This window comes from Janthinobacterium sp. GW821-FHT03C08, from assembly GCF_059420905.1.
In genome coordinates this window covers 231,656-288,768 of the sequence record NZ_JBWKUP010000004.1, presented here as the reverse complement: position 1 = coordinate 288,768, position 57,113 = coordinate 231,656, and the positions used below count along the sequence as shown (strand labels likewise).

Below are 57,113 nucleotides of genomic sequence, written 5' to 3'. Positions count from 1 at the left end.
TCCAGACCCAGCTCGTCGGCCTGGCCCACCACCTCGTCGGCCAGGCGGCGCAGCCAGCCCGGCCACACGCCCTCGCCCTGCGAGGCGCTGGCGCGCACGATGCGCGCGTCGGCGTCGGCCACCTGGCGGATCTGGCGTATCCATTGCTCGATCCAGCCCACCATGGCCACGGCCATCTGCCACAGGGTGACGTCCTCGCCGCCCTCGCCCGGCTCGCCCGGCAAGGTGGGAAAGACGATGGACCAGTTGCGCCACTGTCCCTTCACGTCCTCGGACAGGGCCACGTAATCGTGCTGCTTGAAGGCGTCGCGCCAGGTGGCCAGCGGGCTGCCTGGCGGGCGATCGAGGCTGGCATAGGCTTCCTTGATCATCCTGAAGGCATTCGCATAGAAGCCGAACCAGATGTGCAGGCCGTGCTCCTCGATGCGCTGGCCCACCTGCGCATTACGCCCGCTGGCGCCCTTGCCGCCCAGGCGCCAGCCCAGCTGATAGACGGTGATGTCGTGCTGGTTTTGCCAGCCCGGCTGGTTCGTCAGGTAATACGCCGTCGTCATGGCCGCCACGCCGCCGCCGAGGATGGCGATCTTTTCCGGCGCGATCTGCGAATTGTCGACCAGTTCCTCGCCCGGCATGGCCGTGAAATCGAAGTTGACGTTGAACGGCAGGATGGCCGCCTGCGGCCCCAGTTGCAGGCCCAGGGTCTGGTCCAGCGGGAAGCTGTCGAAGGCGTGCAAGGTGCATTCGTACTCGTAGCCCAGCAGGCGCGCGCTGTGCAGGCGGTTGATCTCGGCCGGCGCCGCCACCAGGGCCTGGTACACGGCTTTCACGCCCGCGCTGTCGGGGAACTGCTTGAGGAAGATCTGGTCGATGCGGGGATTGCGCAGCAGCGACAGGATATCGGCCCAGCCGGCCTGGTCCAGGTCAAAGAAATCGGGGATGGAAAGGAAGATTTGGAACGCCTGCTCGATGAGTTCGAGGAAACTGTTGACGGGTTTATGCGGCCCCGTCTGCACGGTGGCGTTGACTTCCAGCAACGGGTGCAGGGCCAGTTTCGTTTCCGGCGAAAAATGCTGGAATCCCTTGGCGGCGACGGAGCAGCGCAGCGGCTCGCTGCCGGCGGCCGGTATCTCGTACTCGCACAGGTATTTCGGATAGCCGAACAGCTCGCGGCCATTGATCAGGGCCATGGCGTCGTCGACGAAGATGTGGCAGGGGTACCAGTAGATATGCGCCAGCTTGCCCTTGTCGTCCATCTGGCCCACCATGATCCAGGTGACGATATCGACTTCCGTGATCCAGCCCTTGGCCTGGTCGACGGGGTTGGCCGAGTCGGCATGGTTGACGCGCGTAAAGGTCAGCATCACGTACGGCGACAGGACCTTCAGGGTCATCCTGCTGCCCGCCACCTGGTTCAGGGTGGTGTTGACGGTGGCCTGCAGCTTCGCCAGGTCGCCCTTGACGAAATAGCCGAACATTTCAGACTGTTTCAATTGCAGCGGCGAATGCATCATCACCGAACCGCCCTGGTAGATATACGAAGGTCTTGCCGAAGGTATCGCCGTCATTGCCCTGCCTCCAAAGTCAGTTTCAGAAAAACAAGATTGCTATAGTGTCTGAGAAAAAACAATGAATGATATGAAATAAATTAATCGATATGCCAAGATGCATAGGCTCAGCAGGAAAAGGGCGGGTAGGCAACACGAAACAGGAGGCGGCGGCAGGCGCACGCCATCCGGTGTAGGATGGGGCATCACGCATCCGCAAGCGAGGCGAGCAAAGCAATGATTACCACCGACTACGTTTCCACTTACTCAGGCAACCGTTTTTACCCCCTGCGCCCGCACATCGACAAGGTCGCCATCGAGGACATCGCCCATGGCCTGGCCTACCAGTGCCGCTTCAATGGCCAGACGCAGGTGTTTTATTCGATTGCCCAGCACAGCCTGATCGTTGCCAGCCTGGTGCCGCCGCCCCTGCGCCTGGCGGCCCTGCTGCACGACGCGGCCGAAGCCTACCTGGGCGACATGGTGAAGCCGCTGAAAGTGCTGCTGCCCGAATTTGCCGCGCTGGAAGACAAGGTCAGCGCCATCATCGCCGCCAGGTATGGCATCGACTTTTCCGATTACGCGCCCATCAAGCGGGCCGACCTGATCGCGCTGGCCACGGAAAAGCGCGACCTGATGCCCCATTCGGCCGAGCGCTGGGCCTACCTTGACGGCATCGCCCCCTTGCCCGGTATAATCGACGTCATGGGACCGGCCGAAGCCAAGCAGCGCTTCCTGCTCGCATTTGCCGAACTGGCAAGGGAGGGCATGGCCGCCTGAACGGCCGTCCCCGACCGGGCCAGCGGGCGCCAAGTCCCGGTTTTTGCACGGCTTTTTTAGATATCCACAGCAACTGTGGATAAAGTTGTTGATAAGCCCCTCTTGACAAGCCGCAACGCCAGCACTGATGCGGGTTTCAACAATTTGCTGATTTCACAGGCAATTTTTTACCCCAATGAAATCAATGACTTGCAATCATGCATTTGCGCTTGAGCAACGTTACGCTACCGCCATGAAAATATATTTCGCCACCCCTGCGCGGCCGGGGTCAGCCGGGTCTTGCGAGAACGGCATTGTTTTGACAAACCTTGCGGACTGGCATAGTGTGGAGTGAAGGGGAACGATCAACGTTGGAATCTGCATGAATATGGATAGCGACAGCGCCGCCAAGGCGGCGGACGAACCGGACTGGCTGATGGACGAGCCGCTGGAGCATGCCGGCACCGCATCCGAGGCCGCCAGCGCGCCCTTGCCATGGCGCGTGCTGATCGTCGACGATGATGTCGACGTGCACGTGGTGACCAAGTTCGCCCTCAGCCAGGCCAGCTTCCAGGGGCGCAGGCTCAGTTTCCTGCATGCGTACTCGGGTGCCGAGGCGCTGGCCGTGCTGCGCAGCACGCCCGACATCGCCGTCGTGCTGCTCGACGTCATCATGGAAACCCAGGATGCGGGCCTGCAAGTGGCGCGCCAGATCCGCGAAGAGCTGCACAACAGCGCCGTGCGCATCATCCTGCGCACGGGCCAGCCGGGCCAGGCGCTGGAGCACCGCATCATCATCGATTACGACATCAACGATTTCTGGTGCAAGACCGACCTGACCACGCGCAAACTGTTTACCACCGTCATCGCCTCGCTGCGCACCTACGCCACCTTGCGCGAAGCCCAGCAGCAGGTCGCCGACCTGGCCGAGGCCCTGGCCCGGCAAGGCGGCTCGACCCCGCCGCCGCCCGCCGGGACGCCCTGATCCCCCACACCGCCGCGGACGCTACTTCTGGTCACAAAACAGGAACACTGGATGGGCATACAGCCTTCGGCGACGCCCCGTTTTGGCCCTTCTTGCCGGCCCGCGGCACGCGCGGATCGCCCGTATTTTCCTAAGTGGCGGATTGTTAAGCGCTTTTTCAGATATCCACACGGACTGTGGATATCTTTGTGGATAAGCGCCTATTGACAGGCCCCAAAGCCACAGCCCGTGCGGCTTTCAATAAACTGCTCAATCAAACAGCAAAAATAAAAACCAATAAAATCAGACACTTAGAAACTCACACATAATCACGTGAAAATTATTTCAGCAATTTCGCTAACCCATCATTTGTGCATAACTGAGCCATAATGAGCAATTCGACAATGCCCGATCCCGGCCGCGGGCAACACAGTTGCCGCCATACAAGAAGCCTGTCCCGGCAGGAAACGCCGACCCGGACAGGCGACCGCTCAATGCAACACCTGGCGGCGCTGCTCGGGATGCAGCAGCACGCGCTCGATCAAATCCGGGTCGATATTGTATGACTTCAGGTATTCCAGCGCGCACAGGGTACTGAAGGCGGCCTGCACGGCGATACCCAAATTGACGATATCGCACATCTTCTGGTCGACCCTGGCATGCATCTGCACGGTCTTGGGGGGCATATGCAAGGTTTCTGGGGAATTAGGCATGGTGGACAACTCCTGCGGAAGGGAACGGGGGCGGCGGCCAGCAGAAGATAGCCGGGCGCCAGCGCGGGCACGGACAGTGGCAGTATTGCCGGTAAAGTATTGCCGATAAATTCTCGATGTCAATGGCAGGGAAACATGAGGCGCCGTTTTTTCTTGCAGGCACAGGCGTCGCCGAAAGCGATGGACAAGGGCAAGCGGCCACGGCGATAATCAGCCATGCCCTCGCCCTCCGCCGCTCCGCCCGACCTCCCCCGCCCGCAGCCCGCCTCGCTCGCCGACCTGTTCTTTTCGTTCACCTGGCTGGCCCTGCAGGGATTCGGCGGCGTGCTGGCCGTGATCCAGCGCGAGATGGTGGAACGCAAGCGCTGGCTGACGCAGGAGGAATTCCTGGAAGACTGGGCCGTGGCGCAAATCATGCCGGGGCCGAATGTCGTCAACCTGTCCTTGATGGTGGGCGGGCGCTATTTCGGCTTGCGGGGCGCGCTGACGGCGCTGGCCGGCATGCTGGCCGTGCCCCTCGTCATCGTGCTGCTGCTGGGCGTGCTGTACACGCGCTTCGGCGACAATGCGCAGATGGCCGGCGCCCTGCGCGGCATGGCCGCCGTGTCGGCCGGCATGATCGCCGCCACGGGCGTGAAGCTGGCCGCCGCGCTGGGCAAGCATCCGCTGCCCCTGTGGCTGACCCTGCCCCTCGTCGTGCTGGGCGTGCTGATGGTGGCCATCCTGCGCTGGCCCCTGCTGTACATCCTGCTCGGCCTGGGCGGCATCGGCTGCCTGCTGACCTATCGAAAGCTGTCCGCATGAACCCGCCCCTGCAACTGGTGCTGAGCACGGGGGACTGGCTGAACCTGTTCGGCCACTACCTGATGCTGTCGCTGATGTCCATCGGCGGCGCCATTTCCACCACGGCGGAAATGCACCGCTTCCTCGTCGAGCAGCACGGCTGGCTGACGCAGGCGCAATTCAACGAATCGATCGCCATCGCCCAGGCCGCACCGGGACCCAACGTGCTGTTCGTCGCCCTGATGGGCTGGAACGTGGGCATGAACGCGGGCAGCTACGCGGCCGCCTATTTCGGCGTGCTGGTGACGATGGTGGGCATCATGCTGCCCAGCACCACGCTCACCTACGTGGCCGCCCAGTGGGGCTACCGCAACCGCGACCTGCGCCCCGTGCGCGCCTTCAAGCAGGGCATGGCGCCCATCGTCGTCGCCCTCCTGATTTCCACGGGCATGATCCTGGGCGGCGCCAACCACGATCTCCGCACGGACTGGCCCCTGTGGAGCCTGTCCATCGTGGCCGGCATCCTCATCTGGCGCACAAAGATCCATTTACTGTGGCTGCTGGCGGCCGGCGCCGTGCTGGGCTGGCTGCAACTGCTGTGAGGAAAGACGCGATGAAGATTCTCTTTGTGCATGGCATGGGTGCAACCCCATGGGACGCCTTTCCCACCCTGAGGCGGCTGAGGAAAGCCGGCCACGCGACGGCCACCTTTGCCTATTTCGCTTCCGTTGAAACGCTGGCGTCCATCCAGGCACGCCTGGTGGCGCGTCTTGCCGAACTGGCGCGCGGCGGCGACTATGCGCTGATCGGGCATTCCCTGGGCGGCGTGCTGCTGCGCCAGGCCCTCTTCAGCCTACCCGCCGGCTCGCGCCAGCCCAGACATCTGTTCCTCGTCGGCTCGCCCATCGTGGCCACGCGCTACAATATTTACCTGAACCGTTTCCGTCTGTACAAGCTGCTATTTGGCGAATGCGGCCAGCTCGTCGCCTCGCCGCAGCGCATGGCCGCCATCGGCATGCCGGACATTCCCCTCACGTGCGTGGCCGGCACCGTTGGCTTTCCCGGGCGCCGCCAGCCGTTTGGCGGCGCGGCGAATGACGGCATCGTGCAGGAGGCGGAGCTGCGCCCCGACCTGTTTACGGACGTGGTGCGCCTACCCGCGCGCCATCCCCTGCTGCCCGCGCACAGGCAACTGGCCCACCTCGTGCATCAGCGCCTGTCCTGACTCACACGGCCAAATGGCGCTTCACCTCCTCGCCCTCCATCTGCTCCGCCTTGCCGCTGGCCACCACGCTGCCGCGCGACAGCACGATGAACTCGTCGGCCAGTTCGCGGGCAAAGTCGAAATACTGTTCGCACAGCACGATGGCCATGTCGCCCCGTTGTTTTAACAGGGCAATGACCCGGCCGATATCCTTGATGACGGAGGGCTGGATGCCCTCCGTCGGCTCGTCGAAGATGATCAGCCGCGGCTCGGCCAGCAGGGCGCGCGCGATGGCCAGCTGCTGCTGTTGCCCACCGGACAGATCGCCGCCGCGCCGCTGCAGCATCTCCTTGAGCACGGGAAACAACTCATATATGTGGGAATCGATGCGCGACGCCGACCTGCCGCGCTTCACCGCCATGCCCATCAGCAAGTTTTCCTCGACCGTCAGGCGCGCAAAGATATCCCTCCCCTGCGGCACGTAGGCGATGCCCAGCCTGGCGCGCGCATGCGGCGCCAGTTGCGTGATGTCGCGCCCCTGAAACATCACCGTGCCCTGCGCCACGGGCAGCACGCCCATCAGGCATTTCAGCAAGGTTGTCTTGCCTACGCCATTCCTGCCCAGCAAGGCCAGGCATTCGCCCTGGCGCGCCGACAGGTTGATGCCGCGCAAGGTATGCGAGGAGCCATAGTATTGATTTAATTCTTGCACTTCGAGCATGGCCTGTGATCTCCCCATTACCGTCCCAGATAGACTTCGATGACGCGCTCGTCCGCTTGCACCTCGTCCATGCGCCCCTGCGCCAGCACGGCGCCCTCGTGCAGCACGGTGACGATGCCTTGCCGGGCAATGTCCGCAACAAACCCCATGTCGTGCTCGACCACCATGATGGAATGCTTGCCGCGCAGCTCATTGAGGAGTTCCGCCGTGCGCGCCGTTTCCGCGTCCGACATGCCGGCCACGGGTTCGTCCAGCAGGATCAGCTGCGGCTCCTGCATCAGCAGCATGCCGATTTCCAGCCACTGCTTTTGCCCGTGCGACAGCAAGCCCGCCAGCCGCGCCTCGTGGCCGTTGAGGCGAATCAGGCGCAAGATGGCCTCGATCCGGCCCGCCTGTTCCGACGTGAGGCGGGCGAACAGGGTGGGCGCCACGCGCTTGTCCATCTTCATGGCCAGCTCCAGGTTGTCGAATACCGTGTGCTGTTCGAACACGGTGGGGCGCTGGAACTTGCGGCCGATGCCTGCGTGGGCGATCTGTGCTTCCGTCATCGTCGCCAGGTTCATGGTCTGGCCGAACCAGGCCGTGCCGGAGGTGGGGCGCGTCTTGCCCGTGATCACGTCCATCATCGTCGTCTTGCCCGCGCCATTCGGGCCTATGATGCAGCGCAACTCACCCACGGAAATGTCGAGGCTCAGCTTATTGATGGCCTTGAAGCCGTCGAAGGACACGCTGACCTCCTCCAGGTACAGGATGGCGCCATGCGTCGTATCGACGCCCTCGCCTTTGACGCGCGAATACGTGGCGCCCGCCTCGGCGCTGGCCATGCCGGGCAACATGCGGATGCTCATGCGGCCTCCTCTGCCACGACTGCGGCTTTCTTGCGTTTGAGCTTGCGCAACACGCCCAGCATGCCCTGCTGCATGAAGAGGGTCACGCCGATGAACAGCAGGCCCAGCGCGAACAGCCACAGCTCCGGCAAGGCGGCCGTGAACCAGCTTTTCAAGCCGTTGACGGTGAAGGCGCCCAGGATGGGACCGATCAAGGTACCGCGTCCGCCGACGGCCACCCACACGACCATCTCGATGGAATTGGCCGGCGACATCTCGGACGGGTTGATGATGCCCACCTGCGGCACGTACAGGGCACCGGCGATGCCGCACAGCACGGCGGACAGGGTCCAGACGAACAGCTTGAACCACAGCGGGTTGTAGCCGAGGAACATCAAGCGTGCCTCGCTGTCGCGCACGCCCTGCAGCACCCTGCCCAGCTTGGAAGTGACGATGGCGCGCGCGCCGACCAGGGCCGCCAGCAGGATGGCCAGGGTCAGCAAAAACAGCACGGCCTTGGTGGCGGGCGCCGTGACGCTATAACCAAGAATGGTCTTGAAATCCGTGAAACCGTTGTTGCCGCCAAAGCCGGTGTCATTGCGGAAGAACAAGAGCATGAAGGCATACGTCATCGCCTGCGTGATGATGGAAAAATACACGCCCTTGATGCGCGAACGGAAGGCGAAATAGCCGAACACGAAGGCGAGCACGCCCGGCACCAGCACGACGAGGGCCATGCAATACCAGAAGTGTTCCGTAAACGCCCAGTACCACGGATAGGTTTTCCAGTCGAGAAAGACCATGAAATCGGGCAAGCTGCTGTGGTACTGGCCCTCGCCGCCGATGGCGCGCATCAGGTACATGCCGTGCGCATACGCGCCCAGGGCAAAGAACACGCCGTGGCCCAGGGACAAGATGCCCGTGTAGCCCCAGACGAGGTCCAGTGCCAGCGCGGCCAGCGCGTAACACATGAACTTGCCCACCAGCGCCACCGTGTAGGCGGAGACGTGCAGCGCATGCCCTTCGGCAAACGCCAGGTTAAAGATCGGCAACAGCGCCGCCAGCAGCGTGCAGCCGGCAATGGCCAGCCACACGGGCCGCGTGAAGAGGCCAGGCTTGATGGGATGGGAGGTAATCATTCGACGCTGCGTCCCTTCATGGCAAACAGGCCCTGCGGCCGGCGCTGGATGAAAATGATGATGAACACGAGGATGGCGATCTTCGCCAGCACGGCGCCCGCCACCGGTTCGAGGAATTTGTTGACTTCGCCCAGGCCCAGCGCGGCGATCACGGTGCCGGCCAGCTGGCCCACGCCACCGAGCACCACCACCATGAAGGAATCGACGATATAGCTTTGCCCCAGGTCCGGCCCCACGTTGCCCAGCTGCGACAGGGCCACGCCGCCCAGCCCCGCGATGCCGGAACCGAGGCCGAAGGTCAGCATGTCGACCTTGCCCGTGGCCACGCCCACGCAGTCGGCCATGCGGCGGTTTTGCGTGACGGCCCGCACGAACAGGCCCAGCCTTGTCTTGTTCAAGATCAGCCATACGGCCGCCACGACGACGATGGCGAAGACGATGATGGCCAGGCGGTTGTACGGCAGCACGAGGCCGCCCAGCACGGTCACGCCGCCCGACATCCAGGCCGGGTTGGCCACTTCCACGTTTTGCGCGCCGAAGATGGTGCGCACCGCCTGCATGAGGATCAGGCTGATGCCCCAGGTGGCCAGCAGGGTTTCCAGCGGCCGCCCGTACAGCCAGCGGATCACCGTGCGCTCCAGCATCACGCCCACCAGTCCCGCGACGAGGAAGGCGGCCGGCAAGGCGGCCAGCAAGTACCAGTCCTGCACGCCGGGCAGGTAGCTGCGGAAGAACAGCTGGCATAAATACGTCGTGTAGGCGCCTATCATCAGCAGTTCGCCATGCGCCATGTTGATGATGCCCATCAAGCCGAACGTGATGGCCAGGCCCAGGGCGGCCAGCAGCAGCACGCTGCCCAGCGAAATGCCGTAGAACACATTGCCGGCGAACTCCATGCGCGCCACCCGTCCCTTGATCTGGCGCATGGTCTCGATGGCGGCCAGCTGCACGGCTTCGTCGGGCTCGCCCGCCTTGCCGTCAGGCCCCGTCTCGAGCATGGCTTGCAGCACGGGCAGCAGACGCGCGTCGCTGCTGCCGGCCAGCGCCTGCACGGCTCGCCTGCGCGTGGTGGCATCGGGCGCATGCAGGCTGGCGCTGGCGATCAGCAGCTGCAAGATCTGCTGGATCTCGCCATCGCTTTCCCGCGCCAGCGCCGTGCGGATCAGGGGGGGCTGCGCGGGATCGACTGCCTTTTGCAAGGCTTGCGCGGCAGCCAGCCGCTGGGCGCGTTCCGGCGCCAGCAGCTGCAAGCCCGACAAGGCTCCCGCCACGACCGCGCGCAAGCGGTTGTTGACCATCACGCCATCGATGCCGTCGGGCAATGCACCCAGCTGGCCCGTGGCGGGATCGTAGGCGTGCTCGCCATCGACGATGTACACCGTGCCGTCGGGTGCGGCATACAAGGCATCGTCCTGCAAGGCTTGCAGCACCCTGGCGGCCTCGGGTGTGGCCAGGGCGGCGATCTGCGCCACGGCGGCGACCCTGGCGTCGGGATCGTCGCCGGCCAGCGGCTTGAGCAGGTCGGGAGAGATGGCCGCCTGCGCCAGCGAGGATAGCAACAGGCAGGCGAGGACCAGCAGTTTGGGGATGAACCGCATTGTAAGTTCCATGGAAAAACTGCACGGGGCGAACGCCTACCCCAAAGGCGAGGACTGGGGTCGGATGGGGACGCCTAGTCCCTGAGGGTCCGACCCCGGCAGTTGCTGCTGGGTTAAATATCAGCGCCTACAGCTTCTGCTTGCCCTCATTGCCCTTGATATACGGGCTCCACGGCTGGGCGCGTATCGGTTCCTTGGTTTTCCACACGACATTGAATTGCCCGTCGGCCTTGATCTCGCCGATCATCACGGGCTTGTGCAGGTGGTGGTTCGTTGCATCCATGGTCAGGGTAAAGCCCGACGGCGCCTTGACGCTCTGGCCCGCCATGGCGGCGATCACCTTGTCCGTCTCCGTCGATTTCGCCTTTTCCACGGCTTGCGCCCACATATGGATGCCCACATAGGTCGCTTCCATGGGGTCGTTCGTCACGACGGAACCCGCGTTCGGCAGCTTTTGCGCCACGGCATACGCCTTCCACTGCTTGATGAAGGCCGCGTTGACGGGGTTCTTGACGGATTCAAAGTAATTCCACGCCGCCAGATGCCCCAGCAGGGGCTTGGTATCGATGCCGCGCAGCTCTTCCTCGCCCACGGAAAACGCGACGACGGGCACGTCCGTCGCTTTCAGGCCTGCATTGCCCAGTTCCTTGTAGAACGGCACGTTGGAATCGCCATTGATGGTGGAAATGACGGCCGTCTTGCCGCCGGCGGAAAACTTCTTGATGTTGGCGACGATGGTTTGATAATCGGCATGGCCGAACGGCGTGTAGACCTCGCTGATGTCGCTATCCTTGACTCCCTTGCTTTTCAGGAAGGCACGCAAAATCTTGTTGGTAGTGCGCGGATATACATAATCCGTGCCCAGCAGCACGAAGCGCTTGGCGCCGCCGCCATCCTTGCTCATCAGGTACTCCACGGCGGGGATCGCCTGCTGGTTGGGCGCCGCGCCCGTATAGAACACATTCTTTTCCAATTCCTCGCCCTCGTATTGCACGGGGTAGAACAGCAGGCTGTTGAGTTCCTTGAACACCGGCAAGACGGATTTACGGGACACGGACGTCCAGCAGCCGAACACGACCGCCACCTTGTCCTGCGCCACCAATTGTCTCGCTTTTTCCGCGAACAAAGGCCAGTTCGAGGCCGGGTCGACGACGACGGGCTCCAGCTTCTTGCCCAGCACGCCGCCCTTGGCATTGATTTCCGCGATCGTCATCAGGGCCACGTCCTTCAGCGACGTTTCGGAAATGGCCATGGTGCCCGACAGGGAGTGCAAGATGCCCACCTTGATCGTGTCTGCGGCCCAGACCGCCTGCATGGTGATGGACGTGGCCAGGGCCAGTGCGCCGGCTGCTGCCGCTTTCAAGATGATGCGTCGTGACATGTGGACTCCTGAGTGAGGAACTGCATGAGTATCAATGGATGGGCCTGCGATGTTGTTAAAGCAGAATGCATGCCAGCATCCACAGGCGAGCGCCATGGTGCGCGTGCCATGCCGTGGTGCAAGCGAGTGCCGGCCGCACGCCCCATGCCGCACGAAAAAAAACCTGGCTGCACAAGGACTGTGCAGCCAGGTTTCAAATTGCCGTAAAACAGTGCGCCGGAGGCTTTAATCCTTGCGCGGCAAGCCTCGCAGGCGGCGCCAGCCCTTGCGTCCCAGCGGGAACAGCAGCACGAAAGCCACCAGCCACGGCAGGATGTAGGCCATGGCCGTGATGGCGTTGGCCACGCCTTCGGACAGGTTGTCCGTGAAATCGCCCAGCGCGCGCTTGACGGGACGCCAGAACGATTGCTTGCCTTCGGCGCTGATGGCCACGTTCAGCAAGTCCGTGTCGATGCGCTGCATCAACAGGGCATTGGCCGCCGTCGCCTGCTCCAGTTCCACTTGCACGGTGGCCAGCTCCTTGGTCACCTTGATCAGCGCATCGACGTTTGTGCCCGAGCGCTTTTCCAGGTCCTGCAATTGCGCCTGGTACTGTTTCAGCATCTCCAGGCGCTTCTTGCTGTCAAGCACGGGGCGGCCCAGGTCTTCCACCTTCGTGCCCTGGCTGGTGATCTCGCCTTCGCTTCCCACCAGCGCCATCATCTTCTTGATGCCGGCCGGCTTGGCGCGCATGCTGATGCGCGCGTGTACATAGCGGCCGCCGTCGATGCTGGAATCGAGCAACAGACAGCCGTTTTCCGTATCGGCCTTGCAGGCGGCCACGACTTTTTCGTACAGGGGCCGTACCTGCGCCTCCCCTGCCATCACGTCGACGTTATGTTCATAGGCCAGGTAATCTTGCCCTTTACCCTCAGTCATCACGCGCGTATCGCTGGATTGGACAGAGCGGTTAGCCTTGCCGCAACCGGCCAGCAGCAACAGTCCGAACAGGCATATATAGACTTTTTTCATGATTTCTTTCTATTAATTATTTTCGCAAAGGCAACATTTCAACATCGGGCAGATGCGCGGCCACGTCTTGTACCGTGGCGTAGTGCGTCAGTGCAAGGACCACCTGCGGCAATGGTTGCGCCCAGATTTCCGGCAAGTCGCGCTCCTCGGGCGCCAGCACGGGAAAGGCCAGCTGCTCGCGTGGCGGCACAAACGCCGCGTCGACGCCAGGCTTGTTGCCGCGCGCATCAATGCGATACCAGCCAAATTCTTGCAAGTACACGGCGTTCAAGCCATGCAGGCAGAACGGCGGCCCGATTTCGCCCACGGCCAGGCGCTGGTAGCACAGGCCGGCAGGAATGCCGTTGGCGCGCAGCAGCGCGGCCAGCAAATGGCTCTTCGCATAACAATATCCCGTGCCGTGCCGCAGGACGTCGGAGGCGCGGCAGGTGACGGGATTGCGCTGGTAGTCCCAGCTGTGGGCGATCTCGTCGCGCACGAAGGCAAAGCAGCGGGCCGCGATGGCGCGCACGGCCGGATGGTCGCTGTCGATATGCATGCTGCTGGCGAGATACGGGGCAAAATCGGTCGTCATGGCGTTCAGGGAGAAAAGGTCTTGTGAAAAAGCAATGCCGGATTTTAGTCGAAGCGGCGGGAAATCCACCGTTTCCTTGCGCAGGAACAAAGAAAATCCTTGCCCCGGCGAGGCGCAGCGGGCGCCGGCGGCTTTGGCGCCGGCGCCGTAGCTGGTATCATGCGGGCAAACGCTTGCCGGCCCCAATGCAACAGGCCGGCGCATGCACCACCTTGCGAAGCGGCCCCGCCACCCGGCGCGCCGCCGACGCCTCCCTACAGATCAGAGAAACGAGTTCCCTATGAGCGCTTCATCGTCCCACCCATCGTTCTGGCGCAGAGTCCCGCTGGCCTTCGGCGCCTTCTTCAGCACCCTGTCGGACGCCGCCTATGCGGCCCGCGTGGAAAAGCTGTCCCTGCCCGAGGCCGCGCCGGTAGCGCCCGTGGCCCCTGCTCCGGCACCCGTGCCAACGCCGGCAGCCGCCCCCGTCATTTTGAAAGAAGCCACGCCGGACGCGGCCCTACAATTGCTGGCCCTGCTTCAACGCGAAGCGCGCTTGATCGACTTCACCCAGGAAAACCTGGGCAGCCATGCCGATGCCGACATCGGCGCGGCCGCCCGCGTCGTGCATGAAGGCTGCGCCAAGGTCATGCGCGAATACTTCACCATCGAGGCCGTGCGCCAGGAAGCCGAGGGCAGCCGCATCGTGCTGCAGGAAGGCTTTGACTCGGCCAGCGTGCGCCTGACGGGCAACGTAGTCGGTTCCGCGCCATTCACGGGCACCCTCAGCCACCGCGGCTGGCGCGCCTCCAGCGTGCGCCTGCCGAAACTGAGCGAGCAGCATGACGCTGCCATCCTGGCACCGGCCGAGGTGGAACTGTGAACGACGCAACGAACAACACCCCGCGCTACGCCATCGGCATCGACCTGGGCACCACCCACAGTGCCCTGTCGTACGTGAACCTGGTCGAGAGCGACGGCGAAAAGTCCAGCCACGGCGTGCTGAAGGTGCCGCAACTGTCGGCACCGGGCACCGTCGAAGAATTGTCGCTGCTGCCCTCGTTCGTCTACCTGCCCCACGCCGATGAAGTGGCGGCGGGCGACCTGGCCCTGCCCTGGGTCACCGAGGAAGCCGAAGCGCCCTTCGTCGTGGGCGAAATGGCCCGCAGCCGCGGCGCCACCACGCCGATCCGTCTGGTGTCGAGCGCGAAAAGCTGGCTGTGCCACCCGGGCGTGGACCGCCGCGCGGCGATCCTGCCGAACGACGCGCCGCTTGAGGTGGCGCGCATCTCGCCGATCACGGCCGCCACGCGCTACCTGACGCATTTGCGCCAGGCCTGGGACAACGCCCACCCGCAAGCACCGTTCGCCGAGCAGGAAATCACAGTGACGATACCCGCCTCGTTCGACCCGGCCGCGCGCGAGCTGACGATGGAAGCGGCGCAGGCGGCAGGCTACACCTCGCTGACCCTGCTGGAAGAGCCGCAGGCGGCCCTGTACAGCTGGATCCAGACCAGCGAAGGACGCTGGCGCAAGGAAGTCAAGCCGGGCGACATCATCCTGGTGGTCGACGTGGGCGGCGGTACCAGCGACTTTTCGCTGATCGCCGTGCTCGAGCGCGACGGCGTGCTGGAACCGCACCGCGTGGCAGTCGGTGAGCACATCCTGCTGGGCGGCGACAATATGGACCTGGCCCTGGCCCACCTGGTGGCCCGTAAACTGGCCGCCAACGGCACCCAGCTCGACGCCTGGCAGATGCGCGCCCTCACCTACGGCTGCCGCAGCGCCAAGGAAAGCCTGCTGGCCGACAGCGGCATGGACACGGCGCCCATCGTCGTGCCCAGCCGCGGCTCCAAGCTGATCGGCGGCTCCATCCGCACGGAACTGACGCGCGCGGAAGTGTCCACCTTCATCCTCGACGGCTTCTTCCCGCAGGTGGAAGCGTCGAGCCGCCCTGCCGTGCGCACGCGCGCCGGCCTGACGCAACTGGGCTTGCCGTATGCGCAGGACGCGGCCATCACGCGCCACCTGGCCGCCTTCCTGGGCCGCCAAGTGGCGGCGACCAGCGAACTGGAAGGCTTCGCGGGCCGCCAGTCGGCCGACGCCAGCTTTTTGCACCCGACGGCCGTGCTGTTCAACGGCGGCGTCTTCAAGTCCGACCTGCTGGTGCAGCGCATCATGGCCACCGTCAACGACTGGCTGTACATGGAAGGCGCGGAACCGGCGCGCATGCTGGCCGGGGCCGACCTGGACCTGGCCGTCGCCCGTGGCGCCGCCTACTACAGCTACGTGCGGCGCGGCCATGGCGTGCGCATCCGCGGCGGCACGGCCAGTTCCTTCTACGTGGCCATCGAATCGGCCATGCCGGCCATCCCCGGCATGGAGCCGCCCATCCAGGCCCTGTGCGTGGCGCCGTTCGGCATGGAAGAAGGCAGCGAACTGGAACTGCCGGGCCAGCAATTCGGCCTGGTGGTGGGCGAACCCGTGCACTTCCGCTTCTTCGCCTCGTCCACGCGCCGCAACGACCAGATCGGCGATTTGCTCGACTTCTGGGGTCCCGATGAATTGCAGGAGCTGAGCGAAATCCAGGCGACCCTGTCCGCCGAAGGCCGCTCGGCCGGCGACGTGGTGCAGGTCAAACTGCATGCGCGCGTGACGGAAGCGGGCACCCTGGAGCTGCTGGCCGTCTCCCCTGACGGCGCCGAGCGCTGGAAGGTGGAATTCGACGTGCGCGGCACGCCACAGCAATAAGCATGGCCAGCGCTGCGGGCAAGCCGGCCTATCTGGTCGGCATCGACCTGGGCACCACCAATACGGTGGTGGCGTATGCCGCGGCTGGCGATGCGCAGGCAGGAATAAACCTGTTCGCCATCGAGCAGCTGGTCGCGCCCGGCGAAGTGGGCGCGCGCCCCTTGCTGCCGTCGCTGCGCTACCATCCCGCCCCCGGCGAGCTGGCGGCGGGCGATCTACCACTGCCGTGGCAGCAGGACGACGTGGCCGGCGTGGCGCAGCCCGTGCTGGGCGCCCTGGCGCGCCAGCTGGGCGCGCAGGTGCCGGGCCGGCTGGTGTCCAGCGCGAAGAGCTGGCTGTCGCATGCCAGCGTGGACCGCCAGGCGCCCATCCTGCCGTGGGGCGCGGACGCCGACGTGCCCAAGGTATCGCCCGTGACGGCCAGCGCCAGCTACCTGGCCCACGTGCGCGCCGCGTGGAATCACCACTTCCCCCATGCGCCCCTGGAAGAGCAGGAACTGGTGCTGACCATCCCCGCCTCGTTCGACGAGGGTGCGCGCGCACTTACCCTGCAGGCGGCGCGCATGGCGGGCTTGCCCACCTTGCGGCTGGTGGAAGAACCGCAGGCGGCCTTCTATGATTACCTGCAGCGCCGACGCGCCACCCTGCGCGACGACCTGGCCAATACGCGCCGCATCCTGGTGTGCGACGTGGGTGGCGGCACCACCGATTTCAGTCTGATCGACGTGGCCTTCGACGCGGATGGCGAAGCGCGGCTGGAACGCAGCAGCGTGGGCAACCATTTGATCCTCGGCGGCGACAATATGGACCTGGCCCTGGCCCATCTGGTGGAAGCGCGCATGGCCGCCGGCAGCGAGGGCGGCATGAAGCTGTCGGCCGCACGCCTGTCGCAGCTGATGGAGCGCTGCCGCGCTGCCAAGGAGTTGCTGCTCTCCGCCGACGCGCCCGAGAGCACCACCGTGACTTTACTGGGCGCGGGATCGCGTTTGATCGGCGGTAGCCGTTCCGTTGACCTCGCGCGCGAGGAGGTGGCGGCCATGGTGGTCGACGGCTTCTTCCCGAAGGGGGAACCGGGCGACACGGCGAAAAAAGGCCGCGCCGGCATCGTCGCATTCGGCCTGCCGTATGCGCAGGACGCGGCCATCACGCGCCACCTGGCCAGCTTTTTGCAACAGCAGCAAGGAGCACTGCCGGATACGCTGCTGCTCAATGGCGGCGTGTTCCGCGCCGACGCGCTGGCGCGCCGCCTGGCCGACACCCTGGCCCACTGGCGGGGCCAGCCCCTCACCATCCTGCATAACGATAACCCCGACGTGGCCGTCGCGCGCGGCGCCGTCGCCTACGCGCTGGCCCGGCGCGGCCAGGCGCCGCGCATCGGCGGCGGTTCGCCGCGCAGCTATTTCCTCGTGCTGGGCGAGGCGGGCAAGGACCGCCGCGCCGTGTGCATCCTGCCCCGCGGCAGCGCCAGCGACGAAGAAATCCGCCTGACGCAGCGCCTGTTCGCCCTGCGCCTGGGCCGGCCCGTGCGCTTTCACCTGGCCTCCTCCATCGCAGAAGCGGGCGCGCCGCCCAGGCTGGGCGACATCGTCGACCTGGACGCGGGCGACTACCTGCGCCTGCCGCCGCTGGCCAGCGTGCTGCACGACAAGCAGGACGCCAGCGACAAGCGCGAAATCACGGTGCAACTGGCTACAGTCATGACCGAGGTAGGAACTTTGGAAGTGCACTGCGTGGCCGAAGCCGATGCCAGCCACCGCTGGCTGCTGGAATTCCAGCTGCGCGGCGAAGAGGACGCGGCAAGCGAAACGGCCGGCGTCCCGTCGCGCGTGACGGAAGCCATCGAAAAAATCGAGCGCATCTTCGGCGGCAAGGCGCAGAAGGTGGAAGTCAAGGAAGTGCGCCAGCTGCGCCAGCACCTGGAACGGGGACTGGGCGGGCGCGAAAGCTGGGATACGCCCCTGCTGCGCCAGCTGTTCGACGCCTTGCTACAACGCGCGCGTGGCCGGCGCCGCTCCGCCGAGCATGAGCGGGTGTGGCTGAACCTGGCCGGCTACTGCCTGCGTCCCGGCTATGGCGATGCGCTCGACCCGTGGCGCATCGAGCAGCTGTGGGCCATGTTCGAGGCGGGCGTGCAGCACCACAAGGACAGCCAGGTGTGCGCCGAATGGTGGACCCTGTGGCGCCGCGTGGCCGGCGGCCTGGGCACGGAGCAGCAATTGCGCCTGCTCGACGATTTCGCCTTCAACCTGCAAGCCGACGCGGCCCAGCGCGGCAGCCGTCCCGTCACCCTGGTCAATGGCAGCGACGACGACATGCTGCGCCTGGGCGCCTCGCTGGAGCGCATTCCCGGCGCCTACAAGGCGGAAGTGGGCGCCTGGCTGCTGAAGCGCCTGGACAAAGCCGGCAAGAAGGGTGAGCCGGCGGATACCAACACCCTGTGGGCGCTGGCCAGGGTCGGCGCGCGCCAGCCCTTCCACGGCAGCGCACACGAGGTGGTCGACAGCGCCACCGTGGCCGAATGGCTGGCCGTGCTGCTGGCGCTGGACTGGAAAAAGACGGAGCCGGCCGCCTTTGCCGCCACCCATCTGGCGCGCATGACGGGCGACCGCTCGCGCGACATCGCCGACGACTTGCGCGCCACCATCCTCGCCCGCCTGAAGGGCGTGGGCGCCCCGCCCCTGTGGCTGTCCATGGTGGGCGAAGTCACGCAGCTGGACGAAGCGAACACGAAGCGCATGCTGGGCGAAGCGCTGCCGCCGGGCTTGAAGCTGCTGGGCTGATCTTTTTTCCCGCCCGACGGCGCAAATGCCGGGATCGGCTCCTGCGTTTGGGCTATCACGCCGTTGCCCCTTCCAGGCCGGCTTGCCCTTGCGCTAGATCACGGCGATGATAAACAGCAGCACCGCCAGCGGCGCCTGCACCAGCACGATGCCCGGATGCGTGCGGCGCAGCTGGGCCCAGACGGACAGGCCCGGCACTTCCTCGTGCGGGTGGTGCGCTTCGTCGCGCAAGGACATCGCGTGCAGGAACATGCCGGCGATCAGGGGGCCGGGATTGACCCACCAGCCCTGCTCCAGCAAGCCGCGCGACAGGTAGATGGCCAGCGCGCCGATGACGAAGGGCGAAGCCCACACCAGCACCAGCATCAGGCGGATGCCATAGAATTCGGCCAGGGTGCCCATGCGGTGCAGCCGGCTGAAGTCGTGATCCGCCATGCGCTTGTCGATGGCCAGCTCGGCGCGGCCGTACAGGGTCCACAGGCCGCCGAACAGGCAGCCCAGCAGCACGCCGATGACGATATCGGCGGCGAAGACCACGTATTTGTTCACGTCCGCCGTGCCGATGCCCAGCGAGGTGTAGGCGGCCGCATGCAGGTGCAGGCCCGCCTGCTCGCCTTCGGCCGTGGTGTAGCGGTCACGCACGTCGTAGGTGCTGCCCACGAACAGGACTTGCTTGCGCGGCGCATCGGCCGCCACGCCCGCCTTGCCGTCGACGAGCCGCACGCCAGCGCGCGTGGGGTCGAGAAACGCGGGTGCCACGGCGGCCGGGTGGAACGGCGCCGTGACGGCATTCTGCTCCGCCGCATCCTGGGCGTCGCCATGGATGACGGGTTCGAAGGCCCAGCGCGCCAACTCCTTTTCGCTGCGCGCGCGCCGCGCCAGCTGGCACACCATGTCGGCCAGCCGGTAGCCTTGCTTTTGCTCCGACAGGGCGGCCGGCATGGGCTGCTCGTGCTCCTGCTGCTGCGCGCCATGCGCCAGCTCGAACGCGACGGCGCCCAGCACGGGGCTTTTCAGCTCGATGCGCGTGACGGCGCCCATGCGCTCGCGGATCTGCGGGCTGGCAAAGTGGATGCCGGCCGCGCAGCGCGCGCGCAGCCACGGCAGGTTCGCGTTCCGGTCAGACTGTTCGGGCAGGATCAGCACCAGCTGCCGGCCGCCGGCGGCCAGGCCGTCAAGCAGGCTGTCCAGCGGCCGCTCGCCCGGCGCATGCTGCTCGTAGACGGCCGGCGCCAGGTCCAGGTCGATGGCCAGCACCTGCGCGCCGCGCTGCGCCACCTGCGCCAGCAGCTGCTGCAGGCGCGCCCGTTCCAGCGGTTCGCGCTCGTCGAAGACTTGTTCGAACGCGGGCTGGTCGATCTCGATGATGCCGGGCCGGTAGGCGGCGCCCGCGTCCTTGCCCCGCTTCAGCAGCTGGCCCTGTTCCGCGCTGGCGCGCAGCATGGCCGCATCGAGCCATTCGAGCACGTGAAAGCCTTCCAGCGCCAGCATCAGCGAGGCGATCAGGCTGGCGCCGATCACGTGGTGCAGCAGGTGCGTGCCCGTCAGCTTGAATGCCGAGCCGACCTGGGCGACCGGCCACAGCAGGCGCCGCCACAGGGGCAGGCGCGCAGGTTCTGGCTGGCCGGTATTCAATGTGCATTCCCCTGGTGGCATCGCCGAAATTATATTTCAGGCAACAATTGATAACGAAAGGAATATGGTATTGCAATTGTGTTCAGGCCGCCGCACGGCTGCCATCCTGGCCTTCCTCCCGCTGCCGGTGGCAGTAGGCGATGAAGTCCGCCGGCGGCAATGCCCTGGAAAACAGCCAGCCCTGGCCATACTCCACGTCGCGCGCGCGCAGGTAGTCGGCCTGCAGCGGCGTCTCGATGCCTTCGGCGATGATCGCCAGCTGCAGCGTCTGCGCCATGGCGATGATGTGCGACGTCACGCTGCTCGTCACCGTGTCGCCGCCGATGGTGTCGATGAACGATTTGTCGATCTTCAGCGCATCGATGGGCAGGTTCTGCAGGTACGCCAGGCTGGAGTAGCCGGTGCCGAAATCGTCGATGGCGACGGAAAAGCCCATGGCGCGCGCCCTTTCGAGCGCGTTGCGCGCTGCGGCCACATCGATGAAGCCCCGTTCCGTCGCTTCCAGCCAGATCTGCCCAGGCTCGATGCCGCTGCCGTCGAGCGCCTTGGCCAGCACGTCGAGCAGGCGCCCCGTCTGGATGTCGGAGGCGCACACATTGATGGCGATATGCAGGTGGCGCCGGGCCAGCAGCAGCGCGCGCATCTCGCGCACCACGGTTTCCACCAGCTGGTCGGTGATGGCCTCGATCAAACCGCTCTCCTCTGCCTGCGGGATGAAGTAATCGGGCCGCATCATCGTGCCGTCGGGGCGCGGCCAGCGTATCAGCGCCTCGGCGCCCACGCAGGCGCCATCCTTCAGGCGCACCAGCGGCTGGTAATGCACGATGAACTCGCGTCTTTTCAGCGCCTGCGCCATTTCCCCCTGCAGCGACAGGCGGCTGCGCGTCAGCCACACCAGCAGGCTGATGGCCACGGCGGCCAGCAGGAAGCCGAAGGGCAGGATGTACAGTTGTTCGTTGCGCAGCTGCCTGTGCATGCTGCTCTCGGGCGCCAGGCCGACGGTGGCCAGTTCCCCCTTGCGGGCCACGGCGGCCTGCATCCTGTCCGCGCCGGCGATGGCGGGGTCATTGCCCCTGTCGCGCACCAGCTTGCCCACCAGTTCCGCATCCGGCCCGTTCTGGCTGCCCAGCAGGGCGCCGCCCGAGGTGGCGACGGCCACCTGCACGTCCGGATCGGCAACGATATCGGCCAGGCCGGCGGGATCGACCAGCACCCGGTGCCGATCCTTGAACAGGCCTAGCATGGGCTTGCCCTTGCCTGCCGCCGGCGGCGCCTGCGTGTGCACGTCCACGCCGCCACGCGTGGTGAAGTCGGGCTTGCCGAGGGCGATGTCGCTGCCCTGCTCCGGCATGCCCCAGCTTGAACATTTCAGCTTGCCGTCCTCGAAATAATCGATTTCCGCGACACCGCGCGACTCCAGCGTCGACTGGCGCATCAGCGCGATATGCTCGTCGGAACAGGGGCGCACCGTCAGCGCGGCAACCGACTGCAGGGCCGCGCCTATCTCGTCAAACGACTTGCTGGCGCGCGTCATGGCGATGTCGGCCACGCGCTGCAGGCGCAGCTGCTCGACTTCGCGCGCCCGCAGGCCGGAAAAATGCAGGCTGCCCCAGAAGGACAGCAGCACCATCGCACTGGCGCAGGCAACTGCCGCGGCAACGACCCTGGTACGACGATTCAATGCGCTTCTCCCCGTTCAATGTGCAAATGGCCCGCACGCGCGGGCCATTGATGGCGGCAAGCGCCCTTATTTCGGCTTTGCCAGCAGCAGCTTGCCCAGCGCTTCAAAGGCCGGCGTGGTGGTCGGGTCGTTGGCCGAGTTGGCCGCCGTCGGCGTGGAGGCAAAGCGCACGATCACCATCTCCGCCTTCGGATCGACATAGATGCGCTGGCCGTACACGCCGCGTGCCATGTAGGCGCCGTGGTCGTTATGCGTGACCCACCACATGTCGCGGTAGCTCCAGCCTTTCAGCAGGTCGTAGCCGCCCTTGGCGAACAGCTGCTTGTCGCCGCCCCGGCGGATGTCCGCGACCGCCGCCTTGGGAAGGATCTGCTGGCCGTTGTAGCGGCCATCGTTGCGCAGCATCTCGCCAAAGCGGGCCAGGTCGCGCAGGCCGGCGCTCAGGCCGCCGCCGGCAAACGGCGTGCCCGTCGAATCGTCCGACATGTAGGCATCCTGCTCGGCGCCCAGCTTCTGCCAGACGTGCTCGGACAGGTAGTCGTTGACGTTCTGTCCCGTGACCCGGGCGATGAGCCATCCCAGCACGTCGGCATTGACGGTGCGGTAGCCGAAGGCCTCGCCATGCCTGCCCTGGTGCTGCACCGTCTGCAGGTACTCGAAATAGCTGCGCGGCCCCGTGTAATCCTTGGGCTTGGGCAGCGGATTGCCGGCCGCCGCATGCTGCCACACTTCGGCGTTCGGATCGGCGTAATCCTCGCTGAACTTCAGGCCCGTGGTCATGTCGAGCACCTGCCGCACGGTGGCGTCGCCAAACGCGGACTTGGCCAGTTCCGGGATGTAGTCGGCCACCAGCTTGTCCGCATCGAGCTTGCCTTCGGCCACCAGCGCCGCACCCAGGGTGCCCATCACGGATTTCGTCACCGACATGGCGCCATGCTGGCCGCTGTCCTTCAGCACGCCGAAATAACGTTCGTACACGATGCGCCCGCGGTGCAGCACCACGATGCCATCCGTGTAGTTGGCGCCCAGCGACTGCTCCCAGGTCATGCTGTCCTTGCTGCCCAGCGGCGTGAAGCGCAGGCTGTCGATATCCTTGCGCAGCGCGCGCTGCAGGGGCTGCGGCGCCCCCAGGCCGCGCGACACATTCACCGTCGGCATCAGCTGGCGGAAGTGCGACACGCTCCAGCGCAGCTGCGGGAAAGTGAAATAGCTGCCATCGTCGAAGCGGATGATCTTGTCCGGCGGCGGCGGCGAACCCACCATCCATTTCAGCGCGGCCGGGTCGCTGGCGGCAGCCGACAGCGGCGCCGCGGCGGACGCCTCGGCGGCGTGCGCGACGGCCGGCATGCCGCCCGCTGCGAGGGCCATGCAGCTGGCCGCCAGGGCCATGCGTTTGATCTTGGGCAGTACATTCATGCGGGTTCTCCTGTGTTCAACAACAGATTAAATGCAAGCATCCTCAGTAAATCCAGACCACGTTGGCCAGCCAGCCCGTCCAGGTCCTGGCCTGGCCTTTCACCAGCTGCTTGATGCCGGACTGCGCGAACGACGCGCTCGCACCCACGGTCAGGTAGGTATTCGGGTTCACCACGCGCACGTACTTGAGGAAGACATCGTTGGCCAGCATCGGGCGCAGCACGCCTGCGATCACCACGGGCGCGGCGCCCGGCACGTCGAGGCGCGTGGCCTGGCCGAACTGCAGCGGGCTGCCCATCTGGTTGGCGCGCACCTGCGCCAGATAGACCGTCACGGTGTCTTTCGGCGTCGGGTGCAGCTCGATGGTGGCCTGCAGCGCGTTCACGTTGGCATTGACGAAGACCCACGTAGCCTTGCTGCCGGACGCCCAGGCGCCCGGCGTGCCTTCGAAGAACAGGGGGTCGAAGCGCTCGTTGCGCGCCGTGCGCGGATCGTCGCCGGAAAAGCTTTGGTACCCCAGGGTGAATTTCGGCGTCCACGCCACGCCGGGCAGCGAAAAGCCCCCTTCCGTGCGCCAGCCCCAGGCCCGCATCGGTTCGCGCGTGTTCCATTCGCGCGCCGCGTCCACGCCGAACCAGCCTTTCGGCAGCACGGCGGGCAGCAGGGGCATGCGCGCGTAGCCGTACACGAACTGCAGGTCCTTGCGGCCATCCGGCACGGCCAGCGGCGCGCCGATGCCGCCCGGCGCCGCCTGCGGATAGGCGGCGTGCGAACGGGGCACCTTGCCATACGCGATGCCCGCCTTGCGGTCGTCGGCGGGCGCGTAGCTGGCGTCGACGCCCACCACGCGCGTGCCGCTATCGTTGTCAGGATTTTCATTCGGGTCCAGGTAAAACGCCTGGGCGCTGAAGGCGTCGTGGCTCACCTTTGCCACCACGGAATTCTGGAAGGCCTTGCGCGGCCCCAGCTTCAGCGCGCCCCGGTCAAAGCCGTTCGAGCCGCCATTGGCGATCAGCATGCCGGTGCCCAGCGTGAAATTCTGCGCCCCGGCCGACAGGTCCAGCAGCGTGCCGGCGTCGCCGAGGGGCAGGCGCATGCCGGCGACGAACTCCTCGATCGAGATGCGGCCCGTGTCGCCCGCGCCGAACGGGTCGTGGCGCACGGTGCCCGAGCCGACGGCAGACAAGCGCGCATACAGTTGCCTGCCGTCGCCGAGGTTGCGCTTGAAGCCGAGCGCCGGCTTGACGTAGAACTCGTACCAGTAGGGGTTGAAATCAAAGTCGGGATTGCGCGCCGGGGTGTTCGACAGCTTCCAGAACAGCTGGCTTTCGCCGGCGATCTGCGCGCCCGCTTCGACGGCAGGCGTCATTTGCCAGCCGGCGACGATGGCCGGCTCGCTGGCGGCGCGGCGCGCCACTTCCTTTTCCATGCCGCTCTGGCCATCGGGATCAAGCTGGCCGGCGGCACCGCACGCGGCGCTCCACCCCAGCAAGGCCAGCGCGGTGGAACGGCGTACGAGGAACATCGCTTGCGTTGCCATAGGTATCCTTGCAATAGCCGGCTTGTCATGGTGGGTTATCCGCGGGCGGCGCCGCGTTCGCGCCAGAAGCCGCCCAGCCGCAAGGGCCAGGATGTCCTTCCATTCGAGCGAATGTTATCAGAGAAACTTTATTTTATTGTTGTAAAGCATTCAATTGTGCGGACCTGCCCGGGACGCATTCTTGCAAGGAAAGACTCCCTTCCCGCCCCGCTTTTTGGCTGAGACGATCGTCTCATGCCGGCGTCTTGCTGCAGCGCGACATGCGTGCGCCGCCACTTCATGCTACAAACGGGCAGCAGCAGCAAAACAGCAACCGTGACACGGAGAGCGCCATGCCATACGTTCGCCAGACCAGCCACCTCGACCGCGTGCGCGACCTGATCGCCGGCAGGGTCGTCAACCCGGGCATCGACGCGGCCAGGCTGGCGTCATCGTACCGGCGCGCGCTGGACGACTACCGGCTCGACCCCGCCTCGACCACGGGTCCGCGCATCCTGACGGGCGCCGAACTGCGCGCCGTGCAGCAGTCCGAAGAAAATTTTTTGCGCTCCACGGGCCAGTGCCTGCCCCGGCTGCACGCCATGGTGCGCGAGGCGGGCTACTGCGTCATCCTGGCCAATGCGCACGGGGTGACGATCGACTACGCGGTCGATGCGGACCAGCGCAAGGATTTCAAGAAGGCCGGCCTGTATCCCGGCTCGTGCTGGTCGGAAGACGAGGAAGGCACGTGCGGCATCGCCTCCGTGCTGCTCGACCAGGAAGCCATCACGGTACACAAGACCGACCATTTCCGTGCCGCCTTCACGGGCCTGACCTGCAGCGCGGCCCCCATCTTTTCGCCGCATGGCGACTTGATCGGCGTGCTCGACGCGTCGGCCTTGAACTCGCCCGATGCGCGCGAGAGCCAGCGCCTCGTCAAGCAGCTGGTGCGCCAGGGCGCGACCCTGATCGAAGACGGCTTTTTCCTCAAGTCGTATGGCCACTGCTGCATCCTGCTGGCGCACCGCAACCGCCATTTCGTGGAAGTGCAGCCGGAAATGCTGATCGCCGTCGATGAACATGGCGACGTCGTCGCCGCCAACCGCTGCGCGCGCGACGTCATCGCGGGCCTGGGCGCCCTGCCCCGCCCCGTCGGCGAAGTGCTGGAAGTGCGCGCCGAACGCCTGTTCGATGCGCGCGCGGGACACAAGCTGCTGTCTCTGCGCCTGGCCGGCAGCAGCGCCTGGCTGCATGCGCGCGTGCGCGCGCCACTGCGCCACGCCGGCACGCGCCCGCGCACCGGCAGCGCGGTGGCAGAGGCGCCGGAAGCGCTGGCGGCGGTGACCTATACGCCGCAGGAACAGGCCGAACGCACGCGCATCGTCAACGCCATGAACGTGGCCAAGTGGCGCCCGCTGCAGGCGGCGGCCATGCTGGGCCTGTCGCGCGCCACCCTGTACCGGCGCATCAAGCACCTGAAGATCGTGCCGCCGCACCGGCAGTAAGGGTTCCGGCAAGCTGAGACTTCCGTCTCAATCGCCGCCATGCTGCGCTGCAGGATGCGGCGCCAAAACAGCGGTGATACAACATCGTCAGCGGCAGCACAGCCGCATCCCATCATAAAGTCAGCAGACTTGGAGGAGACACGATGCACACCGAAATCAACCCGCACGACCTGGCCGTGGCCAGCATCCTGGAGCAGCTCGAAGGCTGCCTGCGCGCCAGCGACGGCACGGGCGCCGCACAACTGTTCGAGCCGGACGGCTACTGGCGCGACCTGGTGCTGTTTACATGGAACCTGAAAACCCTGGAAGGGCGCGAGCAGATCGCCGCCATGCTGGCCGCCCAGTTGGGCGCCGTGCAGCCCGTCGCCATGCGCATCGCCGACGGCGAACACGCCAGCGAGGCGGGCGGCGTGCTGCAATGCTGGATCAGCGTGGAGACGGCCGTGGGACGCGGCACGGGCTTCATCCGCATCCGCAACGGCCATATCTGGACCCTGCTCACCACCATGAGCGAATTGAAGGGTTTCGAGGAAGCCAAGGGCGGCCGGCGGCCCATGGGCGCGGAACACGGCGCGCGCACGGACCGCAGCAGCTGGCTGGAGCAGCGCGAGCAGGAAGCCAGGGAACTCGGCTACGCGCGCCAGCCCTACTGCGTCATCATCGGCGGTGGCCAGGGCGGCATCGCGCTGGGCGCGCGTTTGCGCCAGCTCAACGTGCCGACCATCATCATCGAGAAAAACGCGCGCCCCGGCGACAGCTGGCGCAAGCGCTACAAGTCGCTGTGCCTGCACGACCCCGTCTGGTACGACCACATGCCGTACATCCCCTTCCCCGACAACTGGCCCGTCTTCACGCCCAAGGACAAGGTGGGCGACTGGCTGGAAATGTACACCAAGGTGATGGAGCTGAACTACTGGGGTTCGACCAGTTGCGAGTCGGCCAGCTTCGACGAAGCCAGCGGCGAGTGGACGGTGCAGGTGCTGCGCGAGGGCCGGCCCGTCACCCTGAAGCCGCGGCAGCTGGTGCTGGCGACGGGCATGTCGGGCAAGGCCAACATGCCCAGGTTCAAGGGCATGGACGTGTTCCAGGGCGAGCAGCAGCATTCGTCGCAGCATCCGGGGCCGGACGCGTATGCCGGCAAGAAGGTGGTCGTCGTCGGCGCGAACAATTCCGCGCACGATATCTGCGCCGCCCTGTGGGAGGCGGGCGTGGACGTGACCATGGTGCAGCGCTCGTCGACGCACATCGTCAAGTCCGATTCCTTGATGGACCTGGCCCTGGGCGACCTGTACTCGGAACGGGCGCTGGCGGCCGGCATGACCACAAACAAGGCCGACCTGACGTTCGCCTCGATCCCGTACAAGATCCTGGCCGACTTCCAGAAGCCCGTCTTCAAGGCCATCCGCGAGCGCGACGCGGATTTTTATGCGCGCCTGGAAGAAAGGGGCTTCATGCTCGATTTCGGCGACGACGATTCCGGCCTGTTCATGAAATACCTGCGCCGCGGCTCCGGCTATTACATCGACGTGGGCGCCTCGGAACTGGTCGCCGACGGCAAGATCAAGCTGAAAAGCGGCGTCGGCGTGCAGGAACTGAAGGCCCGCTCCATCGTGCTGTCCGATGGCACGGAACTGCCAGCGGACCTGGTGGTGTACGCCACCGGCTACGGTTCCATGAATGGCTGGGCGGCCGACCTGATCTCGCCCGAGGTGGCGAACAAGGTGGGCAAGGTGTGGGGATTGGGTTCGGCCACGACGAAGGACCCTGGCCCGTGGGAGGGCGAACAGCGCAATATGTGGAAACCCACGCAGCAGCAGGCGCTGTGGTTCCACGGCGGTAACCTGCACCAGTCGCGCCACTATTCGCAATACCTGTCGCTGCAGCTGAAGGCGCGCATGGAGGGGTTGAACACGCCGGTGTATGGGCAGCAAGAGGTGCATCACCTGGCATGATCCTGATTCGCTGGTCGAAAAAAAGCGGCGGGCCTTGGCCCGCCGCTTTTTCCATTTCACCCCAGGAGCAAGTACCGGGGACGGCCCCTCACGGTCCGCCCCCTGCAGTCCAGATGTCGGGTGTATAAATTACTGCTTGATCGCTTCGATCGCGAACGTCAGGGTCACGTCATCGCTGACGGCTGGCGCATATTTGCCGGCGTTGAATTCCGAGCGCTTGATCTTGGCCGTGGCGTTGGCGCCGCAGGCGTCTTTCTTCAGCATCGGGTGCGGTGCGCAGGTGAACGAGGTGACGGTCAGGGTGACGGGCTTGGTCACGCCTTTCAGGGTCAGGTTGCCTTCCACGGATGCCAGCTTGTCGCCGTCGAAGTTGAACTTGGTCGACTTGTAGGTGGCGACGGGGTACTTGGCCGTGTCGAGGAAGTCTTCGCCCTGGATGTGCGAGTTGAACAGAGTCGAACCCGTGTCGACGGACTTGGTGTCGATCAGCACTTCGACGGCGCCCGTCTTGGCGGCGCGGTCCAGGGTGATCTTGCCGGTGGTGTTATTGAAGCGGCTTTGCTGCGTCGAGAAGCCCATGTGGGTGTACTCGAAGCGGGGGAAGGTGTGGCTGCCATCGATGACATAGACTTCCGGGGCGGCAAAGGCGGACAGCGAGAAACCGGCGGCGGCGATAAAAGCGAGCAGTTTTTTCATTATGGATTCCTGACAGGGAGTGGTGGATGTCAAAACCGCAACCGGCTGCCGGCGAAGAGGCGGGCGGCCGATTGTCTGGCTTCAGTTGCAACAATTATGCATGGCATGAAGATCGATGTAAAACGGAAAATTTACCTAGTTAGCATCGAAAAAATCGATAATAACGCCGATTCTGTCCGCGACAGCGCCTTCTGCAGCCGATTATTGTCCGCATTGACAAAAATATCCAGCGTTATCCAGCAATTCAGATGCGAATGATTCTTGTTATTATTCATCGTAATTGCTATCATCGCTGCCTTTGCACCGCTGCCCGCCTGCGCCAGCCCGCCGGCTCCCCGCCGCCTCACGCCAGCCATCCAGCCACGAGCGCCGCCACCACCTGCCCCGGCACGCGCCGGGCATGCAGGTTTGCCTTGATTCATCCATAATAGAGCAGGAAACCATGACCGCAGCCCCGACCGATTCCACCATATTGAACGCGCCCCCGACGACTTCCCTGCCCCGCAGCCAGCGCCTGAAGGCAGATACCATGGCTACGCACGAGGTGCTGGACAAGCGCATCATGGAAAGCAAACCCTTCGACAACCCGCACAATTACGCCCGCTTCCTGCAGGCGCAGTACGCCTTCCTGCGCGATGTCGATGCGCTGTACGACCACGCCGGCCTGGCCGCCCTGCTGCCCGGCCTGGAACAGCGCCGCCGCTACGCCAGCATCGCCGCCGACCTGCAGGACCTGCAAACCCCGCTGCCCGCCGACGCCGCCGCGCCGCCCTTCGGCGGGGAACTGGACGTGGCCACCGCGCTGGGCTGGCTGTATGTAAGCGAAGGCTCGAAGCTGGGCGCCGCCATCCTGTATAAACTGGCCGGCAAGATCGGCCTTGACGAGCAGTTCGGCGCGCGCCACCTGGCGGGCCACCCCGACGGCCGCGCGCGCCACTGGCGCGACTTCACGGCCGTCCTCGATACGGCGCCGCTCGACGCCGGCGGCGAGCAACGCGTGATCGCCGGCGCGCGCGCCGCCTTCATGCGCATGCACGGCCACGTCGAGGCATACGCCTGATGGACGGCCGGCACGCCGAGGCAGCGCCGCGCGAAGCGCACGGCGTGCGCCTGCGCCGCTGGGCGTGGACGGCGGCCGGCGCCTTGATGGTGCTGCTGGGCATCATCGGCGCCATGCTGCCCGTGATGCCGACGACGATTTTCCTCATCCTCGCCCTGGCCTGCTTCAGCCGCGCCTCGCCGCGCCTGGAACACTGGCTGCTGCACCATCCCCGCTTCGGCGCGCCGCTGCGCCAGTGGCGCGAACACCGGGCCGTCTCGCGGCGCGGCAAGGCCATGGCCTGCCTGGGCATGGCCATCGGCTTCGTCGCCATGTGCCTGGGCCATCCGCCGTGGTGGGTCATCGTCATGGTGGGCTGCATGGAACTGGCCGTCATCGTCTACCTGCTGCGCCGCCCGGAAGGCCCGCAGGGCGCCAGCGGGGCAGAATCTGCCTCCGATAGCGGAAATCAAGGGCAGCAAGCGGCCCCGCCCCCGTCAAGAAAACCCTAACTGAACTGAAACGGGCAGCAACTGCGCCCATGTGCCTGCGCATGGCCGGACGAACTTTTCACCATCATGCGCCCCTGGCACGCCCGCCTGCGCGATTAAATTCGGCAGAATTGCCGCTTCCCCGCTTTTTCCACTTGAAAACACCCACATAGACATTATTTGCATATTCAAAGCAAGATTCTGTCGTAGGAGTAATAACGCGATCGGAGGTATACTACGCAACCGACGTCACAGGCCGGGCGATCTGGCCCCTGCAAGCACGCCTGTCACGGTCCAATAAAAAAGGAAACACTGCATGACCACACCACACCGTACGCCGGTGATTCGCATCGATGGCGCGAACAAGACCTTCGCGCTGCCCAAGGGCGAACAATTCCACGCGGTCAAATCGGTCACGCTGGAAGTCTATCCCGGTGATATTTTCGGCCTGATCGGCAAGAGCGGCGCCGGCAAATCGACCCTGCTGCGCCTGATCAACCTGCTCGAACGCCCCGACAGCGGCACCATTACCGTGGCCGGCCGCGAACTGACCAGTCTGGGCAAGCGCGACCTGCGCGACGCGCGCCAGAATATCGGCATGATTTTCCAGCAGTTCAACCTGCTGCAAAACGCCAGCGTCTTCGACAACGTCGCCTTCCCGCTGAAGATCCATGGCACGGCCAAGGGCGAGCAGATCGCCGCCCGCGTCGAGGAATGCCTGGCGCTGGTGGGCCTGTCCGACAAGCTGCACAGCTATCCGGCGCAGCTGTCCGGCGGGCAGAAACAGCGCGTGGCCATCGCCCGCGCCCTGGCCAGCCATCCGGACGTGCTGCTGTGCGATGAACCGACGTCCGCGCTGGACGCGGAAACCACGCGCGCCCTGCTCGACACCCTGCGCGACATCAATGCGCGCCTCGGCGTGACCATCGTCATCGTCAGCCATGAGCTGTCGGTGCTGGGCGCCATCTGCAACCGCGTGGCCGTGGTGGAAAACGGCGCCATCGCCGAACAATTCGACCTGAGCGACACGGCCACCCCGCGCAAGACGGCGCTGGGACGCGAGCTGGCTTACTACGGCACCGAGGCGTTTGAAGCCACCGCATGGAAGGATGCAACACATGTTTGAAGAATCGATCAATAACGTCATCAACCTGCTGCCGGAAATCTGGGTGGCGCTGGGCCAGACCATGACGATGCTGGGCATCGGGCTCACCGCCGCCATCCTGATCGGCGGCCCGCTGGGCATCCTGCTGTTCCTCGTCTCGGAAGGCCAGTCGCTGGAAAACCGCCCCCTGTCGATGGGCCTGGGCTGGCTGGTGAATACCGTGCGCAGCTTCCCCTTCATCATCCTGCTCGTCGCCCTGACGCCGTTTACGCGCATCATCGCGGGCACCTCGATCGGCCCGCTGGCCGCTGCCGTGCCCCTGTCGTTCGCCGCCATTCCCTACCTGGCGCGCCTGGTGGAACAGAACCTGCGCGAAGTGCCGCGCGGCGTGATCGAGGCGGCACACGCCATGGGCGCGTCGGAAATGCAGATCATCTTCCGCGTGCTGCTGGTGGAAGCGCGCTCCGGCCTGGTGCTGGCCCTGACCGTGCTGTCGATCAGCTTCCTGTCGTATTCGGCCGTGGCCGGCGTGGTGGGCGGCGGCGGCATCGGCGACCTGGCCATCCGCTACGGCTACTACCGCTTCGAGACGGACATCATGGTCGCCACGGTGGCCATCCTGATCGTGCTGGTGCAGACCATCCAGTTCGCCGGCACGCGCATCGCCAAGCGCCTCGACAAACGTTAATCCATATTCAGAAACAAGGACATACATGAACCACATCCGCCGCAACCTGCTCCTGGCCGCCGCCAGCCTGGCCTTCGCCACCGCTGCCCACGCCAGGGACCCGAAGGAAATCGTCATCGGCACCAGCTCCGGCCCGTATTCGGACCAGCTGAAGCTGGGCATCAAGCCGATCCTGGAAAAACAGGGCTACAAGGTCAAGATCGTCGAATTCAACGACTACGTGCAGCCGAACTACGCGCTGGCCGAAGGCTCGCTGGATGCCAACGTGTTCCAGCACATCGTGTACCTGACCAAGTTCGCCACCGATAACAAGCTGCCGCTGAGCCCCCTGATCACCGTGCCGACCACGCCGATCGCCCTGTACAGCAGCAAGCACAAGTCGCTGGCCGAGGTGAAGAACGGCGCCACCATCACCATGCCGAACGACCCGACCAACCAGGCGCGCGCGCTGGTGGTGCTGGCCAAGATGGGCTGGATCAAGCTCAAACCGAACGTCGACCCGCTGCGCGCCTCCGAACGCGACGTGGTGGACAACCCGAAGAAGCTGAAACTGGTGCCGCTGGAAGCGGCGCAGCTGCCACGCTCGCTGGCCGATGCCGACTACGCCTTCGTCAACGGCAATTTCGCCCTGGCGGCCGGCATGAAGCTGACCACCGCCCTGGCCGTGGAAAAGATCTCGGACAGCTACATCAACCTGGTGGCCATCCGCACGGCCGACAAGGGCAAGCCATGGGTGAAGGACCTGGAAGCGGCCTACCGCTCGCGCGCCTTCCTCGACGCGACCAACAAGTACCTGGCCGGCTACGAAAAGACGGACTACCAGCTGGCGCTGGAAAAGACGCTGAAAAAATAAGCGCTGCCTGACACATAAAAAAGGACGGCCGGGTTTGCACCTGGCCGTCCTTTTTTTTCGCCCGCGCTATGCGGGCATCTTCACCGCTTAGAAACGGTAGCCCACGCCCACGCCGATCAGCAATGGATCAACCTTGACTTCGCTGGCCTTGGCGCCGCTGATGAAGACGTCGCTGCGGATCTGCACTTTCTTGATGTCGAAGTTCAGCGACCAGTTCTTGTCGAGCTTGTAGTCGACGCCCGCTTGCAAGGCGAAGCCCCAGCTGTCATGTTCCAGGCGGCCCGCGCCGTTCAGCAATTTCACGTCCGAAATATTCGTGTAGTTCACGCCCGCGCCCACGTAAGGGCTGAACTGTTTTTCCGGCATGAAGTGGTATTGCAGCGACAGGGTCGGCGGCAAGTGCTTGAAAGTGCCGATATTGTTACCGTCGAGCTTGACGTCATGCTTTTGCGGGTAGGTCAGGATCAGCTCGGCAGCGATATTGGGGGTAAAGAAATACGAGATATCGATTTCAGGAATCGTCTTGCTGCTGACCGTCAAACGGTCGGATGCGCCGACGCCACCAACAGGAGCAGATTTATCGGCCGGATCGATGTGCACGGCGCGGGCGCGGACCAGCCAAGGGCTTTCCTGTGCCATCGCATTGCCGGCGAATGCGCCGATGGCGGCCAAAACGATTGCTGCTGCAGTTGCGGACTTTTTCATTTTATTTCCCTCTGTCGTTAAGTAACGCTGCGAAGTCTAAGAGTGCAGTGCAACAAAAACTTTGATCCACATCAAATAGTGCTAGATGGCATCAACAGAGGGATTTTTTCCTTTTCCCAGGTCAAGAAAATGCGGCGTTGCAAAATCAAGCCGCCTCGGCGAACAGGCTGGCGACCCAGTCCGTGAACACGCGCACGCGCGGCGACAATTGCCGGTGATGGGGATACAGCACGGACACGGGCAGCGGGTCGGGACGCCAGTCCCGCAGCACTTCCACCAGCTCGCCGGCCGCCAGCGGCCGCTCCAGGTGATAACGGGGCGCCTGGATCAAGCCCATGCCCGCGCGGCAGCAGGCGTGATACGCGTCCGCATTGTTGACGGACACCGTGCCCGGCAAGGCCACGCTGTGCCGCTGCCCATCCGCCTTGAAATCGAAGGGCCAGACCTTGCCCGTCTGGGCGGAAAAGAAATTGACGGCGCGATGGCCCGCCAGTTCTTCCAGATTGCGCGGCGTGCCGTGCGCGGCCAGGTAGGCGGGGCTGGCGCAGGTCACCTGCTCCAGCAGCGCCACCCTGCGCGCCACCATGGATGAATCGCCCAGTTCCCCCACGCGCAGCACGCAGTCGACGCCTTCGCGCACCAGGTCGACGAGGCGGTCGCCCATGCCGATTTCCAGTTCAATCAAAGGGTAGCGGGCGCAAAACCGGTCCAGCACGGGCATGACAAAATGCATGCCCAGGGTCGCGTGCAGGTCGACGCGCAGCTTGCCGGCCGGCTGCTGCGCCGCCGATGTGAACACGGATTCCGTCTCCTCCAGGTCGGCCAGCAGGCGCACGCAGCGCTGGTAATACGCCTCGCCGTCAAGCGTGGGCGTCACTTGCCGCGTCGTGCGCTGCAGCAGGCGCACGTGCAGGCGCGTTTCGAGTTGCTTGATCGCATGCGTGACCGTGGCCTTCGGATAGCCGAGGTCATGCGCCGCCTGGGTGAAACTGCGCAACTCGACGATGCGCGTAAAGATGCGCATCGCATCAAATCGGTCCATGCCCTGCTCCATTGTTATTGCATGCTGCACAGTGTAGCGATATTGCCGCTGGTTTTGCAATTTTGACGCATGACACGCACTGGGCAAGATGCGTGCGATGCACTCGCCCCTTGCGCCGATGTCACTGGTCCGCAGCCCCCTTGCGCGGCATAATCGCCCACTTCGCACATGAGAATGGTAATGATTATCATTTGCGATATAATGCAGAGTCACGCTTCAGCGCACGCTCGGGCGACTACAAAAAGGAATGGGAGACATGGATATATTGAGGGAACTGCGTGAATCTGGCTTGAAAGTGACCATCCCCCGCTTGCGGATTCTGCAGCTGTTTCAAGAAGGCACGATCAAGCACCTGAGCGCGGACGATGTGTATAAACTCTTGCTCGCCGAAAAGATCGACGTGGGCCTGGCCACCATCTACCGCGTGCTGATGCAGTTCGCCGAAGCGGGCATCCTGTTTCGCCGGCATTTCGAATCGGGCCACGCCGTCTTCGAGCTGAACGAAGGGCAGCACCACGATCACCTGGTCTGCACGGGCTGCGGCAAGGTCGACGAATTCGTCGACGAAGGCATCGAACTGCGGCAGAACGAGATCGCCGCCGAGCGGGGCTTCGTGCTGCACGAGCATGCCTTGTCGCTGTATGGCACCTGCGCCGATTGCACGGCGAAGAAAGTGCCGCCACGCAAGCCCTCCTGAGTGCGGCGCGCAAGGTAGCGCCGGGCGGCCCGGCTGCGCTACACTGCGTGCGCCGCCGCTCGAGAAAAGGAAAGCCATGTACATCGGAGAAATCGCCCGCCTGGCGGGCACCTCGCCCAAGGCCCTGCGCCACTATGAAACGCTCGGCTTGCTGGGCGACGTGCGCCGCGCGGGCGCCTACCGCGTCTACACGCAGCAGGACCTGGCGCAAGTCAAGCTGATCCGCCAGGCACAGGCGCTGGGCTTCCGCCTGGCCGAACTGCTGCCCGTCCTGGCTGGCGACGACACGGACTGGGCCGCCCTGTCGCGGCACATCGCCGCCAAGCGCGCCCAGGTGCAGCAGGATATCGCCCGCCTGCGCCAGCTCGACGCGCAGCTGGGCGAGATCGATGCGGAAATCCACGGCTGCCTGGCGCGCCAGCGCCTGCAAGCCGCGTAAGACGGCGCGCTTGACTCTGCCCCCAGGGGCAGGCTTTAGCATGCAGGCTCTTCTTTAGCGGAAAGCCTGCACATGACCAAGACATCTTCCAAGCGCATATTGATACTCCTCGGCCACCCATCCGGCGACAGTTTCTGCGCCGCCCTGGCCGAGGCCTACGCTGACGCCGCCCGCGCCCAGGGCCACGCCGTGCGCGAACTGCGCCTGGGCCAGCTGGACTTCGACCCGAGCCTGCACGAAGGCTACCGCCAGGTGCAGCCGCTGGAGGCGGACTTGCTGGCCGCGCAGGAAGCCATCCTGTGGGCCGAACACCTGGTGTTCGCCTACCCCATCTGGTGGGGCGGCGCGCCGGCCCTGCTGAAGGGCTTTGTCGACCGCGCCTTCCTGCCCGGCTTCGCCTTCAAGTACCGTCCGGGCAAGGCCTTTCCAGAACAGCTGCTGCGAGGCCGCACGGCGCAGCTGCTGGTGGCGATGGACACGCCGCCGTGGTATTTCCGCTGGGTTTACCGCATGCCCGGCATCCACCAGCTGCGCAGGACGACGCTGGAATTTTGCGGCGTCAAACCCGTCAGGGTGGCCAGCTTCGGCCCTATCCTCGGTTCCACCGGGCCGCAGCGGGCCCGCTGGCTGGCGCAGGCAAGCACGCTGGCCCGCCACGCGTAGCCCGGCAGCGGCTTGCCACGCAGCCATCTTGCATACGGTTTTGACAAGCACGTAATCAAGCCGTCACATTCGACGGCTACCATGATGATATTGCCTGTTTGTCAGCCGCCTTGCCGTCGCGACAACAAGGGTCCGATCGTCATGTAAAGGTAGCCGCTGTGGAGTTCAACGCTTCTCGATTGCATCTTCCCCGTTATCGCACGTCCGTGGCCGCCGACCTGTGCATCCCCACGGAATCGGTGCAGGCCGATGCCAGCAATTTCGCCGTGCTGGAACTGTTCACGGAACGGCGCGACATGATGAGCCTGCCCGTCACGGAACAGCAGCGGCCCATCGGTTTGATCAGCCGCAATATCTTCATGTCGCAGATGTCGAAACCGTTCTACCACGAGGTGTACGGCAAGAAGAGCTGCATCGCCTTCATGGACAAGGAACCGCTGATCGTCGACGGCACCATGAGCATCGAAGACCTCACCTTCCGCGCCGTGGAAGCGGGCGAAAAGGCGCTGGCCGACGGCTTCATCATCACCGAGGATGGCGCGCTGGCCGGCGTGGGCTTCGGCCTGCAGCTGATGAACGTGGTGGCCACCATGCAGGCGGAAAAGAACCGCCAGATCATGCACAGCATCGACTACGCCAGCGTGATCCAGCGCGCCCTGCTGCGCACGTCCAACGCGGAACTGCGCGCCACCCTGCCCGACGCCCACCTGGAGTGGCAGCCGCGCGACGTGGTCGGCGGCGATTTCTATTTTTTCGAGCGCCACGCAGGCGGCTGGTTCGCCGCCATCGCCGACTGCACGGGCCACGGCGTGCCCGGCGCCTTCATGACCCTGATCGCGTCGTCGGCCCTCAGCCAGGCCCTGCGCGAACTGGGCCCGCGCGACCCGGCCGCCCTCATCGGCGCCGTCAGCCGCGCCATCAAGACCCTGCTGGGCCAGGATGGCAACGCGGGCGGCGAAGCGCCGGGCCACGCCGGCTCGAACGACGGCATGGACTGCGCCTTCCTGTGCTATGACGACGCCAGCGCCAGCCTGCGTTTCGCGGGGGCGAAACTGGCGCTGCACGTGGTGGCGCCCGGCGAAGACAGCGTGCGCGCCATCGACGGCGCGCGCATGGGCGTCGGCTATGTCGACACGCCGCCCGGCTACTGCTGGCGCAACGAGACGCTGGCGGCGCCCGCGGGCAGCCTGCTGTTCCTCACCACCGACGGCCTGCTCGACCAGATCGGCGGCGCGCGCGACATCGCCTACGGCAAGCGGCGCATGCGCGAACAGCTGCTGGCGCAGCGCGATGCGCCGGCAGCCGACGTGGCGGCGGCGCTGCTGCGCGACAGCGCGGCATGGCAAGGCAGGCAGCCGCGCCGCGACGACCTGACCTTTTTCTGTTTCCGGCTGTAGTTAGACGCCCATCCCCTATCAACCAGACACCGGGTCACCGGCTAGCCAGGAGCACTGACGTGCTGTACGAAGAATTCAACGAGTTTTGGGACGTGGCGCGCAAGCGCAACATCATCTTTTTTTACGTGGGCTATTTCTCGCAGCACGTGGTCAGCGCCATTTCCGAAACCATCAAGGCGCGCCTCGACACGGCCGGCGCGGCCGGTCCCACGCGGCGGCGCATCTTTTCCTCGTTCATCGAGATGTCGCAAAACATCATGCATTATTCGGCCGACAGCCTGACGCCCGACGCGCAGCTGGACCAGCAGATGCGGCGCGGCTCGTTCTGCATCGGCACGCGCGGCGACAGCTTCTTCCTCCTGTGCGCCAACCCCGTCTCGACGGACAACGTGGCGCAGATCCGCGCCCGCCTGGAACCGCTGCACACCATGACGATGGACGAGATCCGCCTGGCCTACAAGAAGGCCCTGCGCGAGGAAGCGCCGTCCGACAGCAAGGGCGCAGGCCTGGGCTTCCTCACCATGGCGCGCGACGCCAGCGAACCGCTGGAATTCGAATTCGTCCAGGACCCACAGGAGCCTGGCCACACCATCTTCTGCATCAAAGCCATCATTTGAAAGAGCCGACTCAGGAAAGCATATGCAATTACCGTCACCACTGTTCATCGCCGCGACCCCGAGTTCGCCCGAAATCGACTTCCGTTTCGAGCAGCACACCCTGTCGATCAAGGGCGAGTCGTATCCGGAAAACGCGGCCGCCTTCTATGGCCCGCTGATCGCCGCCGTGCGCGCCTACCTGGAAGGCTGCCGCGCAGCCGCCATCACCGTGAATGTCTCGCTGGCCTACTTCAACAGCTCGAGCACGAAAATGCTGTTTACCCTGTTCGACGCGCTGAACCAGGCGGCCGCGGACGGCAACCAGGTGCGCCTGAACTGGTACCACGACGAGGATGACGACACCATCCTGGAATTCGGCCAGGAGCTGCAGCAGGACTTCACGGCGCTGGACTTCCGCGACCATCCCGTGCAGGGCAACTGAGGCATGCGCGCCGCCATCTCCGAATCCGAACTGGAACCCGACCTGTTCACCGTGGAAGCGGCGGCGCTGGCCGCCGCGCGCCGCATGCACGCCGACGCCGGCGCGCCGGGCGCGGAACAGCGGCGCGTGCTGGGCGAACTGATCGTCCATTACGAACGGCTGATGCGCGAGACGCGGCGCCTGATCGGCCGCAGCGACCGCGCCGAGCGCGACATGCATTTGCTGAACCGCCAGCTGCAAACCCTGGCCGGCCAGCTCGAATACCGCGCCACACACGATCCGCTGACGGGCGCGCTGAACCGCGGCGCCGTGATCGACCACGCCTCGCGCTGCCTGGAACAGGGCGACATGGCGCTGATCGTGCTCGATATCGACCTGTTCAAGCAGGTCAACGACGACTTCGGCCACCCGGCCGGCGACGGCGTGATCCAGGCCGTGGTCGACTGCCTGAAAGGCTTGTTGGGGCAGGAAACGGCCATCGGCAGGGTCGGCGGCGAAGAGTTTTCCGTCGTCTGGCCCACTTCCTCGCGCGACGAGGCGGCCAAGGTGGCGCAGCGCATCTGCGACACGGTGGGCCGCCAGCGCCATGCGGCGCCCATCACGCGCGCCATCACCGTCAGCGTGGGCCTGAGCTGGAACCGCGCCGGCACGGCCTTCGAAACGGCCTACAGCCACGCCGACCAGGCCCTGTACCAGGCCAAGCGCGAGGGGCGCAACTGCGTGCGCCAGTGGCTGGAAAGCTAAGTCGCTGCGCTGAATCAGCGCAGCTGTTCGCGCGCCATGCTGCCGTCGCGGCGCATGGCTGCTGCCGCGCGCTGCATGGCCGCCGCCTGCGCCTCGGGCAGCTGCTTGTTGCAGGCCAGGTAAGTCTGCACGCGGTTGAAGGTCAAGAGCGGCACCACCTTGCCTTCCCATTCCTTGCCAAGAAAAGGCTTGCTGCCCACCGCCATGCCGACGGCCCACAGGTCGATGCGCCCGAGCAGCAGCTTTTGCGGATTGAGCCATTCCTGGGTCACGGGCGCCACGTTCAGGCCCCGCTGGCGCAGATAATCGTCGCGCGCGTCGCCCAGCACCGTGCCGATGACGAGGCCACGCGCGTCATCCAGCGTGCGCAGCGCCAGGCGCCGCTCCGCCAGGCCATACAGCACCCATTCGGCTTCGTTGAGGGGGCCGATCCAGCGGAACAGGGCTTCGCGCTCCTGCGTGCGCGAGGTGGAAAAGATGCAGGTGTCAGGCTCGCGCAACGCCTGCGCATACGCGCGCTTCCACGGCAGCAGCTCGATGGCATAGCCGATGCCGGCGCGCGCCATGATCTCACGCACCTTCATGGTTTCCCGTCCGACAACGACATTGCCTTCCATCATGCTCGATGGCGGCAAATGCTCGCCGACGATGCGCACGCCCTGCGCGCCGGCCGCCAAAGGCAGCAATAACGCCGCCAGCAGCCATGCCATGCTTGCTTGTTTCATCCTTGCCTTCTTCTACTACAGGGGATACACGTCCCTGCCACTTGCAGGATGGTACCACCGCCTCCGCCAGCCCTCCTCGAAAGTTATCAATTAAACCATTATTTCTCCGTAACGTGGCTCGAGGCCAACGCCGGGGAAGAAAATGCGAGGGGGAGATGGCAAGAAAAAAATAACTGGCGGAAAACAGTAGGAGTCGAACCTACGGGAGAACGTCTGACGCCCTCCACCGGGTTTGAAGCCCGGCCACATCACCGGATGAGTGTGCTTTCCGCGGTACTTGAGCTAGCTGCTGGGCAAGGCCGGGCTGTAGGTCCACAGTGCTTGCGGGCGCAATAAATGCCCATTGCCAACACGGCGAGTATAACCGACGCGGTCAAAGAATTCCAGAACCTGGATCGCCCGCTTGCGGCCCAGGCCGCTGGCGTCGCGGAAGGTGGCCGCGCCGACGGCGCCACCGCCCGCCGGCAAGCCCGCTTCCTCTTCCGCCTTGCGCGCCAGTTCGCGCGCCAGCTGCGCCAGCTCGGCCAGCGCGGCCGGGTGGTAGAACAGGTCGTGCACCACCTGGCTGATCTGCCCCGCCTTGACCAGTTTGCGCAGCAGCCTGCGGGTTTCCTCCTCGGCCAGGCCGAAGTCGCGCGCCAGGTCGCGCGTCCACGGCGGATCGAAGCGTCCCTGCAGCAGCGCCGCCAGCATCGGCTCGGCCACGGCCTGTTCCTGCGGCGTCAGCTCCACGCTGTGCGTCGGCAGGTGCAGGCTGGCGCCGCGCGCCTGCACGGCGCCTTGCGCCAGCAGGGCGTCCACCAGATGGCTCCACAGCGCGTCTTCCATCTCCGCGTCGACGATGCGCTTCAGGCGCCACAGTTCCGGCCCCGCCTCGTCGGGGGCGCGCGCATGGAAGGCTGCCAATGCGGCCAGCACTCTGTCCTCCAGTGCTGCCTGCGCCGCGGGCGCCAACAGCAGCGCATCGTTGGCGCGCAGGACGATGCGCCGCGTGTCGGGCGGCAGCGCCATGGCCTGGGCCGGCAACAGCGACAGGCGCACCAGCAGGGACTCGCGCAGGCCCAGCGGGCTTTGCGCCAGCAGGGCCGCATAGTCGCCGTGCGCGACGAATGCGGCCAGCGCATCGAGCCAGGCCAGCCTGGCCGGGCTGCGGCGCTTGCGCGCCGGACCGAACGGATCGAGCACCATGCCGCCGCCCACCGTCTGCGTGGCCTGCGCATTGCGCACGACGAAGCGGTCGCCCGGCACGCCGTGCATGGGGGCGTCGAATACCAGCTGCACCCTACCCGTCTGTCCCGGCGAGAGCGTCTCGCCATCGAGCATGACGGCGCGCGCCAGCTGGTGCGCCGCGCCCAGGTGCACGTGCAGCGGCGACCAGGCTTTCAGCTGCACCCCGGCGTCGGGCAGCAGGGTCAGTTCCACGTCGAGGCGCTCGGAACACTGCGCCAGCGCGGGCGCGACGATCCAGTTGCCCCGCTCGATGCGTTCGCGGTCGATGCCGGCCAGGTTCAGCGCCAGGCGCTGGCCCGCCATGCCCGTCTCGGCCGCGCGGTTCTGCGCATGGATGCTGCGCACCCGCGCCTGCCCGCCGCCGGGCGCCAGCTGCAGGGCGTCGCCCACGTGCGCCATGCCCGCCAGCGCCGTGCCGGTGACGATGGTGCCCTGCCCCGTCAGGGTGAACACGCGGTCCACGCCGAGGCGGAACAGGCGCCGCTCGTCGCGCCGCGGCAGGCTGCGCGCCACTTGCGCCAGGTGCGCCAGCAGGGCCGCCACGCCGGGATCGTTGTCCTGGCTGGCCGCCGTGGGGAAGATGGGGCTGCCCGCCAGCGGCGTGCCGGCCAGCAGCGCTTCGATGTCCGCCTCCACCTGCGCCACGCGGGCGCTGTCGGCGCGGTCGATCTTGGTCAGCGCCACGGCGCCGCGCGTCACGCCCAGCAGCTGCAAGATGGCCAGGTGCTCCTGCGTCTGCGGCATGACGCCATCGTCGGTCGCCACCACCAGCAGGGCGAAGTCGATGCCCGTCACGCCGGAAGCCATGGTGCGGATGAATTTTTCGTGGCCCGGCACGTCGATCACGCCCAGCACCGTGCCATCGGCCAGCGGCAGGTAGGCGTAGCCCAGTTCGATGGAAATGCCGCGCGCCTGCTCTTCCTTCAGGCGGTCCGTGTGCACGCCCGTCAGCGCGCGCGTGAGCGTCGTCTTGCCATGGTCGATATGGCCTGCGGTGCCGACGATCATGCGGACAACCCGGCCAGCTGCGCGATGAAGGCCGCTTCATGGGGTCCTTCCAGGCAGCGCAGGTCCAGCCACAGCGCATCCTGGCCGATGCGGCCGATCACGGGCCGCGGCAAGGCGCGCAGGCGTTGCTCCAGCACGCCCAGCGGGTTGCTCAGGCGCGAGCCGGGGACGCTGCGGATGGCCAGGCCAAAGCTGGGCAGCTGGTCGACGGGCAAGGCGCCGCTGCCGATCTGGCTGCGCATGGCTTCGGCCGTGACGGCGTACGCCGCGCCCAGCGCCAGCTGCAATTGCGGCAGCAGCTCTTCGGCCTGCCCGCGCATGGCGGCGGCGGGACGCGTCAGCAGGCGCAAGGTGGTCAGGCGCCCGGCCAGCAGGTCCGGCGCGCGGTACAGCTGCAGCACCGGTTCCAGGGCGGCCAGGGTCAGCTTGCCCACGCGCAGCGCGCGTTTCAGGGGATTGCGCTTGATCTTCGCGATCAGGTCGGCGCGCCCGACGATGACGCCGCACTGCGGACCGCCCAGCAGCTTGTCGCCGCTGAAGGTCACCAGGTCGGCGCCCGCCGCGATGGTCTCGCGCACCGTCGTTTCATGCGGCAAGCCAAACTGGGCCAGGTCGACCAGGGTACCACTGCCCAGGTCCACGGCCGTGGGAATCGCATGTTGCGCGGCCAGCGGCACGAGGGCGTCCAGTTCCACGCTCTTCGTGAAACCCGTGATGGCGTAATTGCTGCAATGGACCTTCATCAGCAGCGCCGTATGTTCATTGACGCCGTTGGCGTAGTCGGCCAGGTGCGTGCGGTTGGTGCTACCCACTTCGCGCAGCACGGCGCCGGCGCGCGTCATCACGTCGGGGATGCGGAAGGCACCGCCGATTTCCACCAGTTCCCCGCGCGACACGACCACCTCCTTGCCCTGCGCCAGGGTATTCAACATCAGCAGCACGGCGGCCGCGTTGTTGTTGACGATGGTGGCCGCCTCTGCGCCCGTCAGTTCGCGCAGCAATTCCTCGACGAGGTCGTCGCGGTCGCCCCGCTTGCCCGTGTCCAGGTCGAATTCCAGGTTCATCGGCCATTGCAGGGCTTCCACCACGGCTTGCACGGCCGCGTCGGGCAGCAAGGCCCGGCCCAGGTTGGTGTGCAGCACCGTGCCCGTCAGGTTGAAGACGGCGCGCAAGTGCGAGCGCGACTGCGCCTGCAGGCGTTCGTCCATCTGCGCGACGATGGCGGCAATCGATGCGCCCTCCTCGCCCGATGTACCGACCCCCGCCAGCATGGCCGCGCGCAGCTCGGCCAGCGCGGCACGGGCGCAGGCCAGCGTCTGCACGCGGCCATATTCGGCCACGAGTGCCTGGCAAGCCGCATCGGCGAGGATGCGGTCCACCGACGGCAGGCGCACGGTCTGCCCCGTCGTCATGGCTGCTGGCCCTCGCCCTTTCCCAGCCACAGCAGCGGATTGCCGCTGGCGCGCTGGTAGCCCGCCTCGCCCACCAGCAGGTCGAGCATCAGGCTGGCCAGGTCGTCGGCCAGCGGCTCGACGTTGTAATCGTGTTCCTGGTTGAAAACCTTGCGGTAGGTATGACAGTCGTCGCAGGTTTCCGCGCGCGCCACCTTCTTCGGGTCGTTCGCCTTGTTCGGCAACTTGTCGTCCTTGGCCGTGACGGGGTCGAACGGTGCCGCCTCGGCCGCGTCCAGGCCCTGGTAGGCGATCTTGCCATTCTGTTCGCAGGTCGAACATTTCACGCGCACCATGTGCCATTCGCTTTCGCAGATGCCGCAGTGCAGGTAGCGGTAGCCCTGCGACTGGCCGCCGATGCGGATCACGCTGGCGACGGGGTGCGAGCCGCAGACGGGGCACAGGGTGCCCGTCTCCAGGTCCGGCACGCGCGTGGCGCGCAGCTGGCTGGCCGACGTCGACCACAGCACCTGCAGGGCGGCGGCGACGAACGGCGCATGCATGGGGTTCAGGTTGTCGCCGTTCTCGTCGAGCACGGCATCGGCGCAGGCATCGAGCGCCGGCGCGTCGAGCGCGCGCAGCTGGGCCAGCACCTGCGTCAGGCCGCCGGACAGGGCCGGCTGGCTGGCCGCCGTGGCGGCCAGCTCGTCGAGCAGGCTGGAAAAGATGTCGCGCCAGATGGGCGGACGGGCGCCGTTGACGGGCAGCACCGGCATGCGGTGGGCGATGGCGCGGCGCAATACCTCGGCGTCGGCCACGGGCACGGCGTCGGGCGCCAGCTTGGCGACCACGGCCGCCTGCGCATCGGCCAGCGCGGCCATCAGCACCAGGTAACCCTGCATGCCCGCATCAACGGGGATGCCCTTGATCTTGCCCTGCGCCAATTCACGCAGGCGCAAGGCGCGCGCCGTAAACAGGCTGCCAGGCTGCGGCAGCAGCAGGCGCGGAATCGCGTTATGGTCCAGGCCTTCGATTTCGCCTGGCTGGAGTATGCGTTGTACCAATGGAGTTTTCCCATCCAAAAAACAAAGCAGAGCCAGCGGAGTTGGCTGTGCTGTAAAAGTATTCTAAACGATAAAGAGAAAGGGGCCGATCCTGTGGGACCGGCCCCGGCTCTTGCAGCAGGGTGTCGCTGACGGCAGCTTAATCCTTGCCGTTGCGAATCACCGCTTCAAACCACTTCGGATGGTGCTTGCGCGCCCAGCCGTAGGTGACGGTGCCGCGCACCATGGCGCCGATCGAGCCCTTGACCCACAGGGCCGCATAGATGTGCACGATGATGGCGCAGATGATGCCGAAGGCACACACGGCGTGCAGCAGGGCGGCCGCGCGGATGACGGGGATCGGGAAATAGAACGCGAAATACGCGCGCCAGATCACGATGCCCGAGACCAGCAGGCCCAGCATGCATGCCAGCAGCACGAAGAACAGCAGCTTCTGGCCGGCATTGTACTTGCCGATCTTCGGCAGCTTTTCCTCGCGGTTATTGAGCACGTCATCCATCTGTTTCAGCCACTGCTTGTCGGCGTCCTCGAACTTGTTGTGGTGCCAGAAGCGCACCACGAGGATCGCGAACGAGACAAACATCACCAGGCCGGCGAACGGATGCAGGATGCGCGTCCATTGGCCGCCGCCGAACAGGTTGGCCAGCCACGCCATCGACGGATGGAACATGGCCAGGCCGGACAGGGCCAGCATGACGAAGGTGATGGCGGTGACCCAGTGATTCGTGCGCTCGTTGGGGTTGTAGCGCTGGATCAGCGGGTTGCCATCCTTGTCGCGCAGCTTGTCGTGACGCTCACCGTGCTGTTCATGATGATTCATGCTGACCCTCCTTGATGCGCTCGGCCTCGTCCAGGGCGTCGCGTTCCTCATCCTTGCTCACTTCGTTCGGACCGACCCGCGTGTAGTGGAACAGGCCCGCCAGGGCCGTGGCCGCCATGCCGGCGACGGCCAGCGGCTTGGCCCAGCCCTTCCAGAAGCCCACCATCAGGCTGATGCTCGGCTTGTCGGGCAGGTTGGAATACAGGCGCGGCTTGTCGGCATGGTGCAGCACGTACATCACGTGCGTGCCGCCCACGCCCAGCGGATCGTACAGGCCCGCGTTCTCGAAACCGCGCGACTTCAGGTCGACGATGCGTTCTTCCGCATGCACCTTCATGTCTTCCTTGGTGCCGAAGACGATGGCGCCCGTCGGGCAGGTCTTCACGCAGGCCGGTTCCTGGCCCACGGCGACGCGGTCCGAGCAGAGCGTGCACTTGTAGGCGCGGTCGTCCTTTTTCGAAATGCGGGGCACGTCGAAAGGACAGCCGGCTACGCAGTAGCCGCAGCCGATGCAGTTTTCCTGGTGGAAATCCACGATGCCGTTCGTGTACTGCACGATGGCGCCCGGCGCCGGACAGGCCTTCAGGCAGCCCGGGTCCTCGCAGTGCATGCAGCCATCCTTGCGGATCAGCCACTCGAGGTTGCCGTCATTGCTTTCATGTTCGGCAAAACGCATCACCGTCCACGATTGCGGCGTCAGGTCCGTCGGGTTGTTGTAGGTGCCGTTGTTTTCACCGACCTCGTCGCGCAGGTCGTTCCACTCCATGCACGCCGTCTGGCAAGCCTTGCAGCCGATGCATTTCGACACATCGATCAGCTTGGCCACGGTGCCCGTCACCGGCGTGCGCGCCTGCGGCGGCGTGACGGTGGTGGCGGACAGGCGCCGGATATCTAAGGATTGCAGTGCCATTATCGATCTCCCATCATGCTTTTTCCACCTTCACGAGGAAGGACTTGAATTCCGGTGTCTGCGAATTCGCATCCCCCACGCCCGGTGTCAGGGAATTGATCAGATACCCCGGCTTGGCCACCCCCGTGAAGCCCCAGTGCAGCGGCAGGCCCACGGTATGCACCTGCTTGCCCTCGATCTTCAGGGCCTTGATGCGCTTGGTGACAACGGCCTTGGCGATGATGTGGCCCCGCTTGGAACTGACCCGCACCTTGCCGCCGGCAACGACGCCGATACTGGCCGCCAGCTCTTCGCCGATTTCCACGAACTGTTCCGGCTGGATGATGGCATTCAGGCGTGCATGCTTGGTCCAGTAATGGAAATGCTCGGTCAAACGGTAGCTGGTCGCCACGTGCGGGTATTCCTCATGCGTGCCGAATTGCTTGCGGTCATCGGCAAACACGCGCGCGCCCGGATTGCTGGTCGCCTGCGGGTTTTTCGGATGCATGGGGTTGTAGCCCAGCGGGTTCTCGAACGGCTCGTAATGCTCGGGGAACGGCCCTTCGGCCATGGCGCCACGCGCAAAGAAGCGCGCCACGCCCTCGCCCAGCATGATGAATGGCCCCATGCCGTTTTCCGGCGGTTCGTCGACCTTGAAGTCGGGAATGTCGGCCCCGCTCCAGTTGGTGCCATTCCACTCGATCAGCTTGCGCGTCGGGTCGAAGGCCTTGCCCTTCAGGTCGCACGAGGCGCGGTTGTACAGCACGCGGCGGTTGGCCGGCCATGCCCAGGCCCAGCCCAGAGTCTGGCCGATGCCCGTCGGGTCGCTGTTGTCGCGGCGGCCCATCTGGTTGCCCGCCTGCGTCCAGCTGCCGGCAAAGATCCAGCAGCCGCTGGTGGTCGTGCCATCGTCGCGCAGCTGCGCGAACGACGCCAGCTGTTCACCCTTCTTTACCAGCAGCTTGGTCGGATCCTTGGGATCGTACAGGTCCGCCAGCGCGCGGCCGTTGAATTCACGGGCGATCTCTTCCGGCTGAGGGTTATGCGGCTGCGCATAATTCCACGTCAGGTTGAGGATAGGATCGGGGAACTTGCCGCCCTCTTTCTGGTACATGCTGCGCATGCGCAGGAACAGGCCCGACATGATCTCGAGGTCGCTGCGCGCCTGGCCCGGCGGCTCGGCCGCCTGCCAGTGCCACTGCAGGACGCGCGAGGAACTCACCAGCGAACCGCGCTCTTCGGCGAAGCAGCTGGTCGGCAGGCGGAACACTTCCGTCATGATCTTGGTGGGATCGACTTCGTGGAACTCGCCGTGCGGACGCCAGAATTCGCCCGTTTCCACGGCCAGCGGGTCCATGATGACGAGGAACTTCAGCTTCGACAGCGCTTCCGTGACCTTCTGCTTGTTCGGCGCGGAGGCGATGACGTTGAAGCCCTGGCAGATATAGCCCGTCATCTTGCCTTGGTGCATGTTCTCGATGGCTTGCATCAAGTCATACGGCTTGTCCAGCTTGGGCAGGTAGTCGTAGGCGTAGTTGTTCTCCGCCGTGGCAAAGTCGCCCCACCACGTTTTCATGAAGCTGACGTGGAACTTGCGGTAGTTGCTCCAGTAGCTGAGCTGGTTCGGCCGCAGCGGCTTGGTGGCGCGCGCGGCGATGTAGGCGTCGAAGTCCTGCTCGCCCTCGTTCGGCAGGGTCATATAGCCCGGCAACAGGTTCGACATCAGGCCCAGGTCGGTCAGGCCCTGGATGTTCGAGTGGCCGCGCAAGGCGTTCATGCCGCCGCCGGCGATACCCATATTACCCAGCAGCAACTGCACCATGGCGCCCGTGCGGATGGTCTGCGCGCCCGTCGAATGGTGCGTCCAGCCCAGCGCATACAGGATGGTGCCGGCGCGTCCCGGCACGGCCGTCGAAGCCAAAGCTTCCGCCACCTTGTGGAACTTGTCGGGCGACACGCCGCACGTGCGCTCGACCATCTCGGTCGTGTAGCGCGCGTAGTGCTTCTTCATCATCTGGTAGACGCAGCGCGGGTGTTCCATGGTCGGGTCGACCTTGGCGTAGCCGTCGTCGCCGATCTCGTAATCCCAGGTGCTCTTGTTGGCGTACTTGCCTTTTTCCTTGTCGAAACCCGAGAACAGGCCGTCCTCGAACGCATAGTCTTCGCGCACGATGAAGGACATGTCCGTGTAGTTGCGCACGTACTCATGCTGGATCTTGTCGTTCGTCAGCAGATAATTGATGATCGCGCCGAGGAAGACGATGTCCGTGCCGGTACGCGTGGCGCAGTAGTAATCTGCCACGGATGCGGTACGGGTAAAACGCGGATCGACAACGATCAGCTTGGCCTTGTTATGCGCCTTCGCTTCCGTTACCCATTTGAATCCGCAAGGATGTGCTTCTGCTGCATTGCCGCCCATGACCAGGATCACGTCGGCATTCTTGATATCGACCCAATGATTCGTCATCGCGCCACGGCCAAACGTCGGGGCAAGACCTGCCACCGTCGGTCCGTGTCATACACGCGCCTGATTATCAAAGGTCAGCATCCCCATGCTGCGCACTGTCTTGTGGGTCAGATACCCGACCTCGTTGCTGCCGGCGGACGCGGCCAGCATGCCGGTGGAGAGCCAGCGGTTGACGGTCTTGCCGTCGGCATTCTTTTCGATCAGGTTGGCGTCACGGTCATCCTTCATCAGGCGCGCGATCTTGTCGAGCGCCACGTCCCAGGAGATCGGCTGCCATTCCGTGCCGCCCGGTGCGCGGTACTCGGGCACTTTCAGGCGGTTGGGGCTGTGGATGAAGTCGATCAGGCTGGCGCCTTTCGGGCACAGGGTGCCGCGGTTGACCGGGTGATCGGCATCGCCTTCCACGTGGATGATGCTGGAAACGGCATTTTTCGCGCCGTCGCCCAGTCCATACAGCAAAACGCCGCATCCTACGGAGCAGTAGGGACAGGTATTGCGTGTCTCGGTCGTGCGAGACAGCTTGTATTGCCGCACTTCCGCCATCGCCTGGCCCGGTGCGAAACCGAGCAGGGCGAGGCTGGAACCGGCAATGGTCGCGCCAGTTACCCGGAGGAACTGGCGCCTGGACATCTGAACCATATCAGGCCTCTATGATGTGAGTAAATAAAAAGTCATACGGCGTCGTTGTCGTGTCATATCACCAAGATATAAGCACCATGCCTGTGCCGTATGATGCCATTTTACCCCTCAAACCCGGACAAGGCTTAGCACGCTGGAAAAAATTGCCTTTAGTCAATATTAATTTGACGATACCGAACGTTCCCTCTAAACAATGCCAGCCTGCCCGGCACGCTTGCACATCGCTAGCCACCCATGAAAAAACCCGCTCGCGAGCGGGTTGGGGGAGACTGGCAACAAGGACAGATTACAGGCTGTAGCGCAAGGTCAGCGCCACATTGCGCGGCGCGCCAGGCAAGCTCAGGTTCGGGCTGGAACCGTGGCCCGAGACGATGTAGCGCGCGTCGCCGATGTTGTTGACGTTCAGCTGCACTTCATAGCGGCCCGTGCGGTACGCGGCCATGGCGTCGGCCGTCACGTAGCCGGGCAGCACCACCGTATTGCCCGGATTGGCGTAGCGGCTGCCGACGGCATTCGCGCCGCCGCCCACGGTGTAGCCGTGGCCCAGGTCCTTCGTCAGCCACAGGTTGGCCGTGTTGCGCGAGGTCAAGGTGGCGCGCTTGCCTTTCACGGCAACGGCACTGGCCGTCGTCGTGCCCGGCACGTTGACGCTCTTGTCGACGGCAATGGAGTCGGTGATGGTGGCGTCCAGCCAGGCGTAGCCGGCCATCATTTTCCAGCCATCGTGCAAGTCCGCATTGAAGGTCAGCTCCAGGCCGTCCGTGCGCTGCGTGCCGACAGGCACGATGCGGTTCGTGATCGGGTCGCTCGTCTTGATGTTGTCGCGCTCGAGGCGGAACAGCGACACGGTGGCGTTGGCGCGGCCGCCCCACAAGTCATACTTGGCGCCCACTTCCGTGTTGCGCGTGGTTTCCGGCGCCAGGTCCGCATTGTTGGCGGCCAGGGCGAAGTTCTCGCCGCTGGGCTGGAACGAGCGGCTCCAGGACGCGTAGTACGACTGCGCCGCGCCCGGTTGCCAGACGAGGCCGGCACGGGGGCTGTAGGCCGAATCCGTGCGCGACAGGTCGGCCGTCGTCACACCAAGCGCATTGGCCAGGCGCGACTGCTGCTTGTAGCGGTCGTAGCGCAGGCCGGCCAGCGCCTTCCACTCGTCGCTGAAGCTGATGGCATCCTGCACGTAGGCGGCCGCCGTGTCATAGGTGCCGAAGGTGTCGCTGCGCGCGCCCAGCTTGCTGCGGTCGACGACGGGCAGCACGGGATTGAAGATGGATACGTTCGTCGCCACCACGGTCGAGGCCCAGCTGGCGGCATCCTTGTTCTGCTTGCCGAACTCGGCGCCATACAGCACTTCGTGGCGGACACTGCCCGTGAGCAGCTTTTGCGTCAGCTCCGTCTGGTTGAACCAGCCGCTCTCGTCGCGGTTGAGCTTGGCGTGTCCCAGGCTCATCGTACCCTTGACTTCATTGACGTTGCCGGCAATATTCGTGTTGTTGCGGTCCAGGTGGTAGTCGTAGTAGCGGAAGGCATTGCGCAGCGACAAGGTATCGCTGAACTTGTGCGTCAGGGTGGCCGCCGTGGATACGACGCGCGACTGGCTGAAGTCCGCATCGCGCGCATTCGCCGCGCCGTAATAGGTGCCCGCATCGACGGCCACGGGACGGCCCTGGTAGGAAGGAATGCCGAAGTCCGTCAGGCGGCGGTCTTCCAGGTAGTCGCCCTGCAGCAGCAGCCTGGTGGCACTGGACAGGCGGATAGCCACGGAGGGCGCCAGCGCCGTGCGGTTGATGAATTGCTGGTCGCGGTAGCTGTCCGACAATTCGCGCGCACCCGTGAAGCGCCAGTCCACCGTCTCGCCCACGCGGCCCACGTCGACCTCGCCGCGGCGCCCTGCCGTGTTGTTCAGGCTCAGGGCCACGTCCGTGATATCGATACCCGGCTTCTTCGTGATGCGGTTGACCAGGCCGCCCGAGGAACCGCGGCCGTACAGCACGGCGGCCGGTCCCTTGATCACTTCCAGGCGTTCCACGTTCGACAGGTCGCGGAAGTACAGCGCGTCATCGCGGAAGCCGTCGACGAACTGGTCGCCGATGGCCGTGAAGCCGCGGATGAACACCTGGTCGCGCTGGCCGTCGCCCGTGGACAGGCCCACGCCGGGGATGTTCTTCATGATGTCCTGCACCGACATGGCGTGCTGGTCGCGGATGACGGCGGCGGGCACCACGTTGATCGTCTGCGGCACGTCGCGCAGCGCCATTTCCGTCTTGGTGCCGCTGGCGGAGGTGCCGGCCACGTACGCATTCTGGTCCTTCGACGCCGTCACGGTGACGGCGGGCAGGCTCTCCTGCGCCCAGGCCGCCAGGGGCGCGGCGCCGAAGGAGATAGCGGAGCAGGCGCCGAGGACGGCGAGAGTGATCGGTGTGAATCCTGGCGTGCGGCGTTGCGGCATACAATTCCCTGTTGATATTGAAATACGAATGATTATCATTAGTATTTTATCAGTCAGGCGGCCGCCGCGTAAGGCAAAATGTAAGTGATAGTACTTATGCAGCGGGTACTTGACGTAAAAAAGCAACAGGAAATCAATAGCAAAAAATACTTAAAATTGCTTTGAAAAACTATTTCCGTACGTCAATGCTATACTTGCGGCTTGTTGGTCAGCGGCATCCCACGTCGCCACACCCTTGCTACACCTCCATCGCCGCGCCTTGCGCAGCGCGCCGCACAGCCATCGTGCGGCACCCGAAGACCCCGATCCCCTGCGCCTTGCGGCGCCTGTCCGCCCCTGCTGGCGGCGGCGATCATGACTATTAAACTGTTAGGAATTACATGAAAAACCTGAACATCGGCAGCCGCCTTGGCGTCGGCTTTGCTGTCGTATTGCTGTTGCTGGCCGCCTTGACCGTCACCGCCCTCGTGCGCATGCAAACGGCCAGCGACCTGACCTACCGCCTCATCAATACCAGCATCAAGAACCAGCGCATGGTGGCCGAATGGTCGAAGATCATTGAACTGAACAGCGTGCGCGGCGTGGCCTCGTTCGAAATCACCGATCCCGCCGTGCGCGCGAAGATCGAGGATGACCTGAAGGTTGACGCGGAGCGTTCCAGCAAATTGCAGGACGACATCGTCGCCTCCCTGCGCAACCCTGGCGTGATCGAGCAGTTCAAGGTGGTGCGCAAGGTGCGCACGGATTACGTGACGACGCGCGGCCGCGCCTTCAAGATGAAGGCCGACGGCGACGTGGCCGGCGCCAAGGAAGTGTTCGAGAAGGAAGTCGCGCCCATCACCGTGGCCTACCTGGCCGAAGTGAAGCGCTTTGCCGAGATGCAGATCAAGGCGGCCGACGGCGTCGGCGCCAGCATCATCGAGGCCTACAGCAGCACGCGCCTCTTCCTCATCATCATGGGCGTGGCCGCCGTGCTACTGGGCATCGGCTTTGCCTGGTGGATCACGCGTTCGATCACCGGCCCCATCCGTGACGCCGTGAAAGTGGCGGAAACCGTGGCCGCTGGCGACCTGAGCAGCAACATCACGGTGCAGAACCGCGATGAAACAGGCCAGCTCATGCACGCCCTGAAAACCATGAACGACAGCCTGGTGGGCATCGTCGGCCAGGTGCGCAGCGGCACCGACACCATCGCCACGGCGTCCGCGGAAATCGCCGCCGGCAACCAGGATTTGTCGTCGCGCACGGAACAGCAGGCCAGTTCGCTGGAAGAGACGGCATCGTCGATGGAAGAGCTGACCAGTACCGTGAAGCAGAATGCGGACAATGCGCGCCAGGCCAATAAACTGGCCGGCGACGCGGCCGGCATCGCCAGCCGCGGCGGCGCCGTGGTGGCCGAAGTCGTGGCCACCATGGGCGAGATCAATACCTCGTCGAAGAAAATCGTCGATATTATCTCTGTCATCGACGGCATCGCTTTCCAGACCAACATCCTGGCCCTGAACGCGGCCGTGGAAGCGGCGCGCGCAGGCGAACAGGGCCGCGGCTTTGCCGTCGTGGCCACGGAAGTGCGCAACCTGGCGCAGCGCTCGGCAGCGGCAGCCAAGGAAATCAAGGGCTTGATCGACGACTCCGTGCAAAAGGTCGACGTGGGCACGGACCTGGTCGACAAGGCGGGCAAGACGATGGAAGAAATCGTGCAAAGCATCGGCTTCGTCACGTCCATCATGAGCGAGATCAGCAACGCCAGCGAAGAACAGAGCGCCGGCATCGAGCAAGTCAACCAGGCCATTTCCGAAATGGACCAGGTGACGCAGCAAAATGCGGCCCTGGTGGAAGAAGCGTCGGCAGCGGCCGAAGCGATGCAGGAGCAGGCCAGCGAACTGGCGCAGGTCGTCAGCGTCTTCCGCCTCGATGCGAACGCGGCGGCGACCGACCGCTTCAGCGCCAGGACGCCGCAGCGCGCCGCGCCGGCAGCCCCGGCCGCGCCCGTGCGCAAGCCAGCGGCCCCGGCCCTGCGCCTGCCCGTGACGCGCAAGAGCGGCAAGGTGGCCGCACCTGCCGATGGCGACTGGGAAGAGTTTTAAGTCACGTCTTACATCCGCCTTGCCAGCAGGTGCAGCAAGCCGTGTGGCACCTGCTGCCGCGCGGCATCAAGCCAGCCTGGCCTGAGCATCGGCCATCAGTGTCGCCAGCTCGCGCGGCACGGATTGCCCCAGGAATGCCAGCGCCAGCGCCTCCGGATCGATGGCGGCGTCCGCCGGCAAACCATGCTCGAAGCCGCCCACCATGTAGCGGCAGAAATACGGCGACTCGGGCCGCGTTTCCACGTACCAGCAGCCCGCGTGGCCCTGCACGAAATATTCGCCGATAAAATAGCCCAGCATGGTTTTCACCCATTGCCAGCTTTCATCGCGGATGACGATGGTGCGCATGGCCGCATCGATGTACGGCAGGTATTCGGCCGCGTTCGTCAACACCTCGTGCGCGGGCTGGATGCCCAGGCGCTCGACAAAATTCACCAGCGCCGCGCCCAGCGCGTCATAGTAGGCGTCGAAGCCCGCCTGGCTTTGTTGCAATAACTGCTCTTGTTCCCTGGACTGCATAACCACCTTATCACTCGACATCCGCCTGCCCGTCACGGCATCGCGGTAATTTCCTGAAATTCACATTATATTATTGCGCGCCTGCGCGCGCCGTTCCGCCCCTTAGCGCCGCGTCACCCAAAACGCGGCCAGGCCAGCGAGGATGCACAGCACGATCACGCCCGTCGCGGCGCGCATCAGGGCACGCTGCCGCCGCGCCGCCAGTTCCTGCATGGCCAGCCGCAGGTCCGCCTCGTCGGCGCGCCGGGTTTGCGCCTGGGCCTGCGCCGCGACGCTGGCCTGGGCCAGCACTTCCTCCACATACATGGCCGAGAACGCCGCCGCCTGCGCCGCATCCAGGGTGGCCATGAACTGGTCGATCTGCACCCCGCGCTCGCGCGCCAGCCGGTCGATGTCCTGCCCCGCCCGTGCCGCATCGAGCATGAAGGCATTATCGCCCTTCACCAGTTCACGTATCGCGAGCCGCTCGACGGCGCGCAGGCGGATCGGGGGCCGGCAAGTATCGACCGCTTGGGGAAATGCATCGGACATGATGTGGCCAGCCTCCAGAAAAGAATGCGAAGAATAATACACGACAGCATGGAATGAAAACAGCCCAGGCTTGCAGCCGCGCCGTCATTACCCGCCTGGCGCAGGAGATATTATTTCCGATTATAATATTTATAAAATAAAAACATTATTAATTAAATATTTAAAATATAATACCCCGTTTCAATTGGAGAGTATTTATGCGATTTTCTTCATTATTCTGTACAGCAGCGGTGGAGACTGCTCACCACATTAAAAAACGGGGCGTATCCGAAAAGCCATACGAGTAGGAAAAATCAGGAGGAATCATGTCCGACGCACAATTGCTAGCCAGTAATGAGACTATCAACATCCTTGTTGTCATCGACACCGATTTGATCATGGCCCAGAATCCCCGCCAGACGAGTCCGGACCAGACCAAGCCCGTGGGCCTGGCGCATACGAGCCAGTACATGATCGCCACCGACCCGCGCGGCATCAACAGCGGCCAGGGTTCCGCCGACCTGAGCTTCAGGGCCAACGTGGGCGACTATGTCTCGTTCACCGGCACGTCCATCTACGACAACGCCGATTCGGCAGTCATCGTGTATGGCATCAATTACTGGAAGGGCGACAAGGTATTCAATTCCTTTGTTACCAATACCCTCACCCGCAGGAATGCGGTCATGCCGAATTCGGATTCATCCAACGGTTTGCCGGCAGTACAGCAATCCCGTAATTTCTCCAATTTTTCGGCACAGGTAGCCAGGTCCGGCACGGAAAATTTCTACGTTTATATTGCCGTATATAGCCTGAATGACGATGGCCAGACGCAAAGCCTGTATGGTTATTTTTATTGGGATCCACAGGTTACTGTCGGCTGATCACTGCCCGGTTAATTAAATAAAGCCAAATCGTTTAATTAATTAATTAATTAATGTGCGACTGCCTGCGGCAGGCCCGGTGAATTAAATAACCGGAGGGTGATCATCTCGCCGTCATGGGCGCAGCGCAAAGCCCGCGCCGCCCATGGCCTCATGGCAAAAAAAAGCCCACCGAAGTGGGCTTTTTTTTCTGCGCGTGATACGTGCGCATGACATCTGGAGGCGAGGACGGGAATCGAACCCGTCTAAACGGCTTTGCAGGCCGCTGCATAACCTCTTTGCTACCTCGCCAGAGGAACTGCTTGGATGCGCCTTGCGGCCCATCTTGAAAACTGGAGCGGGAGAAGAGTCTCGAACTCTCGACCTCAACCTTGGCAAGGTTGCGCTCTACCAACTGAGCTACT

At 64.8% G+C, this 57,113-nt stretch carries 51 protein-coding genes and 2 tRNA genes (1 of these 53 cut by a window edge); 24 read left to right on the top strand and 29 right to left on the bottom strand.

Translation table 11 applies throughout. The annotated features are described in order from the left end of the window. A protein-coding gene (locus AC07VL_RS07660; protein ID WP_494805301.1) for an NAD(P)-binding protein crosses the window boundary here: on the bottom strand, positions 1-1,565 show its start. It extends 1,573 nt beyond the left edge of the window; only the first 1,565 of its 3,138 coding nucleotides appear in the window; it begins with the start codon at positions 1,563-1,565; the stop codon falls past the left edge of the window. Positions 1,566-1,781: 216 nt separating this feature from the next. Between AC07VL_RS07660 and AC07VL_RS07655 the strand changes: the two genes are divergently transcribed. Together AC07VL_RS07655 and AC07VL_RS07650 are read left to right on the top strand one after the other, a co-directional pair. Then, positions 1,782-2,324: a phosphohydrolase gene (locus tag AC07VL_RS07655; protein WP_494805300.1), complete on the top strand. Its 543-nt coding sequence runs from the start codon at positions 1,782-1,784 to the stop codon at positions 2,322-2,324. A gap of 361 nt (positions 2,325-2,685) precedes the next feature. Next, positions 2,686-3,288 (top strand): response regulator, encoded by a 603-nt coding sequence (locus AC07VL_RS07650; RefSeq protein WP_494805299.1) that lies wholly within the window; start codon positions 2,686-2,688, stop codon positions 3,286-3,288. A 470-nt stretch (positions 3,289-3,758) separates the two neighbouring features. Here AC07VL_RS07650 and AC07VL_RS07645 read toward each other — a convergent pair whose 3' ends face one another. Further along, a complete protein-coding gene (locus AC07VL_RS07645) occupies positions 3,759-3,980 on the bottom strand; it encodes a hypothetical protein (protein WP_290603820.1) in 222 nt (73 codons plus the stop codon). Positions 3,981-4,196: 216 nt separating this feature from the next. On the opposite strand from AC07VL_RS07645, the gene AC07VL_RS07640 reads away from it, so the two are divergent. From AC07VL_RS07640 to AC07VL_RS07630, 3 genes are read left to right on the top strand one after another with little or no spacing between them, the layout of a single operon-like run. After that, positions 4,197-4,784 carry a chromate transporter gene (locus AC07VL_RS07640; RefSeq protein ID WP_494805298.1) on the top strand — a complete coding sequence of 196 codons (588 nt, stop codon included), beginning with the start codon at positions 4,197-4,199 and terminating at the stop codon, positions 4,782-4,784. Beyond that, positions 4,781-5,365, top strand: a complete 585-nt coding sequence (locus tag AC07VL_RS07635) for a chromate transporter (RefSeq protein WP_494805297.1) — start codon at positions 4,781-4,783, stop codon at positions 5,363-5,365. Before AC07VL_RS07640 ends, AC07VL_RS07635 begins: the two co-directional genes overlap by 4 nt. Before the next feature lie 11 nt (positions 5,366-5,376). Continuing rightward, positions 5,377-5,988, top strand: a complete 612-nt coding sequence (locus AC07VL_RS07630) for an esterase/lipase family protein (protein WP_494805296.1) — start codon at positions 5,377-5,379, stop codon at positions 5,986-5,988. A 1-nt stretch (position 5,989) separates the two neighbouring features. On the opposite strand, the gene urtE is transcribed toward AC07VL_RS07630, so the two are convergent. The 7 genes from urtE to AC07VL_RS07595 form a co-directional block, all read right to left on the bottom strand. Then, a complete protein-coding gene (gene urtE / locus AC07VL_RS07625) occupies positions 5,990-6,688 on the bottom strand; it encodes an urea ABC transporter ATP-binding subunit UrtE (RefSeq protein ID WP_494805295.1) in 699 nt (232 codons plus the stop codon). A 17-nt stretch (positions 6,689-6,705) separates the two neighbouring features. Then, positions 6,706-7,536 (bottom strand): urea ABC transporter ATP-binding protein UrtD, encoded by an 831-nt coding sequence (urtD, locus tag AC07VL_RS07620; protein ID WP_494805294.1) that lies wholly within the window; start codon positions 7,534-7,536, stop codon positions 6,706-6,708. After that, a complete protein-coding gene (gene urtC, locus AC07VL_RS07615; protein ID WP_494805293.1) occupies positions 7,533-8,654 on the bottom strand; it encodes an urea ABC transporter permease subunit UrtC in 1,122 nt (373 codons plus the stop codon). The genes urtD and urtC overlap by 4 nt, the downstream gene beginning before the upstream one ends. Further along, positions 8,651-10,252 (bottom strand): urea ABC transporter permease subunit UrtB, encoded by a 1,602-nt coding sequence (urtB, locus tag AC07VL_RS07610; RefSeq protein ID WP_494805292.1) that lies wholly within the window; start codon positions 10,250-10,252, stop codon positions 8,651-8,653. Before urtB ends, urtC begins: the two co-directional genes overlap by 4 nt. 127 nt (positions 10,253-10,379) lie before the next feature. Beyond that, on the bottom strand, positions 10,380-11,633 hold the full coding sequence (urtA, locus tag AC07VL_RS07605) for an urea ABC transporter substrate-binding protein (protein ID WP_494805291.1): 1,254 nt from the start codon (positions 11,631-11,633) through the stop codon (positions 10,380-10,382). Between the two features lie 225 nt (positions 11,634-11,858). Continuing rightward, positions 11,859-12,644 (bottom strand): DUF4349 domain-containing protein, encoded by a 786-nt coding sequence (locus AC07VL_RS07600; RefSeq protein WP_494805290.1) that lies wholly within the window; start codon positions 12,642-12,644, stop codon positions 11,859-11,861. Between the two features lie 16 nt (positions 12,645-12,660). Further along, on the bottom strand, positions 12,661-13,218 hold the full coding sequence (locus tag AC07VL_RS07595; protein WP_494805289.1) for a transglutaminase-like domain-containing protein: 558 nt from the start codon (positions 13,216-13,218) through the stop codon (positions 12,661-12,663). A gap of 280 nt (positions 13,219-13,498) precedes the next feature. Between AC07VL_RS07595 and AC07VL_RS07590 the strand changes: the two genes are divergently transcribed. Genes AC07VL_RS07590 through AC07VL_RS07580 form a run of 3 tightly spaced genes read left to right on the top strand, consistent with a single transcriptional unit; the run spans position 13,499 to position 18,728 of the window. Beyond that, positions 13,499-14,080: a DUF2760 domain-containing protein gene (locus tag AC07VL_RS07590; RefSeq protein ID WP_494805288.1), complete on the top strand. Its 582-nt coding sequence runs from the start codon at positions 13,499-13,501 to the stop codon at positions 14,078-14,080. Beyond that, positions 14,077-15,948, top strand: a complete 1,872-nt coding sequence (locus tag AC07VL_RS07585) for an Hsp70 family protein (RefSeq protein ID WP_494805287.1) — start codon at positions 14,077-14,079, stop codon at positions 15,946-15,948. Before AC07VL_RS07590 ends, AC07VL_RS07585 begins: the two co-directional genes overlap by 4 nt. A 2-nt stretch (positions 15,949-15,950) precedes the next feature. Then, complete coding sequence (locus tag AC07VL_RS07580) at positions 15,951-18,728, top strand: Hsp70 family protein (protein ID WP_494805286.1); 2,778 nt, start codon at positions 15,951-15,953, stop codon at positions 18,726-18,728. Positions 18,729-18,821: 93 nt separating this feature from the next. Here AC07VL_RS07580 and AC07VL_RS07575 read toward each other — a convergent pair whose 3' ends face one another. From AC07VL_RS07575 to AC07VL_RS07560, 4 genes are all read right to left on the bottom strand, one after another. Further along, complete coding sequence (locus AC07VL_RS07575) at positions 18,822-20,363, bottom strand: CHASE2 domain-containing protein (RefSeq protein ID WP_494805285.1); 1,542 nt, start codon at positions 20,361-20,363, stop codon at positions 18,822-18,824. An 82-nt stretch (positions 20,364-20,445) separates the two neighbouring features. After that, entirely contained in the window at positions 20,446-22,044 is a 1,599-nt protein-coding gene (locus tag AC07VL_RS07570) for an EAL domain-containing protein (RefSeq protein WP_494805284.1), read from the bottom strand. A 66-nt stretch (positions 22,045-22,110) separates the two neighbouring features. Further along, positions 22,111-23,391: a serine hydrolase domain-containing protein gene (locus AC07VL_RS07565; protein ID WP_494805354.1), complete on the bottom strand. Its 1,281-nt coding sequence runs from the start codon at positions 23,389-23,391 to the stop codon at positions 22,111-22,113. 112 nt (positions 23,392-23,503) lie between these two features. Further along, entirely contained in the window at positions 23,504-25,000 is a 1,497-nt protein-coding gene (locus AC07VL_RS07560; RefSeq protein ID WP_494805283.1) for an alginate export family protein, read from the bottom strand. 332 nt (positions 25,001-25,332) lie between these two features. On the opposite strand from AC07VL_RS07560, the gene AC07VL_RS07555 reads away from it, so the two are divergent. Together AC07VL_RS07555 and AC07VL_RS07550 are read left to right on the top strand one after the other, a co-directional pair. After that, entirely contained in the window at positions 25,333-26,484 is a 1,152-nt protein-coding gene (locus tag AC07VL_RS07555) for a sigma-54-dependent Fis family transcriptional regulator (protein WP_494805282.1), read from the top strand. 143 nt (positions 26,485-26,627) lie between these two features. After that, positions 26,628-28,436: an NAD(P)-binding domain-containing protein gene (locus AC07VL_RS07550; RefSeq protein ID WP_494805281.1), complete on the top strand. Its 1,809-nt coding sequence runs from the start codon at positions 26,628-26,630 to the stop codon at positions 28,434-28,436. 129 nt (positions 28,437-28,565) lie between these two features. On the opposite strand, the gene AC07VL_RS07545 is transcribed toward AC07VL_RS07550, so the two are convergent. Then, positions 28,566-29,132 (bottom strand): YceI family protein, encoded by a 567-nt coding sequence (locus AC07VL_RS07545; RefSeq protein WP_102298271.1) that lies wholly within the window; start codon positions 29,130-29,132, stop codon positions 28,566-28,568. 131 nt (positions 29,133-29,263) lie between these two features. After that, positions 29,264-29,554, bottom strand: coding sequence for a hypothetical protein (locus AC07VL_RS07540; RefSeq protein ID WP_494805280.1), 291 nt, complete (start codon positions 29,552-29,554; stop codon positions 29,264-29,266). Between the two features lie 20 nt (positions 29,555-29,574). On the opposite strand from AC07VL_RS07540, the gene AC07VL_RS07535 reads away from it, so the two are divergent. The 5 genes from AC07VL_RS07535 to AC07VL_RS07515 all read left to right on the top strand — a co-directional run bounded on the left by AC07VL_RS07535 (position 29,575) and on the right by AC07VL_RS07515 (position 33,308). Continuing rightward, positions 29,575-30,192, top strand: coding sequence for a biliverdin-producing heme oxygenase (locus AC07VL_RS07535; RefSeq protein WP_494805279.1), 618 nt, complete (start codon positions 29,575-29,577; stop codon positions 30,190-30,192). Then, on the top strand, positions 30,192-30,683 hold the full coding sequence (locus tag AC07VL_RS07530; protein ID WP_494805278.1) for a YbaN family protein: 492 nt from the start codon (positions 30,192-30,194) through the stop codon (positions 30,681-30,683). The genes AC07VL_RS07535 and AC07VL_RS07530 overlap by 1 nt, the downstream gene beginning before the upstream one ends. A gap of 295 nt (positions 30,684-30,978) precedes the next feature. Continuing rightward, a complete protein-coding gene (locus AC07VL_RS07525; RefSeq protein WP_131372975.1) occupies positions 30,979-31,788 on the top strand; it encodes an ATP-binding cassette domain-containing protein in 810 nt (269 codons plus the stop codon). Beyond that, positions 31,781-32,455, top strand: coding sequence for a methionine ABC transporter permease (locus tag AC07VL_RS07520; RefSeq protein ID WP_494805277.1), 675 nt, complete (start codon positions 31,781-31,783; stop codon positions 32,453-32,455). Before AC07VL_RS07525 ends, AC07VL_RS07520 begins: the two co-directional genes overlap by 8 nt. A gap of 25 nt (positions 32,456-32,480) precedes the next feature. Next, the gene (locus tag AC07VL_RS07515; protein WP_494805276.1) at positions 32,481-33,308 is read left to right on the top strand and encodes a MetQ/NlpA family ABC transporter substrate-binding protein; all 828 of its coding nucleotides are present in this window, start codon (positions 32,481-32,483) and stop codon (positions 33,306-33,308) included. Between the two features lie 87 nt (positions 33,309-33,395). Here the strand turns inward: AC07VL_RS07515 and AC07VL_RS07510 are convergent, their stop codons facing one another. Further along, positions 33,396-34,013 (bottom strand): OmpW/AlkL family protein, encoded by a 618-nt coding sequence (locus AC07VL_RS07510; protein ID WP_494805275.1) that lies wholly within the window; start codon positions 34,011-34,013, stop codon positions 33,396-33,398. A 145-nt stretch (positions 34,014-34,158) separates the two neighbouring features. Beyond that, positions 34,159-35,055 (bottom strand): LysR family transcriptional regulator, encoded by an 897-nt coding sequence (locus tag AC07VL_RS07505; RefSeq protein ID WP_494805274.1) that lies wholly within the window; start codon positions 35,053-35,055, stop codon positions 34,159-34,161. Between the two features lie 256 nt (positions 35,056-35,311). On the opposite strand from AC07VL_RS07505, the gene fur reads away from it, so the two are divergent. From fur to AC07VL_RS07470, 7 genes are all read left to right on the top strand, one after another. Further along, positions 35,312-35,752 (top strand): ferric iron uptake transcriptional regulator, encoded by a 441-nt coding sequence (gene fur / locus AC07VL_RS07500; protein ID WP_092794635.1) that lies wholly within the window; start codon positions 35,312-35,314, stop codon positions 35,750-35,752. Between the two features lie 76 nt (positions 35,753-35,828). Continuing rightward, on the top strand, positions 35,829-36,191 hold the full coding sequence (locus AC07VL_RS07495; protein WP_494805273.1) for a MerR family transcriptional regulator: 363 nt from the start codon (positions 35,829-35,831) through the stop codon (positions 36,189-36,191). A 72-nt stretch (positions 36,192-36,263) separates the two neighbouring features. Continuing rightward, on the top strand, positions 36,264-36,854 hold the full coding sequence (locus AC07VL_RS07490; RefSeq protein ID WP_494805272.1) for an NAD(P)H-dependent oxidoreductase: 591 nt from the start codon (positions 36,264-36,266) through the stop codon (positions 36,852-36,854). A 179-nt stretch (positions 36,855-37,033) separates the two neighbouring features. Beyond that, positions 37,034-38,251 (top strand): SpoIIE family protein phosphatase, encoded by a 1,218-nt coding sequence (locus AC07VL_RS07485; RefSeq protein ID WP_494805271.1) that lies wholly within the window; start codon positions 37,034-37,036, stop codon positions 38,249-38,251. Positions 38,252-38,310: 59 nt separating this feature from the next. Then, positions 38,311-38,868, top strand: coding sequence for a SiaB family protein kinase (locus tag AC07VL_RS07480; protein WP_230540651.1), 558 nt, complete (start codon positions 38,311-38,313; stop codon positions 38,866-38,868). A 22-nt stretch (positions 38,869-38,890) separates the two neighbouring features. Further along, positions 38,891-39,289, top strand: coding sequence for a DUF1987 domain-containing protein (locus AC07VL_RS07475; RefSeq protein ID WP_494805270.1), 399 nt, complete (start codon positions 38,891-38,893; stop codon positions 39,287-39,289). A 3-nt stretch (positions 39,290-39,292) separates the two neighbouring features. Beyond that, positions 39,293-40,033, top strand: a complete 741-nt coding sequence (locus AC07VL_RS07470; protein WP_494805269.1) for a GGDEF domain-containing protein — start codon at positions 39,293-39,295, stop codon at positions 40,031-40,033. A gap of 14 nt (positions 40,034-40,047) precedes the next feature. Here the strand turns inward: AC07VL_RS07470 and AC07VL_RS07465 are convergent, their stop codons facing one another. The 9 genes from AC07VL_RS07465 to AC07VL_RS07425 form a co-directional block, all read right to left on the bottom strand. Further along, the gene (locus tag AC07VL_RS07465) at positions 40,048-40,758 is read right to left on the bottom strand and encodes a substrate-binding periplasmic protein (protein ID WP_494805268.1); all 711 of its coding nucleotides are present in this window, start codon (positions 40,756-40,758) and stop codon (positions 40,048-40,050) included. Between the two features lie 174 nt (positions 40,759-40,932). Then, positions 40,933-41,028, bottom strand: a tRNA-Sec gene (locus tag AC07VL_RS07460). A 12-nt stretch (positions 41,029-41,040) separates the two neighbouring features. Then, on the bottom strand, positions 41,041-42,996 hold the full coding sequence (gene selB / locus AC07VL_RS07455; RefSeq protein WP_494805267.1) for a selenocysteine-specific translation elongation factor: 1,956 nt from the start codon (positions 42,994-42,996) through the stop codon (positions 41,041-41,043). Further along, the gene (selA, locus tag AC07VL_RS07450; protein ID WP_494805266.1) at positions 42,993-44,408 is read right to left on the bottom strand and encodes an L-seryl-tRNA(Sec) selenium transferase; all 1,416 of its coding nucleotides are present in this window, start codon (positions 44,406-44,408) and stop codon (positions 42,993-42,995) included. Before selA ends, selB begins: the two co-directional genes overlap by 4 nt. Then, on the bottom strand, positions 44,405-45,451 hold the full coding sequence (gene fdhE / locus AC07VL_RS07445) for a formate dehydrogenase accessory protein FdhE (RefSeq protein WP_494805265.1): 1,047 nt from the start codon (positions 45,449-45,451) through the stop codon (positions 44,405-44,407). Before fdhE ends, selA begins: the two co-directional genes overlap by 4 nt. Positions 45,452-45,590: 139 nt before the next feature. After that, a complete protein-coding gene (locus AC07VL_RS07440; RefSeq protein WP_494805264.1) occupies positions 45,591-46,271 on the bottom strand; it encodes a formate dehydrogenase subunit gamma in 681 nt (226 codons plus the stop codon). Continuing rightward, positions 46,258-47,181 carry a formate dehydrogenase subunit beta gene (gene fdxH, locus AC07VL_RS07435; protein ID WP_494805263.1) on the bottom strand — a complete coding sequence of 308 codons (924 nt, stop codon included), beginning with the start codon at positions 47,179-47,181 and terminating at the stop codon, positions 46,258-46,260. Before fdxH ends, AC07VL_RS07440 begins: the two co-directional genes overlap by 14 nt. Before the next feature lie 13 nt (positions 47,182-47,194). Continuing rightward, positions 47,195-50,266: a formate dehydrogenase-N subunit alpha gene (gene fdnG, locus AC07VL_RS07430; protein WP_494805262.1), complete on the bottom strand. Its 3,072-nt coding sequence runs from the start codon at positions 50,264-50,266 to the stop codon at positions 47,195-47,197. A 286-nt stretch (positions 50,267-50,552) separates the two neighbouring features. Continuing rightward, positions 50,553-52,712 carry a TonB-dependent receptor gene (locus tag AC07VL_RS07425; RefSeq protein WP_494805261.1) on the bottom strand — a complete coding sequence of 720 codons (2,160 nt, stop codon included), beginning with the start codon at positions 52,710-52,712 and terminating at the stop codon, positions 50,553-50,555. Between the two features lie 380 nt (positions 52,713-53,092). Here AC07VL_RS07425 and AC07VL_RS07420 point away from each other — a divergent pair, with 380 nt between their 5' ends. Then, the gene (locus tag AC07VL_RS07420; RefSeq protein ID WP_494805260.1) at positions 53,093-54,799 is read left to right on the top strand and encodes a methyl-accepting chemotaxis protein; all 1,707 of its coding nucleotides are present in this window, start codon (positions 53,093-53,095) and stop codon (positions 54,797-54,799) included. 66 nt (positions 54,800-54,865) lie between these two features. Here the strand turns inward: AC07VL_RS07420 and AC07VL_RS07415 are convergent, their stop codons facing one another. Next, entirely contained in the window at positions 54,866-55,291 is a 426-nt protein-coding gene (locus tag AC07VL_RS07415; protein WP_494805259.1) for a hypothetical protein, read from the bottom strand. 129 nt (positions 55,292-55,420) lie between these two features. Then, positions 55,421-55,849 (bottom strand): hypothetical protein, encoded by a 429-nt coding sequence (locus AC07VL_RS07410; RefSeq protein ID WP_494805258.1) that lies wholly within the window; start codon positions 55,847-55,849, stop codon positions 55,421-55,423. 305 nt (positions 55,850-56,154) lie between these two features. Between AC07VL_RS07410 and AC07VL_RS07405 the strand changes: the two genes are divergently transcribed. Continuing rightward, positions 56,155-56,709, top strand: a complete 555-nt coding sequence (locus AC07VL_RS07405; RefSeq protein ID WP_494805257.1) for an inclusion body family protein — start codon at positions 56,155-56,157, stop codon at positions 56,707-56,709. Positions 56,710-56,926: 217 nt separating this feature from the next. On the opposite strand, the gene AC07VL_RS07400 is transcribed toward AC07VL_RS07405, so the two are convergent. Continuing rightward, a tRNA-Cys gene (locus AC07VL_RS07400) sits at positions 56,927-57,000 on the bottom strand. Between the last annotated feature and the right edge of the window lie 113 nt (positions 57,001-57,113).

Excerpts from the sequence above, each read along its gene's own strand:
- AC07VL_RS07655 (WP_494805300.1), top strand. The coding sequence starts at position 1,782 with ATGATTACCACCGACTACGTTTCCACTTACTCAGGCAACCGTTTTTAC.
- AC07VL_RS07650 (WP_494805299.1), top strand. The coding sequence starts at position 2,686 with ATGAATATGGATAGCGACAGCGCCGCCAAGGCGGCGGACGAACCGGAC.
- AC07VL_RS07645 (WP_290603820.1), bottom strand. The coding sequence starts at position 3,980 with ATGCCTAATTCCCCAGAAACCTTGCATATGCCCCCCAAGACCGTGCAG.
- AC07VL_RS07640 (WP_494805298.1), top strand. The coding sequence starts at position 4,197 with ATGCCCTCGCCCTCCGCCGCTCCGCCCGACCTCCCCCGCCCGCAGCCC.
- AC07VL_RS07635 (WP_494805297.1), top strand. The coding sequence starts at position 4,781 with ATGAACCCGCCCCTGCAACTGGTGCTGAGCACGGGGGACTGGCTGAAC.
- AC07VL_RS07630 (WP_494805296.1), top strand. The coding sequence starts at position 5,377 with ATGAAGATTCTCTTTGTGCATGGCATGGGTGCAACCCCATGGGACGCC.
- urtE (WP_494805295.1), bottom strand. The coding sequence starts at position 6,688 with ATGCTCGAAGTGCAAGAATTAAATCAATACTATGGCTCCTCGCATACC.
- urtD (WP_494805294.1), bottom strand. The coding sequence starts at position 7,536 with ATGAGCATCCGCATGTTGCCCGGCATGGCCAGCGCCGAGGCGGGCGCC.
- urtC (WP_494805293.1), bottom strand. The coding sequence starts at position 8,654 with ATGATTACCTCCCATCCCATCAAGCCTGGCCTCTTCACGCGGCCCGTG.
- urtB (WP_494805292.1), bottom strand. The coding sequence starts at position 10,252 with ATGCGGTTCATCCCCAAACTGCTGGTCCTCGCCTGCCTGTTGCTATCC.
- urtA (WP_494805291.1), bottom strand. The coding sequence starts at position 11,633 with ATGTCACGACGCATCATCTTGAAAGCGGCAGCAGCCGGCGCACTGGCC.
- AC07VL_RS07600 (WP_494805290.1), bottom strand. The coding sequence starts at position 12,644 with ATGAAAAAAGTCTATATATGCCTGTTCGGACTGTTGCTGCTGGCCGGT.
- AC07VL_RS07595 (WP_494805289.1), bottom strand. The coding sequence starts at position 13,218 with ATGACGACCGATTTTGCCCCGTATCTCGCCAGCAGCATGCATATCGAC.
- AC07VL_RS07590 (WP_494805288.1), top strand. The coding sequence starts at position 13,499 with ATGAGCGCTTCATCGTCCCACCCATCGTTCTGGCGCAGAGTCCCGCTG.
- AC07VL_RS07580 (WP_494805286.1), top strand. The coding sequence starts at position 15,951 with ATGGCCAGCGCTGCGGGCAAGCCGGCCTATCTGGTCGGCATCGACCTG.
- AC07VL_RS07565 (WP_494805354.1), bottom strand. The coding sequence starts at position 23,391 with ATGCCGGCCGTCGCGCACGCCGCCGAGGCGTCCGCCGCGGCGCCGCTG.
- AC07VL_RS07560 (WP_494805283.1), bottom strand. The coding sequence starts at position 25,000 with ATGGCAACGCAAGCGATGTTCCTCGTACGCCGTTCCACCGCGCTGGCC.
- AC07VL_RS07555 (WP_494805282.1), top strand. The coding sequence starts at position 25,333 with ATGCCATACGTTCGCCAGACCAGCCACCTCGACCGCGTGCGCGACCTG.
- AC07VL_RS07550 (WP_494805281.1), top strand. The coding sequence starts at position 26,628 with ATGCACACCGAAATCAACCCGCACGACCTGGCCGTGGCCAGCATCCTG.
- AC07VL_RS07545 (WP_102298271.1), bottom strand. The coding sequence starts at position 29,132 with ATGAAAAAACTGCTCGCTTTTATCGCCGCCGCCGGTTTCTCGCTGTCC.
- AC07VL_RS07540 (WP_494805280.1), bottom strand. The coding sequence starts at position 29,554 with ATGAATCAAGGCAAACCTGCATGCCCGGCGCGTGCCGGGGCAGGTGGT.
- AC07VL_RS07535 (WP_494805279.1), top strand. The coding sequence starts at position 29,575 with ATGACCGCAGCCCCGACCGATTCCACCATATTGAACGCGCCCCCGACG.
- AC07VL_RS07530 (WP_494805278.1), top strand. The coding sequence starts at position 30,192 with ATGGACGGCCGGCACGCCGAGGCAGCGCCGCGCGAAGCGCACGGCGTG.
- AC07VL_RS07525 (WP_131372975.1), top strand. The coding sequence starts at position 30,979 with ATGACCACACCACACCGTACGCCGGTGATTCGCATCGATGGCGCGAAC.
- AC07VL_RS07520 (WP_494805277.1), top strand. The coding sequence starts at position 31,781 with ATGTTTGAAGAATCGATCAATAACGTCATCAACCTGCTGCCGGAAATC.
- AC07VL_RS07515 (WP_494805276.1), top strand. The coding sequence starts at position 32,481 with ATGAACCACATCCGCCGCAACCTGCTCCTGGCCGCCGCCAGCCTGGCC.
- AC07VL_RS07510 (WP_494805275.1), bottom strand. The coding sequence starts at position 34,013 with ATGAAAAAGTCCGCAACTGCAGCAGCAATCGTTTTGGCCGCCATCGGC.
- AC07VL_RS07505 (WP_494805274.1), bottom strand. The coding sequence starts at position 35,055 with ATGGACCGATTTGATGCGATGCGCATCTTTACGCGCATCGTCGAGTTG.
- fur (WP_092794635.1), top strand. The coding sequence starts at position 35,312 with ATGGATATATTGAGGGAACTGCGTGAATCTGGCTTGAAAGTGACCATC.
- AC07VL_RS07495 (WP_494805273.1), top strand. The coding sequence starts at position 35,829 with ATGTACATCGGAGAAATCGCCCGCCTGGCGGGCACCTCGCCCAAGGCC.
- AC07VL_RS07490 (WP_494805272.1), top strand. The coding sequence starts at position 36,264 with ATGACCAAGACATCTTCCAAGCGCATATTGATACTCCTCGGCCACCCA.
- AC07VL_RS07475 (WP_494805270.1), top strand. The coding sequence starts at position 38,891 with ATGCAATTACCGTCACCACTGTTCATCGCCGCGACCCCGAGTTCGCCC.
- AC07VL_RS07470 (WP_494805269.1), top strand. The coding sequence starts at position 39,293 with ATGCGCGCCGCCATCTCCGAATCCGAACTGGAACCCGACCTGTTCACC.
- AC07VL_RS07465 (WP_494805268.1), bottom strand. The coding sequence starts at position 40,758 with ATGAAACAAGCAAGCATGGCATGGCTGCTGGCGGCGTTATTGCTGCCT.
- selB (WP_494805267.1), bottom strand. The coding sequence starts at position 42,996 with ATGATCGTCGGCACCGCAGGCCATATCGACCATGGCAAGACGACGCTC.
- selA (WP_494805266.1), bottom strand. The coding sequence starts at position 44,408 with ATGACGACGGGGCAGACCGTGCGCCTGCCGTCGGTGGACCGCATCCTC.
- AC07VL_RS07440 (WP_494805264.1), bottom strand. The coding sequence starts at position 46,271 with ATGAATCATCATGAACAGCACGGTGAGCGTCACGACAAGCTGCGCGAC.
- fdxH (WP_494805263.1), bottom strand. The coding sequence starts at position 47,181 with ATGGCACTGCAATCCTTAGATATCCGGCGCCTGTCCGCCACCACCGTC.
- AC07VL_RS07425 (WP_494805261.1), bottom strand. The coding sequence starts at position 52,712 with ATGCCGCAACGCCGCACGCCAGGATTCACACCGATCACTCTCGCCGTC.
- AC07VL_RS07420 (WP_494805260.1), top strand. The coding sequence starts at position 53,093 with ATGAAAAACCTGAACATCGGCAGCCGCCTTGGCGTCGGCTTTGCTGTC.
- AC07VL_RS07410 (WP_494805258.1), bottom strand. The coding sequence starts at position 55,849 with ATGTCCGATGCATTTCCCCAAGCGGTCGATACTTGCCGGCCCCCGATC.
- AC07VL_RS07405 (WP_494805257.1), top strand. The coding sequence starts at position 56,155 with ATGTCCGACGCACAATTGCTAGCCAGTAATGAGACTATCAACATCCTT.